Source organism: Algorimicrobium echini, from assembly GCF_900115185.1.
GTDB lineage: Bacteria > Bacteroidota > Bacteroidia > Flavobacteriales > Flavobacteriaceae > Algorimicrobium > Algorimicrobium echini.
This window is the reverse complement of the sequence record NZ_FOVN01000001.1, coordinates 634,149-691,819: the sequence shown is the minus strand read 5'-3', so window position 1 is coordinate 691,819 and position 57,671 is coordinate 634,149. Positions and strand designations below refer to the sequence as shown.

Annotated in this window: 60 protein-coding genes (2 of these 60 cut by a window edge); 53 read left to right on the top strand and 7 right to left on the bottom strand. The window is 32.1% G+C overall.

Features of this window, described 5'->3' with window-relative positions; all coding sequences use genetic code 11:
* Both BM239_RS03200 and BM239_RS03195 read left to right on the top strand, forming a co-directional pair.
* Positions 1-495, top strand: the 3' portion of a protein-coding gene (locus BM239_RS03200) for a class I SAM-dependent methyltransferase (protein WP_245758183.1). 363 nt of this gene lie to the left of the window's left edge; only the last 495 of its 858 coding nucleotides appear in the window; its start codon lies off the left edge, out of view; the stop codon is at positions 493-495.
* Between the two features lie 233 nt (positions 496-728).
* Complete coding sequence (locus BM239_RS03195; RefSeq protein ID WP_092206188.1) at positions 729-1,250, top strand: OmpH/Skp family outer membrane protein; 522 nt, start codon at positions 729-731, stop codon at positions 1,248-1,250.
* A 41-nt stretch (positions 1,251-1,291) separates the two neighbouring features.
* Here the strand turns inward: BM239_RS03195 and BM239_RS03190 are convergent, their stop codons facing one another.
* Positions 1,292-2,446 (bottom strand): DNA polymerase III subunit, encoded by a 1,155-nt coding sequence (locus BM239_RS03190; protein WP_092206187.1) that lies wholly within the window; start codon positions 2,444-2,446, stop codon positions 1,292-1,294.
* A gap of 186 nt (positions 2,447-2,632) precedes the next feature.
* Between BM239_RS03190 and BM239_RS03185 the strand changes: the two genes are divergently transcribed.
* The 3 genes from BM239_RS03185 to BM239_RS03175 all read left to right on the top strand — a co-directional run bounded on the left by BM239_RS03185 (position 2,633) and on the right by BM239_RS03175 (position 6,447).
* Positions 2,633-3,820, top strand: a complete 1,188-nt coding sequence (locus tag BM239_RS03185) for a phosphoglycerate kinase (protein WP_092206186.1) — start codon at positions 2,633-2,635, stop codon at positions 3,818-3,820.
* A gap of 102 nt (positions 3,821-3,922) precedes the next feature.
* On the top strand, positions 3,923-5,446 hold the full coding sequence (locus BM239_RS03180; RefSeq protein WP_092206185.1) for a LysM peptidoglycan-binding domain-containing protein: 1,524 nt from the start codon (positions 3,923-3,925) through the stop codon (positions 5,444-5,446).
* 23 nt (positions 5,447-5,469) lie between these two features.
* On the top strand, positions 5,470-6,447 hold the full coding sequence (locus BM239_RS03175) for a DUF4837 family protein (RefSeq protein ID WP_092206184.1): 978 nt from the start codon (positions 5,470-5,472) through the stop codon (positions 6,445-6,447).
* 77 nt (positions 6,448-6,524) lie between these two features.
* Here BM239_RS03175 and BM239_RS03170 read toward each other — a convergent pair whose 3' ends face one another.
* Positions 6,525-6,701 carry a twin-arginine translocase TatA/TatE family subunit gene (locus tag BM239_RS03170; protein WP_066254180.1) on the bottom strand — a complete coding sequence of 59 codons (177 nt, stop codon included), beginning with the start codon at positions 6,699-6,701 and terminating at the stop codon, positions 6,525-6,527.
* 118 nt (positions 6,702-6,819) lie between these two features.
* On the opposite strand from BM239_RS03170, the gene BM239_RS03165 reads away from it, so the two are divergent.
* The 29 genes from BM239_RS03165 to BM239_RS03025 all read left to right on the top strand — a co-directional run bounded on the left by BM239_RS03165 (position 6,820) and on the right by BM239_RS03025 (position 36,663).
* Positions 6,820-7,689, top strand: a complete 870-nt coding sequence (locus BM239_RS03165) for a M23 family metallopeptidase (RefSeq protein WP_092206183.1) — start codon at positions 6,820-6,822, stop codon at positions 7,687-7,689.
* Positions 7,689-9,191: a GH3 auxin-responsive promoter family protein gene (locus BM239_RS03160; RefSeq protein WP_092206182.1), complete on the top strand. Its 1,503-nt coding sequence runs from the start codon at positions 7,689-7,691 to the stop codon at positions 9,189-9,191. The genes BM239_RS03165 and BM239_RS03160 overlap by 1 nt, the downstream gene beginning before the upstream one ends.
* Positions 9,192-9,219: 28 nt before the next feature.
* On the top strand, positions 9,220-10,914 hold the full coding sequence (locus tag BM239_RS03155; RefSeq protein WP_092206181.1) for a DUF6909 family protein: 1,695 nt from the start codon (positions 9,220-9,222) through the stop codon (positions 10,912-10,914).
* Between the two features lie 6 nt (positions 10,915-10,920).
* Entirely contained in the window at positions 10,921-11,988 is a 1,068-nt protein-coding gene (locus BM239_RS03150) for a hypothetical protein (RefSeq protein WP_092206180.1), read from the top strand.
* A complete protein-coding gene (gene rfbB, locus BM239_RS03145; RefSeq protein ID WP_218151648.1) occupies positions 11,978-12,994 on the top strand; it encodes a dTDP-glucose 4,6-dehydratase in 1,017 nt (338 codons plus the stop codon). Before BM239_RS03150 ends, rfbB begins: the two co-directional genes overlap by 11 nt.
* On the top strand, positions 12,995-13,858 hold the full coding sequence (gene rfbA / locus BM239_RS03140; protein WP_092206178.1) for a glucose-1-phosphate thymidylyltransferase RfbA: 864 nt from the start codon (positions 12,995-12,997) through the stop codon (positions 13,856-13,858).
* A complete protein-coding gene (rfbC, locus tag BM239_RS03135) occupies positions 13,858-14,403 on the top strand; it encodes a dTDP-4-dehydrorhamnose 3,5-epimerase (RefSeq protein WP_092206177.1) in 546 nt (181 codons plus the stop codon). The genes rfbA and rfbC overlap by 1 nt, the downstream gene beginning before the upstream one ends.
* A complete protein-coding gene (gene rfbD, locus BM239_RS03130) occupies positions 14,400-15,260 on the top strand; it encodes a dTDP-4-dehydrorhamnose reductase (RefSeq protein ID WP_092206176.1) in 861 nt (286 codons plus the stop codon). The genes rfbC and rfbD overlap by 4 nt, the downstream gene beginning before the upstream one ends.
* 109 nt (positions 15,261-15,369) lie before the next feature.
* Positions 15,370-16,494, top strand: coding sequence for a non-hydrolyzing UDP-N-acetylglucosamine 2-epimerase (gene wecB, locus BM239_RS03125; protein WP_092206175.1), 1,125 nt, complete (start codon positions 15,370-15,372; stop codon positions 16,492-16,494).
* A gap of 2 nt (positions 16,495-16,496) precedes the next feature.
* Positions 16,497-17,714, top strand: coding sequence for a UDP-N-acetyl-D-mannosamine dehydrogenase (wecC, locus tag BM239_RS03120; protein WP_092206174.1), 1,218 nt, complete (start codon positions 16,497-16,499; stop codon positions 17,712-17,714).
* A gap of 21 nt (positions 17,715-17,735) precedes the next feature.
* Positions 17,736-18,155, top strand: coding sequence for a DUF2061 domain-containing protein (locus tag BM239_RS03115; protein WP_092206173.1), 420 nt, complete (start codon positions 17,736-17,738; stop codon positions 18,153-18,155).
* Positions 18,156-18,167: 12 nt separating this feature from the next.
* The gene (gene cysC, locus BM239_RS03110) at positions 18,168-18,764 is read left to right on the top strand and encodes an adenylyl-sulfate kinase (protein WP_092206172.1); all 597 of its coding nucleotides are present in this window, start codon (positions 18,168-18,170) and stop codon (positions 18,762-18,764) included.
* The gene (gene cysD / locus BM239_RS03105; RefSeq protein ID WP_092206171.1) at positions 18,764-19,669 is read left to right on the top strand and encodes a sulfate adenylyltransferase subunit CysD; all 906 of its coding nucleotides are present in this window, start codon (positions 18,764-18,766) and stop codon (positions 19,667-19,669) included. The genes cysC and cysD overlap by 1 nt, the downstream gene beginning before the upstream one ends.
* Positions 19,670-19,698: 29 nt before the next feature.
* Complete coding sequence (locus BM239_RS03100; protein WP_092206170.1) at positions 19,699-20,952, top strand: sulfate adenylyltransferase subunit 1; 1,254 nt, start codon at positions 19,699-19,701, stop codon at positions 20,950-20,952.
* Between the two features lie 11 nt (positions 20,953-20,963).
* Positions 20,964-21,716 (top strand): 3'(2'),5'-bisphosphate nucleotidase CysQ, encoded by a 753-nt coding sequence (cysQ, locus tag BM239_RS03095; RefSeq protein WP_092206169.1) that lies wholly within the window; start codon positions 20,964-20,966, stop codon positions 21,714-21,716.
* A complete protein-coding gene (locus BM239_RS03090) occupies positions 21,716-23,017 on the top strand; it encodes a flippase (protein ID WP_092206168.1) in 1,302 nt (433 codons plus the stop codon). The genes cysQ and BM239_RS03090 overlap by 1 nt, the downstream gene beginning before the upstream one ends.
* Positions 23,018-23,019: 2 nt before the next feature.
* Positions 23,020-23,928, top strand: coding sequence for a sulfotransferase domain-containing protein (locus BM239_RS03085; protein WP_092206167.1), 909 nt, complete (start codon positions 23,020-23,022; stop codon positions 23,926-23,928).
* Positions 23,925-25,163, top strand: coding sequence for a hypothetical protein (locus BM239_RS03080; protein WP_143094878.1), 1,239 nt, complete (start codon positions 23,925-23,927; stop codon positions 25,161-25,163). The genes BM239_RS03085 and BM239_RS03080 overlap by 4 nt, the downstream gene beginning before the upstream one ends.
* 133 nt (positions 25,164-25,296) lie before the next feature.
* Positions 25,297-26,202: a glycosyltransferase family 4 protein gene (locus BM239_RS03075; RefSeq protein ID WP_177208968.1), complete on the top strand. Its 906-nt coding sequence runs from the start codon at positions 25,297-25,299 to the stop codon at positions 26,200-26,202.
* Positions 26,199-26,624, top strand: coding sequence for a serine O-acetyltransferase (locus BM239_RS03070; RefSeq protein WP_092206164.1), 426 nt, complete (start codon positions 26,199-26,201; stop codon positions 26,622-26,624). Before BM239_RS03075 ends, BM239_RS03070 begins: the two co-directional genes overlap by 4 nt.
* Positions 26,617-27,555, top strand: coding sequence for an SGNH/GDSL hydrolase family protein (locus BM239_RS03065; RefSeq protein ID WP_092206163.1), 939 nt, complete (start codon positions 26,617-26,619; stop codon positions 27,553-27,555). Before BM239_RS03070 ends, BM239_RS03065 begins: the two co-directional genes overlap by 8 nt.
* Positions 27,542-28,741 (top strand): O-antigen ligase family protein, encoded by a 1,200-nt coding sequence (locus BM239_RS03060; RefSeq protein WP_092206162.1) that lies wholly within the window; start codon positions 27,542-27,544, stop codon positions 28,739-28,741. The genes BM239_RS03065 and BM239_RS03060 overlap by 14 nt, the downstream gene beginning before the upstream one ends.
* On the top strand, positions 28,738-30,000 hold the full coding sequence (locus tag BM239_RS03055) for a phenylacetate--CoA ligase family protein (protein WP_092206161.1): 1,263 nt from the start codon (positions 28,738-28,740) through the stop codon (positions 29,998-30,000). Before BM239_RS03060 ends, BM239_RS03055 begins: the two co-directional genes overlap by 4 nt.
* Positions 30,001-30,007: 7 nt before the next feature.
* A complete protein-coding gene (locus BM239_RS03050) occupies positions 30,008-31,024 on the top strand; it encodes a toxin-antitoxin system YwqK family antitoxin (RefSeq protein WP_092206160.1) in 1,017 nt (338 codons plus the stop codon).
* Between the two features lie 10 nt (positions 31,025-31,034).
* Positions 31,035-32,189 carry a glycoside hydrolase family protein gene (locus BM239_RS03045; protein ID WP_245758182.1) on the top strand — a complete coding sequence of 385 codons (1,155 nt, stop codon included), beginning with the start codon at positions 31,035-31,037 and terminating at the stop codon, positions 32,187-32,189.
* 36 nt (positions 32,190-32,225) lie between these two features.
* A complete protein-coding gene (locus BM239_RS03040; protein WP_092206159.1) occupies positions 32,226-32,975 on the top strand; it encodes a WecB/TagA/CpsF family glycosyltransferase in 750 nt (249 codons plus the stop codon).
* 33 nt (positions 32,976-33,008) lie between these two features.
* Positions 33,009-34,319 carry a UDP-glucose dehydrogenase family protein gene (locus tag BM239_RS03035; RefSeq protein ID WP_092206158.1) on the top strand — a complete coding sequence of 437 codons (1,311 nt, stop codon included), beginning with the start codon at positions 33,009-33,011 and terminating at the stop codon, positions 34,317-34,319.
* Positions 34,319-35,305 (top strand): UDP-glucuronic acid decarboxylase family protein, encoded by a 987-nt coding sequence (locus tag BM239_RS03030; RefSeq protein ID WP_092206157.1) that lies wholly within the window; start codon positions 34,319-34,321, stop codon positions 35,303-35,305. The genes BM239_RS03035 and BM239_RS03030 overlap by 1 nt, the downstream gene beginning before the upstream one ends.
* On the top strand, positions 35,305-36,663 hold the full coding sequence (locus BM239_RS03025) for an undecaprenyl-phosphate glucose phosphotransferase (protein ID WP_092206156.1): 1,359 nt from the start codon (positions 35,305-35,307) through the stop codon (positions 36,661-36,663). Before BM239_RS03030 ends, BM239_RS03025 begins: the two co-directional genes overlap by 1 nt.
* Here the strand turns inward: BM239_RS03025 and BM239_RS03020 are convergent.
* Together BM239_RS03020 and BM239_RS03015 are read right to left on the bottom strand one after the other, a co-directional pair.
* Positions 36,660-37,823, bottom strand: coding sequence for a glycosyltransferase family 4 protein (locus BM239_RS03020; protein WP_092206155.1), 1,164 nt, complete (start codon positions 37,821-37,823; stop codon positions 36,660-36,662). The two genes, BM239_RS03025 and BM239_RS03020, sit on opposite strands and share 4 nt — an antisense overlap.
* A complete protein-coding gene (locus BM239_RS03015; RefSeq protein WP_092206765.1) occupies positions 37,823-39,142 on the bottom strand; it encodes a phenylacetate--CoA ligase family protein in 1,320 nt (439 codons plus the stop codon). The genes BM239_RS03020 and BM239_RS03015 overlap by 1 nt, the downstream gene beginning before the upstream one ends.
* A gap of 82 nt (positions 39,143-39,224) precedes the next feature.
* Here BM239_RS03015 and purD point away from each other — a divergent pair, with 82 nt between their 5' ends.
* Positions 39,225-40,496: a phosphoribosylamine--glycine ligase gene (gene purD / locus BM239_RS03010; RefSeq protein ID WP_092206154.1), complete on the top strand. Its 1,272-nt coding sequence runs from the start codon at positions 39,225-39,227 to the stop codon at positions 40,494-40,496.
* Here the strand turns inward: purD and BM239_RS03005 are convergent.
* Complete coding sequence (locus BM239_RS03005) at positions 40,491-40,718, bottom strand: DUF6341 family protein (protein ID WP_092206153.1); 228 nt, start codon at positions 40,716-40,718, stop codon at positions 40,491-40,493. The two genes, purD and BM239_RS03005, sit on opposite strands and share 6 nt — an antisense overlap.
* Positions 40,719-40,879: 161 nt before the next feature.
* On the opposite strand from BM239_RS03005, the gene BM239_RS03000 reads away from it, so the two are divergent.
* Positions 40,880-41,803, top strand: a complete 924-nt coding sequence (locus BM239_RS03000) for a DUF6427 family protein (RefSeq protein ID WP_092206152.1) — start codon at positions 40,880-40,882, stop codon at positions 41,801-41,803.
* Here the strand turns inward: BM239_RS03000 and upp are convergent.
* Positions 41,792-42,451, bottom strand: coding sequence for a uracil phosphoribosyltransferase (upp, locus tag BM239_RS02995; RefSeq protein WP_092206151.1), 660 nt, complete (start codon positions 42,449-42,451; stop codon positions 41,792-41,794). The two genes, BM239_RS03000 and upp, sit on opposite strands and share 12 nt — an antisense overlap.
* Before the next feature lie 72 nt (positions 42,452-42,523).
* Here upp and BM239_RS02990 point away from each other — a divergent pair, with 72 nt between their 5' ends.
* Entirely contained in the window at positions 42,524-43,132 is a 609-nt protein-coding gene (locus BM239_RS02990) for a DUF4254 domain-containing protein (protein WP_092206150.1), read from the top strand.
* Between the two features lie 35 nt (positions 43,133-43,167).
* Positions 43,168-44,187 (top strand): glycosyltransferase family 9 protein, encoded by a 1,020-nt coding sequence (locus tag BM239_RS02985; RefSeq protein ID WP_245758181.1) that lies wholly within the window; start codon positions 43,168-43,170, stop codon positions 44,185-44,187.
* A 152-nt stretch (positions 44,188-44,339) separates the two neighbouring features.
* On the opposite strand, the gene BM239_RS02980 is transcribed toward BM239_RS02985, so the two are convergent.
* Positions 44,340-45,398 (bottom strand): ferredoxin--NADP reductase, encoded by a 1,059-nt coding sequence (locus BM239_RS02980; RefSeq protein WP_092206764.1) that lies wholly within the window; start codon positions 45,396-45,398, stop codon positions 44,340-44,342.
* Positions 45,399-45,507: 109 nt separating this feature from the next.
* Between BM239_RS02980 and BM239_RS02975 the strand changes: the two genes are divergently transcribed.
* The 15 genes from BM239_RS02975 to atpG form a co-directional block, all read left to right on the top strand.
* Positions 45,508-45,843 carry a PadR family transcriptional regulator gene (locus BM239_RS02975; RefSeq protein WP_092206148.1) on the top strand — a complete coding sequence of 112 codons (336 nt, stop codon included), beginning with the start codon at positions 45,508-45,510 and terminating at the stop codon, positions 45,841-45,843.
* A gap of 3 nt (positions 45,844-45,846) precedes the next feature.
* Positions 45,847-46,530 carry a hypothetical protein gene (locus tag BM239_RS02970; RefSeq protein ID WP_092206147.1) on the top strand — a complete coding sequence of 228 codons (684 nt, stop codon included), beginning with the start codon at positions 45,847-45,849 and terminating at the stop codon, positions 46,528-46,530.
* A gap of 48 nt (positions 46,531-46,578) precedes the next feature.
* Complete coding sequence (locus BM239_RS02965) at positions 46,579-46,983, top strand: DUF2059 domain-containing protein (RefSeq protein ID WP_092206146.1); 405 nt, start codon at positions 46,579-46,581, stop codon at positions 46,981-46,983.
* Positions 46,984-47,011: 28 nt separating this feature from the next.
* The gene (locus BM239_RS02960) at positions 47,012-48,484 is read left to right on the top strand and encodes a DUF5687 family protein (RefSeq protein ID WP_092206145.1); all 1,473 of its coding nucleotides are present in this window, start codon (positions 47,012-47,014) and stop codon (positions 48,482-48,484) included.
* A gap of 24 nt (positions 48,485-48,508) precedes the next feature.
* Complete coding sequence (locus BM239_RS02955; protein WP_092206144.1) at positions 48,509-49,216, top strand: ABC transporter ATP-binding protein; 708 nt, start codon at positions 48,509-48,511, stop codon at positions 49,214-49,216.
* Positions 49,217-49,319: 103 nt separating this feature from the next.
* Positions 49,320-51,881 (top strand): type IX secretion system periplasmic lipoprotein PorW/SprE, encoded by a 2,562-nt coding sequence (gene porW / locus BM239_RS02950; protein ID WP_177208967.1) that lies wholly within the window; start codon positions 49,320-49,322, stop codon positions 51,879-51,881.
* Between the two features lie 18 nt (positions 51,882-51,899).
* A complete protein-coding gene (locus BM239_RS02945) occupies positions 51,900-52,328 on the top strand; it encodes a bactofilin family protein (protein WP_092206143.1) in 429 nt (142 codons plus the stop codon).
* Entirely contained in the window at positions 52,279-52,530 is a 252-nt protein-coding gene (locus BM239_RS02940) for an AtpZ/AtpI family protein (protein WP_092206142.1), read from the top strand. The genes BM239_RS02945 and BM239_RS02940 overlap by 50 nt, the downstream gene beginning before the upstream one ends.
* Positions 52,523-52,915 (top strand): DUF6168 family protein, encoded by a 393-nt coding sequence (locus BM239_RS15285; RefSeq protein WP_245758179.1) that lies wholly within the window; start codon positions 52,523-52,525, stop codon positions 52,913-52,915. The genes BM239_RS02940 and BM239_RS15285 overlap by 8 nt, the downstream gene beginning before the upstream one ends.
* Positions 52,916-53,073: 158 nt before the next feature.
* The gene (gene atpB / locus BM239_RS02935; protein ID WP_394333913.1) at positions 53,074-54,195 is read left to right on the top strand and encodes a F0F1 ATP synthase subunit A; all 1,122 of its coding nucleotides are present in this window, start codon (positions 53,074-53,076) and stop codon (positions 54,193-54,195) included.
* Between the two features lie 37 nt (positions 54,196-54,232).
* Positions 54,233-54,424: an ATP synthase F0 subunit C gene (gene atpE, locus BM239_RS02930; protein ID WP_026754314.1), complete on the top strand. Its 192-nt coding sequence runs from the start codon at positions 54,233-54,235 to the stop codon at positions 54,422-54,424.
* Between the two features lie 95 nt (positions 54,425-54,519).
* A complete protein-coding gene (locus BM239_RS02925; RefSeq protein WP_092206141.1) occupies positions 54,520-55,020 on the top strand; it encodes a F0F1 ATP synthase subunit B in 501 nt (166 codons plus the stop codon).
* Between the two features lie 64 nt (positions 55,021-55,084).
* Positions 55,085-55,621, top strand: coding sequence for an ATP synthase F1 subunit delta (gene atpH / locus BM239_RS02920; protein ID WP_092206140.1), 537 nt, complete (start codon positions 55,085-55,087; stop codon positions 55,619-55,621).
* A gap of 58 nt (positions 55,622-55,679) precedes the next feature.
* Positions 55,680-57,260, top strand: coding sequence for a F0F1 ATP synthase subunit alpha (atpA, locus tag BM239_RS02915; RefSeq protein WP_092206139.1), 1,581 nt, complete (start codon positions 55,680-55,682; stop codon positions 57,258-57,260).
* Between the two features lie 98 nt (positions 57,261-57,358).
* Positions 57,359-57,671, top strand: the start of a protein-coding gene (gene atpG, locus BM239_RS02910) for an ATP synthase F1 subunit gamma (RefSeq protein WP_092206138.1). 548 nt of this gene lie beyond the right edge of the window; 313 of the gene's 861 nt are visible here — the first part of the coding sequence; its start codon is at positions 57,359-57,361; its stop codon lies beyond the right edge, outside the window.

The window sequence follows — 57,671 nt, the reverse complement described above, 5'->3', positions numbered from 1 at the left end:
GAAGCGCGCAAAATAGCGAACCAAAAAACAAACCAATCAATCTATAATACCAATGCACTCCAAAATTTTAAAAGTGACAGTTTTGATGTAATAACACTTTGGCATGTATTGGAACACCTTCCAGATTTACAAGAACAAATCACGTTATATGAATCGTTATTAAAAGCTTCTGGGACATTAATTATTGCAGTTCCAAATTTTAAAAGTTATGATGCGGAATACTATCAAAACTTTTGGGCAGCTTATGATGTCCCAAGACACCTTTGGCATTTTTCAGAGAATGGTATGAAGCAGCTAATGGAAAAGCACGGTTTCAAAATTGTAGAAACTAGACCTATGATTTTTGATGCTTATTATGTTAGTTTACTTTCAGAAAAGTATAAAACGGGTAAAATGAATTTATTAAAAGCTATAGGAATAGGATTTAAATCAAATTGGTTAGCAAAGCGTTCGGGTGCGTATTCTTCGCTTATTTATATAATAAAAAAGATGTAAAACGTATTTTAAAGCGAAATAAGCCGCTTTTTAAGTCTTATCCATGATTTTATAGCGCAAAAAATAAAAAACTCTTAACGCGCTGTATTATGAGGTCATTTTTAATAAATTTTAATTATTGTATTTTAATATGCTATAAATACTGATTATACTTTAATTTTTTACCCTTTTTAAAAAACAATGTATTTACTTTACTACATTTGTGCCGATTTAAAAAAAATAAAAATCAGATCATGAAAAACATATTCGTAGTATTCGTATTATTTTTAACATTGATGTCTTGCAACACCGAAACGCAAAAAATAGGTTTTGTAAATAATAAAGACTTGGTAAATGATTATCAAGAAAAAATGGATATCGAAGCTAAATTTAAAACTAAAATTGAAGCTTTTGAAAAAAGAACCGATAGTATAGGTCAGGCATTTCAGCAAGAAGCCCAAGCATTTCAGTTAAAAGCTCAAAACATGAAGCAAGAACAAGCGCAAGCGGAATATCAAGCTTTGGGTCAGAAACAACAGATGTTGCAACAACGTATTCAGTTAGAAGAAAGTCAAATTCAAGAGGAAAGCCAACAAACTATTGATACTTTAATAAAAAAAGTGCGTGATTATGTAAAAGATTACGGAAAGAAAAACGGGTATACCTATATTTTGGGAAGCAATGAGGCAGGAAGTGTAATGTATGGAGATGAAAAAAACGACTTGACAAAAGAAATTTTAGACGCTTTAAATGCCGACTATAAGAAATCGGAATAAGCTTTACATAAAAAAATAAAGTTTATAAGCCAGTTATTTATTTAGCTGGCTTTTTTATGTAATAAACGGGTAAGTTTTATGGATAAATCAGTTAGTATAATTTTAGCGTTACCGTTGCGTTCAATATGATAAATGGCGTCTTGTATTTCATTGGAAATATCCAGAATATTATTACCATGGACAAAAGGAGCAAAATTCTCTAATTTAAAACCGTCTGTTTTAGGCTCTAAAAACACCAAATCTTGCGCACCATAATTTAGCAACATGGCCTGACGGAAAAAATTTAAACAAAATTGTAAAAATTGTTTTTGCGTTTCGCGCCCTGTTTTGGCAATATCTTCGCTCCACGAAATTAAATCATGAATAGCCGCTTTATTACCCTTGGCTTTAAAAGCACTACGAATCCAGAAAATAAACCAGGTTTCAAATTGCGTATCTTCGCTATCGTGGTAAACCAAATCACAAGCTTTATTATAATTTCCATGTGCTTGATGGGCTATTTTTGCCGCAATGCTGGCTTCAATTTGATAGCTATTTATTAAGCCTTCTGTAATAACATCTTCAGGTAGTGGTGGAAAATGTAACACTTGACATCGGGATCGGATAGTGCCAATTAGCTGTTCTTCATCTTCAACAATTAAAATAAAAATGGTTTTATTAGGAGGCTCTTCAATTAGTTTTAGCAATTTATTGGCAGCTTCGGTATTCATTTTTTCAGCCATCCAAATAATGGTAACTTTAAAGCCTCCTTCATAAGATTTTAGCGTTAAGTCTTTTACAATTTCATGAGCTTCATCAACACCTATACGCCCTTGCTTATTTTCAACACCTAATTTTTTATACCAGTCAAATAAATTACCGTACGGCTGTTGGGTTAATAATTCGCGCCATTCCTCTAAAAAATGACTAGAAATTGGATGTTTTTTAATTTTTTGATTTGCGGCTACTGGAAAGGCAAAATGTAAATCGGGATGACCAAAATTTTTAAACTTTAAATTACACGACTCATTACCTGTAGTGTTTTCGCTTTGCGTATTATTACAAAGTATGTATTGCGCATAAGCTATAGCCATGGGTAAGGTGCCTGAACCTTCAGGTCCTACAAACAATTGCGCATGCGGAATTCGGCCGTTATCAGCACTTTGTGTTAAATGATTTTTAATATGTTCCTGACCTAGAATTTCACTAAATAGCATATAGCAAACCTACATATTTTTTTTCATTTTTTAAGGAGCATATTTTAAAAGAAACGGCCTGTTGTTACTTTGATTACTATTAAAGTAAGTTTAAAAATTAAGCCAATATGGACTGAAAAATATATATTTGTGAATCTGTGATAATTAATCAAGTTTGAACCTAAAAATTTTTACCGTAATAGCAATATGAAAACAATAGACGATTTTAATTTTGAAAACAAAAAAGCGCTTGTTCGTGTCGATTTTAATGTGCCTTTAGATGAAAATTTACAAGTAGGTGATACCACTCGTATTCTTGCTGCAAAACCTACTATTATTAAAATTCTTGAAGATGGAGGAAGCTGCGTGCTAATGTCGCATTTAGGAAGACCGAAAGGAGTTGAAGATAAATTTTCTTTAAGTCACATTGCTGAAAAAGTAGAAGATATTTTAGGTGTTGAAGTGAAATTTGTTCCTAGTTGTGTAGGTGAAAAAGCCGAAAATGAGGTTAATAAATTAGAACCAGGGCAAATAATTTTATTAGAAAATTTGCGTTTTCACGAAGAAGAAACAGCTGGAAACGAGGCTTTTGCGAAACAATTAGCTAAATTAGGAGATATTTATGTAAATGATGCTTTTGGTACAGCTCATAGAGCACATGCATCTACAACTATTGTAGCACAATTTTTTCCTGAAAATAAGTGTTTTGGATATTTATTGGCTCAAGAAATTAAAAGTATAGAAAAGGTAATGAATACTGGTGAAAAGCCTGTATGTGCTATTTTAGGAGGTGCCAAGGTGTCAAGTAAGATTAGTATTATAGATAACATCTTGGATAAAATAGATCATTTAATTATTGGTGGTGGCATGACATTTACTTTTATAAAAGCGCAAGGTGGTAACATAGGAAACTCTTTAGTAGAAGATGACAAGTTGGAACTTGCAAATACTATATTAAAGAAAGCTAAAGAAAAAGAGGTTCAAGTACATTTACCGGTAGATGCTATAATTGCTGATGCTTTTGATAATAATGCGCATACCAATACCTGTGAGGTGAATAACATTCCAGAAGGTTGGATGGGATTAGATGTTGGCCCTGTTACAGAAGAAAAATTTGCACAAGTTATTAAAGAGTCCAAAACCATACTGTGGAATGGACCTCTAGGAGTTTTTGAAATGCCAAACTTTGCAAAAGGTACTATAGCACTGGGTTATGCCATAGCCGAGGCAACAAAAGCAGGCGCTTTCTCGTTAGTAGGAGGAGGCGATTCCGTAGCAGCCGTAAAACAATTTGGTTTTGAAGATCAGGTTAGTTATGTTAGTACAGGAGGTGGTGCTATGTTGGAAAGCCTGGAAGGGAAAACCCTTCCTGGAATTGCTGCTATTTTAGAATAGTCTATTGTTAGAAACCCCAAATTTTAAAAACCTAAATACGTGAATTTTATAACCAAACATACATTGTGCTTCAGCTTATTTACAGTAATTTTTACTGTAGGTATGACGCATGCGCAAGATTCTATTCCGAAAAAAGTTATTAAAACTCATATTCCGGAAGAACAATTAATTGCAGGCGAATCGTATGAGGTAGATACCATTATTGATGGTCAGAAGTTTTATAAGAAAGAGATAGAGATAGCACCCGATTCAGTAGATATGAAATCGCTTAAAGATCTAGATTTTACTGCTGAGCTAGATGAAAAATGGCGAGAAGAATTATACAGTAATGCTTTATATGATACGCTTTATAACGCTATTTCTGAATTAGATTATAAAGAAGTTTACTACCCTGATTTACCAACAGATACACTAAAAGCTAGGTTGGAGAAGCTAAATGCTAAAACACCATTTAATATTGCCTACAACCCGTCTTTAGAAAGTGTAATTAAATCTTTTTTAAAAAATAGACGTGGCTACTTTGAGCGTCTCATGGGATTGAGTTATTTTTATTTTCCGATGTTTGAGCAAGAGCTTGATGCACAAGATGTACCTTTGGAGGTTAAATATTTGGCCATTGTAGAATCGGCTTTAAAACCACGAGCTAGATCGCGTGTTGGCGCAACAGGTTTGTGGCAGTTTATGTTTGCAACAGGAAAAGAATACGGTTTAAACGTAAGTAGTTATGTTGATGAACGAAGCGATCCTATTAAATCTACTAAAGCCGCTGCTAAATATTTGGCTGCGTTATACTCTATGTTTGGCGACTGGGATTTAGCATTAGCCGCTTATAATTCTGGACCAGGAAATGTTTTAAAAGCCATAAGACGTTCTGGAGGATATGAAAATTATTGGAATATCCGTCATAATCTTCCACGTGAAACAGCTGGCTACCTGCCTGCTTTTTTGGCGACAATGTATATTTTTGAATATGCTGAAGAACATGGATTAATTGCTGAAAAACCAGCATTTCATCATTTTGAAACAGATACTATTCGGGTTAAGCAAATGATAACTTTAGATCAAGTTTCTGAAGCCACAGGTGTTCATATGGAAGAGTTACAGTTTTTAAACCCATCGTATAAACTAGATATTATACCATTTATTGCAGATGAAAATTATGCTTTGCGTTTACCACTAACAGCAGTTGGTACCTTTGTAACCAACGAAAGTACTATATATGCCGCAGCCAAAGCAGAATTTGATGAACGAGAGAAGCCATTACCACAGTTTTTTGAAAGTGAAAGTAAGGTTCGTTATCGGGTTAAATCTGGCGATTATTTAGGGTTAATAGCCAGGAAATATGGTGTTCGGGTTAGTCAAATAAAACAATGGAATGGTTTGCGAAGTAATAACTTACGTATTGGCCAACGTTTAACAATTTACCCAAGAAATCCTGTAGCAAAATCAAGTAGTGCAACCAGTTCACAATCAACGCCTAGCACCTATATTGTAAAGAGTGGAGATTCGCTTTGGAGTATTTCACAAAAATTTCCAGGTGTTTCTGTTCAAAATATTCGAGATTGGAACGATATTAGCGGTAATAATTTAAAACCTGGAATGAAATTAAAACTTTCCAAGGGTTAAATCACTTAAATTTTTTTATCATCATGCAAAAAATTCTACTTCTTATCCTGTCATTCGTAATAATGACGTCGTGTAACGACAGTAAATCTTCTAATCAACGGTTAATATCACAATCTTCAGGTAAGATTAATAATTTATCAGTTGTTATTGACAACGATTTATGGGAAGGTGAAGTAGGAGAAACCATTAGGAGTATTTTGGCTGCACCTGTTCATGGTTTACCTCAAGATGAACCGCTTTTTATATTAAGTCAGATCCCTCCAGTAGTTTTTACAGGTTTCGCCCAACAAAGTCGAATTGTGTTGAAAATTGAAAAGAGCGATTCTGCAAAGGTTAAAGTTGCAAAAAATTTATTTGCAAAACCACAACGTGTAGTGGTTGTTACAGGGAATACAGAAGAAGATATTTCTAAACAGTTAACCGAAAATGCAGATCAAATTGTAATGGCTTTAAAAAATGAAGAAATAAAAGAGCAACAAAGACGGATTCAATTATCTGTTCATAACAATAATACTATTAAAGAGAATTTAGGAATATCTATAAAATTCCCTTCGGCCTATAGAATTGCTACGGAAGACGGTAAATTTTACTGGATTCGTAAAGATATTACAACAGGAACTACAAATCTCTTATTATATGAATTGCCTTATGGGAGTATTAAAGACAATGATAGTGTTGTAGGGCAAATTATAAAAATGAGAGATTCTATTGGAAAAACACATATTCCTGGTCCTTTGGATGGTTCATTTATGATTACAGAAGATGCTTATACGCCTTTTTTAGCTAAAACAACAATTGATGATAAGCTAGCCATTGAAACACGAGGAATTTGGGATGTTAAAAATGCATTTATGTCTGGACCATTTGTTAACTATGTTATTGATGATAAAGCTAATAACCGTCTTCTAGTAGTTGAAGGTTTTGCCTTTGCACCATCGGTTAGTAAACGTGATTATATGTTTGAGTTGGAAGCTATTATTAAATCTATAGATTTCCAGTAGTATCTAACCCTCTATTAAGAAACAAAAAAACCCAACCTTGTAACAAGGTTGGGTTTTTTTGTATGTACTAAAAAAGATTATTCTTTTTTATCAGTTTCTTCTTCCTTGCTAGCATCCTTAAATTCTTTAATTCCGCTACCTAAACCACGCATTAATTCAGGAATTTTTTTACCGCCAAATAACAGTAAAACAATCACGACAATTAAAACAATTTGCCATGGTCCTGGGGCTAAAAATATACTTAATGAAATCATTGTATGTTATTTTAAAGTGCAAAGTTAATAATTAAAGTTTAATATAAACGTTTTAACACCAACTTTAGCATGAACTAAATACGATTGTGCCATATTTTTAATTAATTTTGTGAGACCTATGGCTAATAAAAAGAAAAAACCTAGAAAGTTTACCAAAAAACTTCTCAACAAGTATCGTTTAGTTGTTTTAAATGAGGATACTTTTGAAGAGCGCATTTCCTTAAAGCTAACACGACTAAATGTGTTTGTTTTGCTATCATTATCGGCCATTTTCCTAATTGTTGCTACCACTATTTTAATTGCTTTTACGCCTTTACGGGAATATATTCCAGGCTATTCGTCTGTGGCATTAAAAAAACGAGCAACAGAATTAAATTATAAAACAGATTCCTTACAGCAAGTTATAGCTATAAATGAGCAATATTTTTCCTCTATAAAAAAAGTGCTTTACGGTGAAGTGGATAAAGTAGATTTCAATAAAGATTCAATTATTGAAGCTACCAGACAAGAGGCCAAAACATTTAATTTGTCGCCAACCAAAGAAGATTCTATTTTACGTGAAAAAGTAAAAAAAGAGGATAAGTATAATTTGTTTGAATCGGCAAAACTTAATTCCAGCTTTATATTGTTTCCACCAGTTTCGGGAAATATTTCACAAGAATATAACGTTAAAGAAAAACACTTTGCTGTAGATATTATAGCAGAAAAAGGAACACCCGTTAAAGCAACAGCAGATGGAACTGTAATTTTTGCAGATTGGACAACAGAAGCAGGCTATGTTATTATTTTAGAACACAGTCAGAGTTTAATTTCAGTTTATAAACATAATGCCATGCTTACCAAAGCACAAGGCGATATTGTAACGGCAGGCGAAGTGATTGCTACTACTGGAAACACAGGTTCTATTACCACGGGACCACATTTACATTTTGAATTATGGAGTGATGGATACCCTATTAACCCAACTAATTTTATAGATTTCAAATAATGTTTTCACTAAAGGCTCTATTAGCGAAACCATTCGCAAGTTTTATCATTAAAAAAGAAAAACAGTGGATTGATAACCCTATTGAAACTCAAGAAAATGTGTTTCAGGAGCTTATTAGCCAAGCAACTTCTACAGCCTTTGGAACTGATCATGATTTTATTAGTGTTAATAATCATACTGATTTTGTAAAACGTGTGCCTGTTCGCGATTACGAAGATTTGAAGCCCTACGTAGAACGCGTTGTTGCTGGAGAACCAGATGTGTTATGGCCTGGAAAACCATTGTATTTTGCAAAAACGTCTGGCACAACATCTGGTGCTAAATATATTCCGTTAACCAAGGAAAGTATGCCAACGCATGTCACTGCTGCGCGAAATGCTATTTTATCTTATATTCATGAAACAGGAAATTCACAATTTGTATCGGGAAAAATGATATTTCTACAAGGAAGTCCAGTTTTACATGAGCAAAATGGTATTCAATTGGGGCGACTATCTGGAATTGTAGCACATTTTGTTCCGCAATATCTTCAGAAAAACCGCATGCCTTCTTGGGAAACCAATTGTATTGAAGATTGGGAAACCAAGGTAGAAGCCATTGTTAAAGAAACGCTTCCTGAAAATATGACGGTTATCTCTGGAATTCCGTCTTGGGTTCAAATGTATTTTGAGAAAATTCAACAGAAAACCGGTCAAAAAGTGGGTGATGTTTTTAAAAACTTCAACCTTTTTATTTTTGGAGGTGTTAATTATGAACCTTATCGAGCCAAATTTGAAAACTTAATAGGCCGTAAAGTAGATAGTATTGAATTATATCCAGCAAGCGAAGGGTTTTTTGCCTACCAATATAAGCAAGATGAAAAAGGTATGTTATTGCTATTAAATGCTGGTATTTTTTACGAATTTATTTCAGCTGATACATTTTTTGATGAGAATCCAACCAGATTAACCCTTAAAGATGTCCAAGTTGGAGTTAATTATGTCATGGTTATTTCAACCAACGCAGGACTTTGGGCGTATAATGTTGGTGATACGATAATGTTTACATCTACAAAACCTTATCGTGTAATTGTTTCAGGCAGGATAAAACATTTTATTTCAGCTTTTGGCGAACATGTAATAGGTAAAGAGGTGGAGCAAGCCTTAAAAGAAGCCATAGAAGCAACAGATTTTCAAATTTCCGAATTTACTGTAGCACCTCAAATTACACCAGAATTTGGATTACCATTTCATGAATGGTTTATAGAGTTTGAAAATGAAGTTTCAGACGTTTCAGAATTGGCAGTAAAAATTGACCAGGCATTACAAAATCAGAATAGTTATTATTTCGATTTAATAAAGGGAAATGTATTGCAACCCTTAAAAATAACCATGGTCAAAAAAAATGGTTTTCAAGATTACATGAAATCTATTGGAAAACTAGGTGGTCAGAATAAATTGCCACGCTTGTCAAACGATAGGAAAATTGCAGATAAAATCTACGATTTGAATTTGATTAAATAATAGTATATTTGGGAATTAAACAATTTTAATGAATAAGAAAAAGCATCATGCTAGAACGAGAGCTCAAGAGAGTTCAAATGCAATAGAAAGAATGTACATTACCATGAGACATTTGTTTAATCGTGGTTTTTATAAGCCTATGGGTGTTTCAGGTGAAACACTTCGTGAGGCTTTGTTACTTTTACGGCCAGAAATTTATGGCTCAATTGGTGATGAAAAGGCTGAATTAGAAGGTCTTTTGTATGTTATAGATAGACTACCTCAAGGTATAGAGGAATGTATGTTTATTAATCTAACAAGTGATGAAGGTTATAGCAATTCACATTTCAAACCTATTATTCCTCCAAAACGTCGTAGAAATTGTTATCGTATAGACGATGAACAAATGAATATCGAAATTACCAGAGGGCGATCAGAAATATATGATATACTCACTCACTTGACATTTATGTTTGTGGAGTCGCATAAAATTAGTAAACGGGTTTTAATTAATGAATCAGGCGGTACCACACGAGACTGGGTTAAGTTAGAAAAAGCTGTTTTAGGTAAAAAGAAGCTGACTCAAAATGAACGAGAAATAGCTATTACCCATACCGCAAATATTTTAGGAAGAACCTTTGAAGAGTTACGTTTTGTTTATGAGCAATTTCAAACACCAGAACAACCAGAGCGGTTATTACACATTGTTTATTGGTTAGGAAAACTGGCTATTGAGGAAGTTATTAATAATAACAAACGTACCATTACGTTTAGCCCTGTTTTAAGAGAGCGTTTAGGGCATCATATTCATGGTGAAATTTGGGCAGATAATATTAAAGATATTTTACACAAAAATAATCTTTTAGAAAGACCAATTCATATCATTAGTGCTAACATGCATAGTGTAATGAATACATTGTACTCACCAACTGCTTTAAAGAGTTTGTTGAGTAAAAAAACCATTTTTCAAGTTTATGAAGAATTAAGCAAAAAGGAAAATGTAATTTTACGAGAAAAAGTCACCAAGCAAGCCACACAAAATGGTATGATTTATATACCAGATGCTTCTGGAACTAATATAGACGTCCAGATTTTTGATACGGAGAAATTAGATTTATCCAAAACAGATTTAGAAATTGTTAAAACCGATAAGAAATCCGAAAAACCTATTATATTTGTTATGGATTATGCATTTGGAGAACAAGCATATGAAACCATAGACGAATTGCTAAAACCTGCATTTATTGATAATAAAGATGTTCATTTAAATGTAGCTTCTATTTCAATAATGGGTAAAGCAGGAATTTTAGAAGGTGGTAAAGGTGATATCATGATACCTTCCGCACATATTTTTGAAGGGACTGCAGATAATTATCCGTTTATTAATGAATTATCAAAATCCGATTTGGATGGTCATGGTTTGGCAGTTTTTGAAGGCTCCATGATTACAGTTTTAGGAACATCACTGCAAAATAAAGATATTTTAAGGTTTTTCTATAACTCTACATGGCATGTTATTGGCCTTGAAATGGAAGGTGCACACTATCAAAAAGCCATTCAATCAGCTGCTAAAGTTAGAAAAACAATTAATCCAGATGTTAAGGTACGATATGCGTATTATGCCAGTGATAACCCATTAGAAACAGGAGGAACATTGGCATCGGGCGGATTAGGAACATCAGGCGTAAAACCAACGTATTTAATAACCAGAAAAATATTACAACAAATATTTAATAACCAATAGATAACTATGAACGAGAATCCTCAAAAATCTAATACGCCAAACTCATCTGAAGAAGTTGATTTAGGACAGTTGTTTAATGTAATAGGGAATGCTTTTAATAAATTAATGAATTTTATAGCAAGTATTTTTAAAGCTATTTTTTCTGTTATCATTTATACTTTAAGAGCTGTCATTGTTAATATAAAAGTCATTATAGTTGTAATGATTTTAGCTGGTGTACTTGGCTATGTATTAGAACATAGTAAGCCTAAAATTTATAGTTCGTCCATGTTGGTCAGACCATATTTCGAATCAAAATTTCAATTGGTAACCAATATGAGTTACTACAATGCCTTGTTAAATAACCAAAATTATAAGACAGTAGCTACAATATTTAATATTTCTGAAGAAGATGCGAAACAAATTAATGGCTTCGAAATTTCTCCTGGCCCAGAAACTGAAAATGATAAAATTGTACAATACGATCGTTTTGTTAAATCTATAGATAGCGTTAGAGCTCAAGAAATCAGTTTTGAAGAATATATTGAAAACAGAAGCATTTATAGTGGTGATCTGTTTGAAATAACTGTTTACTCAAAAAAGAATGATATTTTCACTAATTTAGAATTAGGTTTGAATAAATCATTTACGAATGCCTATTCCACAAAAAGAATGGAAAAAAGAGATTCGTTAATTACTATTCAGAAAAACAATATTATAGCACAATTAACTCAAGTTGATGCACTGCAAAAGATTTATATTAATGTTCTAGAACAAGAATCTCAATCTCAAGCGACTGAATTTAGTATTGGCGGCGAAGGGTTTTCTTTAAGCAAAGATAAATCGAATACCCGAGAATTTGATTTATTAAACAAGGAGATAGAATTAAGAAATCAATTGCGTGCTCTTGAAGAGAAAAAAGTAGATGAAGATGTGTTTTTTGATGTTATATCCAGCTTTCAAAAAGTAGGAAAAAATGTTTCACACTGGTATGAAAGATACTCAATACTGTTTCCAATATTCGCCTTTATTTTACTTTGTATAATTTATTTAACAAGAAAAATCGTTATATATGTCAAAAACTATGAAGCATAAGACGTTATTAATAACAGGAGGTGCTGGGTTTATTGGCTCAAATTTTATTGTTTATTTGCTTGAAAATTTTCAAGATATTTCAATTGTAAATTTAGACAAGCTCACTTATGCAGGTGAGCTTTCTAATTTAACCGAAATAGCACAAAATAGTAGATACCAATTTGTTGAAGGTGATATTTGTAATAGAGTATTAGTTGAAAAGCTATTTGAAAAGCACCAGTTTAATGGCCTTATCCATTTTGCTGCAGAATCTCACGTAGATAACTCTATAAAAAAACCAGATGCTTTTATTGAAACGAATGTTTTTGGAACTTTTAATCTGTTAGACACTGCCAAAAAAAACTGGATGAATGGTCCTAATCAATTTAAACCAGGTTGTGAGAATAACAGGTTTTTACATATCTCTACCGATGAGGTTTATGGAACTTTAGGTGAAACAGGTTTATTTACAGAATCTACACCCTACGCACCAAATAGTCCATATAGTGCCTCAAAAGCATCGTCGGACTTTATAGTACGTAGCTATTTTCATACCTATGGAATGAATGTAGTTACCACAAACTGCTCCAATAATTATGGGCCAAAACAGCATGATGAAAAGTTGATTCCTACCATAATTAGAAAAGCCATTGCTGGAGAAGATATTCCTATTTATGGCGATGGTAAAAACATTCGCGATTGGTTGTATGTTTTGGATCACTGCAAAGGTATTTATCTAGCATATCAAACTGGAAAAGCTGGAGAAACCTATAATATTGGTGGAAAAAATGAACGAAATAATTTAGAAATAGCTCATACTATTTGTAAAACACTAGACGAAATAAAACCAAAAGACACAACCTATAAGGAACAAATTAGCTTTGTTTCTGACAGACCAGGTCATGATTTCCGTTATGCTATTGATGCATCAAAAATTGAATCCAATTTGGGTTGGAAATCAGATGAAAACTTTGAGTCTGGTATTAAAAAAACAATTAATTGGTATTTGGATAAATATAAAAATTAGATGAAGGGAATTATTCTAGCAGGCGGTTCAGGAACCCGATTACACCCACTAACCTTATCGGTTAGTAAACAGCTTATGCCTGTTTATGATAAACCCATGATTTATTATCCACTATCTACCTTAATGTATGCTGGAATACACGAAATTCTTATTATTTCAACACCAAAAGATTTACCTTTATTTAAAGAGTTATTAGGCGATGGTAAAAAGTTTGGTTGCACCTTTGAATATGCCGTGCAAGAACATCCTAACGGATTAGCTGAAGCGTTTTTAATAGCTGAAGATTTTATTCAAAAAGACAAAGTCGCTTTAATTCTTGGTGATAATATTTTCTATGGTTCTGGTTTGGCTAAGTTGCTTCAGAGTAATAATAATCCCGATGGTGGTATTATTTATGCGTATCGTGTTAATGATCCAGAACGTTATGGTGTAGTTGATTTTAATGATGAAGGACATGTTATATCAATAGAAGAAAAACCTGAAAATCCTAAATCTAATTATGCCGTTCCTGGTATTTACTTTTATGATAATTCTGTTATAGAAGTGGCAAAAAATATTAAACCAAGTCATCGCGGAGAGTTAGAGATAACAGACGTAAATAAAGCTTATTTAAAGCAAGGTAAATTAAGTGTTAGTATTTTAGATAGAGGAACGGCTTGGTTGGACACAGGTACCTTTGATTCGCTTATGCAAGCCGCACAGTTTGTTGAAGTTATTGAGCAACGTCAAGGATTAAAAATTGGCTCTATTGAAGCTGCTGCTTTTGAAATGGGTTTTATTAATGAGGTGCAATTTAGAGCCTTGGCAGAGCCCTTATTAAAAAGTGGTTACGGCATCAACCTGTTAGGAATGTTAAATAAATAATGGGAATTACAGAAACAAAATTAAAGGATTGCTTCATTCTGGAACCACGTGTTTTTCAGGATTCAAGAGGCTATTTTTTTGAAAGTTATAATCAGAAACATTTTTTTGATGCAACAGGACAACATGTTAATTTTATTCAAGATAATGAGACATTTTCTACAAAAGGTGTTTTACGTGGACTCCATTTTCAAACTGGTAAGTTTGCACAAGCCAAACTTGTTCGTGTTATTAAAGGGCGCGTATTAGATATTGCTGTTGATGTAAGACAAGATTCCCCAACTTTTGGCGAGTTTCAAGCTTTAGAATTATCAGAAGATAACAAGAAACAATTTTTTCTGCCACGTGGCTTTGCTCATGGTTTTGTGGTGTTGAGTGACACTGCTATTTTTGCATATAAATGTGATAATTATTATAATAGGGAGTCGGAAGCTGGAATTATTTATAACGACCCAACCTTAAATATTGATTGGCAGCTACCAGATGACAAACTGCTTTTATCCGACAAAGACAAAGTGCTACCAACATTTGAAACTTTTTTTAAATGAAAATACATGTATTAGTTACTGGATCAAATGGTCAGCTTGGTAAATCCTTATCCACATTAATTAATAACCATACTTATAATTCACTTCAGTTCACCTTTACAACTAAAGCTACTTTAGACATTTCAAATCAAAAGCAAATAGATACATACTTTCAATCTAATAACTTCAACTATTGCATAAATTGTGCAGCTTATACTGCTGTTGATAAAGCTGAAGAAGAAAAAGAACAGGCTTTTTTAGTCAATGCTATAGGAGCTAAAAATTTAGCAGAAGTTTCTAAAAGGTACGGTGTAACTTTAATTCATATTTCCACGGATTTTGTTTTTAATGGCTCCAAACGAGAACCCTATTTAGAAACAGATACTCCAAACCCTATTAACGTTTATGGAGATTCAAAATTACAAGGGGAAAGATTTATTCAATCTACCTTAAAACACTATTTTATTATTAGAACGTCGTGGTTGTATTCAGAATTTGGAAATAACTTTGTGAAAACCATGTTGCGTTTAGGTGCTGAAAAAAAGGAGTTGCATGTTGTAAATGACCAAATAGGCAGTCCTACTTATGCCAAAGATTTAGCCGAAGTGATATGCAAAATTGTTATAACTAAAAACACCCAATTTGGTTTATACCACTATAGCAATCAAGGTATTTTAAGCTGGTTTGAATTTGCACAAGCCATTTTTAATGTCACCCAAAACAATATTCAACTTAAACCAATACCAACATCAGGATATCCAACACCAGCTAAAAGACCGCTTTATTCAGTGCTGTCTTCTTCTAAAATTCACCAGAATTTGAGAATAGAAGAAAAAAAGGTGCTTTTTAGCTTAAAAAACTGTTTACAAAACATTTAGTATGCCTATTATCAAATACATTCTTCGTTATCTAAAATAGGATAAACAAATTATTATGGTATTTTTGCTGCCTAAAAGAACTTGATTAAATCTAATATTAGGCTATTAAATGAAGAAAAATCTAATCATTTTTGGAACGCGACCTGAAGCTATTAAAATGGCGCCTTTGGTAAAAGAGTTTCTAAAAAACTCAAATGCGTTTGAAACCAAAGTGTGTATTACAGCACAACACCGGGAAATGTTAGATCAGGTATTATCATTTTTTGAAATTACACCTGACTTTGATTTAGATTTAATGAAACCCAATCAAAATTTATACACTTTAACCGCTGATATTATTACCAGTTTAAAACCTGTTTTAGAGGAATTTAAACCCGATTATGTGTATGTACATGGCGATACAACGACCACTATGGCGGCTAGTATTGCTGCTTTTTATTCGGGAGCTAAAGTATGTCATGTAGAAGCTGGTTTACGTACCTTTAATAAACGCTCACCTTTTCCCGAAGAAATAAATAGAAGTATTGCAGGTTCAGTTTCAGATTATCATTTTGCGCCTACTACAACTTCAGAACAAAACTTATTAAACGAAAACATCCAAAAATCTACTATATTAGTTACTGGAAATACGGTAATTGATGCGCTTCAGTACAGTTCAAACAAAGTGACTTCAGAATCGTATCTAGATGATGAGGTAGAAGAACTAAAAACGCTTGTAGATTTCTCTAAAAAGCTTATTTTAGTTACAGGGCACAGACGCGAAAATCACGGACAAGGATTTATAAATATTTGTAGTGCGCTCAAACAAATAGCATTAGAAAATCCAGATGTTCAAATTATTTACCCAGTTCATCTAAATCCGAAAGTTCAAAAACCGGTTTATGACCTTTTAGAAGATATAGAAAATATAAAACTAATAGCACCACTTTCATACCCTTCCTTTGTTTGGCTTATGAGTCAGTCCTTTTTAATAATTACCGATAGTGGTGGTGTGCAAGAAGAAGCGCCAAGTTTAGGAAAGCCTGTTTTGGTAATGAGAGATACTACTGAAAGACCCGAGGCTGTAGAAGCTGGAACCGTACTTTTAGTAGGTACAAATACAGATAAAATAGTAAATGAAGCTAATAGGTTATTACATAGTAAAAACGCCTATATAAAAATGAGTAAGCTACATAATCCGTATGGAGATGGCTTGGCTTGTCAACGAATTGTTGAATTTATTTCAAAGTTATAATTATGAGTAAAACTCCCAGTGTGGTTATGATTGGTTTAGGGTATATTGGCCTACCAACTGCGGCATTAATTGCAAAAAATAAAATCTACGTTCATGGTGTTGATATTAACCCGAAAGTGGTAGAAACCATTAATGCTGGTAAAATTCATATTGTAGAGCCAGAATTGGATACAGCAGTAGCAGAAGCTGTAGCAAATGGCTATTTAAAAGCAGCCACAACACCTGTTGAAGCCAATACCTATTTAATTGTTGTTCCAACGCCTTTTAAGGCTAAAAATGAACCAGATATCTCTTTTGTTGAAGCAGCCACAAAAGCTGTTTTACCCTTGTTAAAAGCAGACGATTTATATATTATTGAGTCTACTTCGCCTGTTGGAACTACTGAAAAAATGATGCATCTTATTTATTCTGAAAGACCAGAATTAGAAGGTAAAATTAATATTGCTTATTGTCCAGAACGCGTGCTTCCAGGAAACGTCATGTATGAATTGGTTCATAATGACCGCGTTATTGGTGGTGTAGATCAAAAATCGACAAATAAAGCCGTTGATTTTTATCGCGATTTTATTGAAGGTGATTTACATAAAACCAATGCACGTACCGCAGAAATGTGCAAATTAGTAGAAAACTCATCGCGAGATGTGCAAATTGCGTTTGCCAATGAGTTATCCCTAATTTGTGATAAGGCAGATATTAATGTCTGGGAACTTATAGCACTAGCTAATAAGCACCCAAGAGTTAATATTTTACAACCAGGTTGCGGTGTTGGTGGTCATTGTATTGCTGTAGATCCGTACTTTATTGTGGCTGAATACCCAATGGAATCTCAAATTATTGGAAAGGCAAGAGAGATTAATAACTACAAATCGTTTTGGTGTGCTGAAAAGGTACAAACCGCTAAATTAGAATTTGAGTTAAAAGAAGGACGTAAACCAAGTATTGCATTAATGGGTTTAGCTTTTAAACCCAATATTGATGATTTAAGAGAATCGCCAGCAAAATATATAGCTCAAAAAGTACTTCAAAACGCCAATAACGAAGAGTACTTTATTGTAGAACCAAATATTGAGGAGCATAAAGTATTCAAGATAACAGATTATAGAGAAGCAGCTGACAAAGCGGATATAATCGTATTTTTAGTGGCACATCAAGAGTTTAAAACTTTAAAATTAGATAGTAGTAAAGTAGTTTTAGATTTTTGTGGAGTAAAAAACATATAAATTAAAAGTTCTTATTCAGCTTTGAAAGACCAATCATACAAAAGACATATTGCTAAAACTATTACGTGGCGAATAATAGGTACAATTGATACTATTTTATTGTCTTGGATTGTAACAGGTAATCCATACGCAGGTCTTAAAATAGGGCTTGCAGAGGTAACAACTAAAAGTATTTTATATTATTTACATGAGCGTGTTTGGTATAAAATAAACTTATCTAAAGAAGGTAAGACACTGGAAAGCAGGAAACGACATTTAGCTAAAACAGTCACTTGGCGATTAGTTGGTACTTTAGATACAATGACTTTGGCTTGGATCATTTCAGGTAATCCAATAGCTGCTTTAAAAATTGGTTTTGCGGAAGTTATTACTAAAATGATTTTGTATTATTTTCATGAGCGTATTTGGTATAAAGTTAATTATGGCCTTCCCGATAGATAAAAAAACTTAACTATGAAAGAGAATATTATTACCCATCATTATCAAATAACTTTAGAAGATAGGATAAAATTAAATAATCATAATTCATTTTTACTATGGTTTACAGGCCTTTCAGGATCAGGGAAATCTACTATAGCTAATGTAGTAGAACAAAAATTATATCAATTAGGTATTAAAACTTATACATTGGATGGTGACAATATTAGAAAAGGTATAAATAAAGATTTAACTTTCTCTCCAGAAGATCGTACCGAGAATATTCGAAGAATTGCTGAATTAGCTAATTTAATGGTGGATGCTGGTTTAGTAACTCTAGCAGCATTTGTCTCACCTTATAAAAAAGACCGTGAGAACATTAGAAGTATCGTTAAAGATGTTAACTTTGTGGAAATTTATATCAACACAAGTGTAGAGGAGTGTGAGCGTCGTGATGTAAAAGGCCTTTACAAAAAAGCACGAGCAGGTGAAATAAAAAACATGACTGGAATATCTGCACCTTATGAAGCGCCTGAAAACCCAGATATTGAGATAAACACAGAAACTGAATCGATTGAAGGCGCTGCAAAACGAATAGTAGATTATATAACACCAAAATTGTCAAGGCAATAATGAGTAAATATTATTTAAATTATTTAGACGAATTAGAGAGCGAAGCTATTTTCATATTACGTGAAGTTTGGGCTCAATTTGATAACCCTGTCATTTTGTTTTCAGGTGGTAAGGATTCTATTCTTGTAACTCATTTAGCAAAGAAAGCTTTTTATCCTGCTAAAATTCCGTTTCCTTTAATGCATGTAGATACAGGTCATAATTTTCCTGAAACCATTCAGTTTAGAGATGATATTATTAAAGATTTAGGAGTAGAACTTATTGTTGGTTCTGTTCAGGAGTCTATTGATGAAGGTCGTGTTGCTGAAGAAAAAGGTAAAAACGCAACCAGAAATGCACTTCAGATTACAACACTACTTGATGCTATTGAATCTAATAAAATAGATTGCGCAATTGGAGGAGGTCGTCGTGATGAAGAAAAAGCAAGAGCAAAAGAGCGTTTCTTTTCACATAGAGACGATTTTGGTCAATGGGATCCCAAAAACCAACGTCCAGAACTTTGGAATATTTTTAATGGTAAACACTTTCAAGGAGAGCATTTCAGGGCTTTTCCAATTAGTAATTGGACTGAAATGGATGTTTGGAATTATATTAAACGTGAAAATATTGCTATTCCGTCTTTATATTTTGCGCATGAACGTGAAGTTGTTAAGCGTGATGGTACATGGATACCAAACTCTGAATTTTTAGTTTTAGAAGATCATGAGGAAGTAGTAATAAAGAAAATACGTTTTAGAACTCTAGGAGATATAACCATTACTGGAGGTGATGAATCAGACGCTGATACTTTAGAAAAAATTGCTCTAGAAGTAGCAGGTATGCGTAATACCGAACGCGGAAACAGAAGTGATGACAAGCGTTCGGAATCAGCAATGGAAGACCGTAAACGTCAAGGGTATTTCTAAAATTTATATCAAAATTTTAAATAAAAAGCATGTTAGATAACAATCAATTATTACGTTTTACAACAGCAGGAAGTGTGGATGATGGAAAAAGCACTTTAATTGGACGTTTATTATACGATTCTAAATCTATTTTTGAAGATCAGTTAGTAGCTATAGAAAATACAAGTAGAAAAAAAGGACATGAAGGTGTTGATTTGGCTTTGTTTACAGATGGTTTAAGAGACGAACGCGAACAAGGCATCACTATAGATGTTGCTTATAGATATTTTACAACTCCTAAACGCAAATTTATAATTGCTGATACACCAGGACATATTCAGTATACTAGAAATATGGTTACAGGTGCTTCTACAGCAAATGTTGCAACGATATTAATTGATGCACGACATGGTGTAATAGAACAAACAAAAAGGCATGCTTTTATTGCATCACTATTGAATATACCACATATTATTGTCTGTATTAATAAAATGGACTTGGTTGATTTTTCAGAAAAGATTTATAATAAAATTGTAACAGAATTTGAAGAAATAGCTTCTAAATTATTGGTTACAGATGTACGCTTTATACCGATGTCAGCTTTACTAGGTGATAATGTGGTTAATAAATCAGAAAACATGCCTTGGTATCAAGGTGCTCCTATGCTACATACGTTGGAAACCATGCATATTAGCAGCGATATAAATAAAATAGACGCACGTTTACCTATTCAAACTGTATTAAGGCCACAGCGAGAAGGTTTTTTGGACTACAGAGGTTATGCTGGACGTGTAGCCAGTGGTATTTTAAGAAAAGGAGATGATATTACTGTATTACCATCTGGTTTTACTTCAAAAATAAAAAGTATTAATCTTCATAATACTGAATTAGATGAGGCTTATGCGCCTATGTCTGTGTCTGTAACTTTAGAAGATGATATAGATATTAGTCGTGGAGATATGATTGTAAGATCTAATAACAAACCAGAACCATCTCAAGATATAGAGGTTATGTTATGTTGGTTAAACAATACTTCTGCAAAACCACGAACTAAATATACTGTAAAGCATACATCTAATGAACAAACAGCCATGATAAAAGAAGTTGTTTACAAGTATGATATAAATACTTTAGATCGTATCTCAAACAATTCAGAGCTCAACATGAATGATATTGCTAAAGTAAGAATACGAACTACTAAACCATTAATGGTTGATTCATATAGAGAAAATCGAACTACCGGAAGTATAATTCTTATAGATGAAGCTACAAATGAAACTGTTGCAGCCGGAATGATAGTTTAACCAAATATTATATGATAACTAAAGAACAAATAGAGTTAACCATAAAGGCTGCAAGAGAGGCAGGAGAGGCTATTTTAAAAGTATATCATTCTGATGATTTTAATGTTGATTTTAAAGGAGATGATAGCCCATTAACAAGAGCTGATAAAGAAGCAAATATGGTTATTGAATCTTATTTAAAACAAACACCATATCCAATTTTATCCGAAGAAGGCGCTACGATACCTTTTGAGGTTAGAAAAGAGTGGAACTTATTTTGGATGGTAGACCCTTTAGATGGGACTAAAGAATTTATAAAACGAAACGGAGAATTCACTGTTAATATTGCTCTAATACAAAATGGAATTTCTGTTTTTGGTGTTGTTTACGCTCCTGTTTTAAATAAACTTTATTTTGGTGGTCCCAATCTAGGAGCACATTTAATCTTTAAAAACAAAACTGTTGTTCTAAAAAAACAGTTAAGTAGCTCTTTCAAAACAAGAGTGGTGGCTTCTAGATCTCATTTAAATGAAGATACTAAAAACTACATTAGCAATTTTAAAGAAGTAGAAATTCTATCAATGGGTAGTTCTCTTAAGTTCATGTTAGTTGCAGAAGGTGAAGCTGATGTGTATCCAAGGTTTGCTCCAACAATGGAATGGGATACGGCTGCCGCACATGCCATTATGAGTGCTATAGATATTGATGTTGTTAACCCACACAATAAAACACCTTTGAAGTACAATAAAGAAAATTTATTAAACCCTTATTTTGTCGTAAAATAATGCTTAAAAAGCTAAAAAATATAATAAATGATACAGATATAAAAGAAATCCTTAATAAAGGATTTTCTTTTTTAATATTTAGATTAGGAGGCGTTTTAGCAGGTTACTTTTTTACATATTTTATTGCTAGACATTATGGAGCTTCTGTTAATGGTTTAGTCTCCTTAAGCTTTTCTCTGTTCTTATTTATCAGTATTTTTGGTTGTTTTGGTATAGATACTAATTTGGTTCGTTTTTTTTCTGATAAAGTGAATTTAGAAAATAATCAAGGTATTTTTTATCGAGTCCTTGTAAAATCAACATTACTATCTTGTGTTTTAGCTTTTACTTTATATTTAAGTAGGAATTTCTTTGCGGAATTTCTTTTTAATAAGCCTCAATTAGAACCTTATATTAAATGGATTGCTCTAACCATACCATTTTGGGTAATTACTCTAATTTGTGGCGGTATGCTTCGAGCTAAAAGACAAAATAGTTGGTTTGCTTTTTTAAACAATCCAGGTCGTTTTTTATTTTCTCTTTTAGCTATTGTTTGTTTATCTTTTTATTTTTCAGATCCTATTATTTCAATTAAATCCCATTTTTATGGTGTGTTTTTTCTAGCAATATTAAGTCTTATTGTTGCTACTAGGAATTTGGATAAGATAACGTTTAAAACTTCTGAAAGCTCATGGATATTTCTAAAAGAGTCTTTTCCAATGATGCTTTCGTCAACAATTCTTGTTTTATTGGGTTGGCTAGATACTTTTATGCTCGGTATCTATGAGTCAGATGACGTTATAGGAGTTTATAACGTTGCTTTAAAAATAGCCGCTTTAACTGTATTTTCATTACAAGCTATAAACTCAATTTTAGCTCCAAAATTAGCAGAAAGTTATGCCATAAATGATGAGGTTAATTTTAAGAAAATAATAAATTTTTCAGCAAAGATAAATTTGGTGTTAACTGTATTTACTGTATTAACAATTATTGTATTTCATAGGTTTTTATTGGGTATTTTTGGAGAAGAATTTTTATCTGGAAGCGTTGTTTTACTGATATTTTGTTTTGGACAACTCTTAAACGCATTATCTGGTTCGGTAGGAGTTATTTTACAAATGACTGGAAATCAAAAAAAATATCAAAACATTGTTTTAATCGCTTTATTTTTAAACCTTGTACTAAACTTTATATTAACGCCTATTTATGGCGCTATAGGAGCAGCTACAGCTACAGTAATTAGCATATCTTCTTGGAACATTATGGGTGCTGTTTATTTAAAGAGAAAGCTAAATATAACTTCGTACTTTACAATTAATTAATAATGGAAAACGCAAAACTTATAACGCCAAATACAATTTTAATTGGAGCTCAAAAAGCAGCTACAACTTCGTTATATAACTGGATTGCACAACATCCAGATGTATGTGGCCCTGCAACTTTAAAGGATTATGCTTTTTTTGCGTATGATGAATTCTTTAATCAAGGTTTAGAATCTTTAAGTCATATTTATAAAAAAGAGTATAATCAAGAAAAAATAGTAATTCATGGCTTCGTAAACTACATGTTTTTTGAAAAATCTATTAAAAGAATATACAACTTCAATAAGGATATTAAACTAATAATGTCTTTAAGAAATCCTACCGATAGAGCAATATCAGCATATGAGTACCAAGTGAAATCTCAAAAAGAGCCCATTAAAACCTTTCTTGATGCCTTAAAAGCAGAAGAAAGTAGAATGGAAGAAAATGATTATTCTACTGTTGCTGATTTAACTTATTTTAATCACGGACTATATTATAAACAACTACAAATAATACTTAAATATTTTCCTTTAGAACAAATTAAAGTTGTGTTTTATGAAGATATTAATACCAATCCAAAACAATTAATTTTAGATGTTTATAGTTTTTTAGAAGTAGATAACTCCTTTACTCCTAAATTTAAGACAATGAATAAAACAGGAGAAATAAAAAATAAAACAATACATAAGTTATTTTACAGTAGAAGCCCAATAAAACAGAAAATAGTTAAATATCTAATCGATCCAATATTTCCATTAGAGAAAAGATTAAAAGTTAAAATTTTTATTAACGAGTATAACACAAAAGATAAAGCTAGAGTTGAAAACACATACCCTATTGAGAGAGCTTATTTACAAGATAAATTTAAAGAGGATATAGAACAGTTAGAAAAATTATTACATGTAGATTTAACACAATGGAAAAAATGATGTTAAAAAGAACATATGTTAATAATTTTATAATTCTTTTACCAATAATATTAATCTTTATTGGTGAGATAGTTGCGTTTACACACCCATCAATATCTCCAATATTAAAAGTTGTATCATGCTTTATTCTTTTATTTCCTATTTGGCTAAAAGTTAAATTTCCAACTAAATTAATTTTTCTGTTTTTAGTATTTTTTGTTTTTTTTATCTATGCCTTTATAATTTCTTTTAATATCAAGGCAGCAATTGAAGAAGGAATTCGTTATTTTTTCCCAATAGCAATTTTACTGTATGGGTATTATAATAAAGATAAGTTAGATTTATTCATAAATTTTATAATAGCTTTTGCTATAATAAATATTGTATATCAATTGTCAAATTATTATGATTTTTATGTTTTAAACGTTGAAAAACAATGGTTTTATCAAGAGTTTTACGCTGAAAAAATTGGTAAATTTTTCTATTGGCCAGCAACTACAAATGGTATCCTAAGGGCAACAGGGCTTGTTGGATTTTTTGGTGCTTTTGGAATTTTAAATTTCATGGCCTATTGGTATACTAAACTTTATTATTTTGGAAAAAGACGAACACTTTTTCTATACATACTGTTCGTAGGGGTATTTTTAAGTACATCTTTTAAAACTATTGGATTTTTTATTGTAACCCTATTAGTAGAATATAGAAAGAAATTAAAATACCTTTTAATAGTACCCTTTGTTTTGATTATTCTTTTTATTACAGCTGGTTCTACCTTGAGGAAATCTATATTGGATTCGGTAAGTGTTAGATTAGAGCTATATGTAACAGAAAGAAATTCAGCAAGATCAGAATCCTATAGAGTAATGTTCGACGAGTTTAAATCTTTCAATTTCTTTGGTGAGGGAATAGGTTCTTTTGGAGGGCCTGCATCTACTAAATATGATTCGCCATTTTATGAAAAGGTTGATTTTAATTGGTATGGTTTAGAGAGTCTCGTTACTACTGATACTTTTTACCCTCACTTATTTGTAGAAATGGGAATACTTGGTGCCCTGTCCTACTTATTACTCTTATTGGGCCCTTTATTACTTCATAGAAAAATACACATCAAAAAGTTAAAAGCTTTGCTACTCATTTATGGTATGCTATTTTTTGATAGTTTGTTTTCGTATTCATTAAATAATTTAGCGATGCTTTCTGTTACTTTATTATTTGTTTATCCAATTATCTATTATTCTAAAGAGAATGTTTTATAAAGTATTGCATGTTGGGCCTTTAGGTGAAAATTTACAAGGAGGTATAAACGAGGTTTTATTAAGTTATAGACGGGCTTTTGGTGATAAATTTAATGGTTTTTCTTCAATTAAGTATAATAACAAATTAATTAACTTGTTATTATTTCCATTAGTTATTTTAAAGTTTTCAATATTTTTATTAGTAAATAAGAAAATAGAAATTATTCATTTTCACAGTGCCTCTAACGGTAGCTTTTATAGAAAATCTATACTTTTTATAATTGCAAAATTTATTTTTTCTAAAAAATGTGTTTTCCAAATACATGGTGGTCATTTTTATGCGTTTTTTAAAAAACGCAAATGGATTGGGGCTTATGTTTCATTTGTTTTTTCTAAATTAGATGGTATAATTTTTTTAGTAAAAGAACAAAGAAGTCAATTTATAGAAGAACTTTCTTTAAATAATACATATCTAATAAATAATATAATTGATTTTAGGGAATACGAAGCTCAAAAAGAGAATACAACGATAAAACTCCTTTTTTTGGGTAAAATAACTCCAGCTAAAGGAATTTTTGATTTGGTTGATTCAGTAAAAGAAAATAAAGACTATTTATTGGGTAAAATACAAATAATTGTTGGAGGATCTGGAGATGATATTAAACTTAAAGACTTGATTAAAACTAATGGTTTGGAAAATATTATTTTATTTAGAGGTTGGCTAAAAGGTTCCAGTAAAGTTAATGCTTATAAAGAGTCAGACATTATAATATTACCTTCTTATACAGAAGCTATGCCTATGTCCATTTTAGAAGGTATGAGTTATAGTATGCCTGTAATTGCTACACCAGTAGGTAGTATTCCTGAATTTGTTCAAAATAATCAAAATGGTATTTTAATTCAAATAAAAAATAAGAAAGCTATATTAGAGGCTATAGATTATTATATTAAAAACAGTGATAAAATTATTGACCATGGAAAAAAATCGTATGAGATTTCCAAAAATTATTTTCCAGATATTTTCATGCAAAAAATTTCTAATATATATATGGATTTATGATTAACGCATATATATTTTATAGTATCGCTCATAAGCTTTATTGTTGGAAGATTCCTATAATTCCAAATATTTTAAAACTGTTATGTTTTTTAATTTATAACTCTAATATCCCTTTTCAATGTAAAATAGGAAAAGGTTCTAAATTTGGATATGGTGGAATAGGTGTAGTTATACACAAGCGTACTGTTATAGGGGAAAACTGCTCTATTGGAACCAATATTACTATAGGTGGTAAACACCCACATTATGAGGTTCCTGTAATAGGTAACAACGTGTACATAGCTACTGGAGCAAAAGTTTTAGGACCCATTAAAATTGGTGACAATGTAATTATTGGAGCAAATGCTGTAGTATTAAAGGACATTCCAAGTAATGCCGTTGTGGCAGGAATACCTGCTAAAATTATTAAATATAATGACTGATTTTCCTCATAGAAAAGTTTTTATTTTCACATTTATACTTTTAATTGCCTATCTAACATTAGACTTTTATTTAAAAAGTAAACGCTACTTTCCGCAGTTAAATTTCAATTGGTCTAATATCACTATAATTAATACGTTTAAAAACATACAAATAGACTCTTTGGGTATTAATTATTTATCAGTTAAAAATAATACTCAAATAGATGTGGACAGACTAGATTTTCAAAATACATTTTCTATAAATAATAAATATTACTTTAGGTGTAAGACAATTAAAGTTAAAGATGACAATCTTATTTTTAGTGGTGGATACTGGATAAACACCTTGCCTAAAACAATAAGTAACAATGTAACTCTTGAAGAGATTGACTTACCTTTAATTCAAAATGGCGATATCAATGTTTGTATGATTGGCGATTCGCAATTAACCTATAAGACAGGTAAATTTACAAGACAAAAATTATATTCAAATTTAAAAAACATTACGTTTGTAGGTAATGAAAAAGATTTATATGCATACCCATATTGCGCAACTACATTAAACAATACGAGTAATTTATTAGAGACATTTGATAGAATACCAAATGCTGATATATATATTATTTATTTAGGTGCACATGAAAAAAATATAGAGCTTTTTAAAAAAAACATTACGAATATTATAAACAGGCTTAACAATAAAAATAAAAGACTTCTACTTGTTATTCCGCCAAAATATAAAAACCCAAATAAAAAAGGTATTTATCAAGCTGTAAAAAATATCTATATTAATTATGAATCTAATCCAAATGTTGAGGTTATTAATTTATCTGAACTGACTGAAGAATCATCACGAATTTTACTGCCAGACGGTATTCATTTGAATAAATATGGGCATCAATTGTTTATTGAAATTTTAACAAATCAACTAAAAAAATATGAAGGAAAGTAAATCTTTTAAACATATGTTTTTTTATTGGTCGTTGTCTATGGTAGTAGTCACATTACCATTTCCTAAATACAGTTTAAACTCTCAAAGTATTATTTTACTTGTAGTTTCATGGTTGTTGTTCAATAATTTTTCTGAAAAAACAAAGAATTTAAAGGCCATGTTACTTCCTTTTATTACTATGTCTTCAATATTCTGGCTTAGCTTACTCGGTTTGTTTTATACAGATAATTTTGGTAAAGCATCCGAAGTACTACTCGCTAATTTACCTTTTCTAATTATTCCGTTAGTTTTTTTTTCAGTAAAACTGGATAATGCCCTTAAACAAAAACTTTTTAAAATTTTTAGTTTTTCCGTAATTATCGCCTCTGTTTTTGGTTTAATTAAGGCCTTATTTTTTAGAATAAATAATTTAGGAAATTACTTTTACTACACCGAATTCTCAAAAATTTTAGATATACATACTACCTACTTTGCATTATTTCTAGTACTTGCAATACTTTATTTCTTTTATGATTTTACACTTTTTAAAACTTTAAAAAAGTGGCAAAATGTGGTTTGTGTTATTTTTCTTTTAGGCATGCTATACATTGTTAGCGCAAGGATTAGCATTATAGCATTAGTAACCATTTTCATAGTTTATATTCTATCAAACTTTAAAAAAATAGATGTAGTTAGTAAAGTTTCTATACTTATAGTTACACTGTTACTAACAGTTTTATTTTTTACCTCTCCGAATTTTCAGAACAGAAATATACAAGCAGATGAGTTTGGTACCGAATTGCCAAGCATAGATACTAGGCTTATACATTGGGAAGCTGTTGTAAATGCCATAAAAAAATCAAATCCATTATTTGGAAACGGAACTGGTGACGCCCATGAAAACCTCTTTGAAGAGTATAGAAATTTGGGGTTTGTCTCTGGTTACCAATATCAATATAATGCCCATAATCAATATTTAGAAATTTTGTTGAGTTTTGGATTATTAGGTTTATTTTCATTATTATTAATTTTATATCAATGTTTAAGACAAAGTTTAAAAAACCATAATATGTTTTTTCTAACACAAGTAATTGTTTTTATGGTATTTATGCTTACCGAATCAATATTAGAAAGGCAAAAAGGTATTATTAGTTTTATGTTTTTTCTATCATTAAGTTTAAGTGCTAACAACACCACTTCAAAATGATTTCAACTATTAAATCAACAATAGATTACTATGCAAAACACAACTTTCTGTTTAATAGAGAGTTATATAGAATCCAGGAATATTATGATTCTGATTCAAACTCCATTGAATTGCAAAGAAATAATGCGTTCCAGTCATTAATTCAACAGGTAAAACATAATACTTTTTATAAAAAATTTTATGACAAACATGGTGTCAATTTAAATCAAATACAAAATTTAAATGATATTGTTAGGTTACCAATATTGAATAAGGATTTAGTAAAGACCAATATCAATGATATAAAACAAGGAAGAAAAATTTTAGTTCTAAAAGGTCATACAAGCGGAACAACAGGAAGCCCATTAGTTATTTATCGAGATTTTAACGCAATTATTAAAGAGAATGCATATGTTTGGTGGTACAGAATGCAAAATGGTTTATTACCTAAAGATAAAAAAATATCAATTCGTGGAGACCTTAACCGTGAAACTATGTTTTATCACGACAAATGTTTTAATACATTATACATTTCAAGTTATGCACTAAACAAGCGTAATTTTAAAACGTTGTATTCCAAAATAACACAATTTAAACCAAAAGCTTTTATTGGGTATCCAAGTTCATTGTTTTCTTTAGCGCTTTTGTTTGAAGATAATAACATCAGTTTAGATGTTCCATTATCATTTACGAGTTCAGAAAAATTATTGCCTTATCAAGAAACTAAAATTGGATGTGTATTCGGAACTACTATCTATGATTGGTATGGAAATGCAGAACGTACAATTGCACTTTATAAAGACAACTCAAAATACTATGAGCCAATATTATATAGTATAAATAATTACAACGATAAAAATGTATTGACAACTTCTCTAATTAATACTTATTTTCCTTTAATTAATTATGAAGTAAATGATGATATTGAAACCCAAAATAAATATAGTATTCAAAAAAAATCAATAATAATTGATTCTATAGGAGGTAGACAAGAAGATATAATTATTTTAAAAGATGGATCCAGAATAGGTAGGTTAGATGTTGTTTTTAAGGGTGTTAAAAATATAAAAATGGCTCAAATTGTTCAAAAAAACAACTATTCAATAGAGGTTAATATTGTAAAAGATAATTCCTATACAGATAAAGACGAGCAGGAGTTATTAAATAATTTAAAGCAAAAATTGGGTTTGGATACCCAATTAAATATTAATTCCATTTCTAAAGATGATTTAATCTACAGTAAATCTGGAAAATTTAGTTTAGTAATATCAAAAATATAATCATAGTATGAAATTCTTTATTAAATCAGCATTAGTTTTAACGCTATTGGTTTCTTGTAAATCAGATCAATTATCAAGTAAATTGATAGATGATTCAATAACAAAATACAGTAAATTAGAAAAGCAACATCAAGTTTATTCAAATATTCTAAATAGTTTAGAAGAATTTTCTCAAACAAAAAAACTTAATTTCAATACAAAATCTAAAGACACTATTATTATAAAAGACAAAACAAATAAGCTTGTGTTTTTAAAAGAAGACTTAATTCGTGTTGAAATACCTAATATAACATACTTGATAAATTCGGTAGAAGATATTACACTAAAGTTTAAAATAAATGATAGTTTACGGAATGGATTTTTAAAAAATAAAATTTATAACGGTTTTTATGTCAATTTTGACGAAATAGGGTTTCAGGAAATAAATTTTAAGAATAACGACACAATTTTTTTGAAAGGATATTACAACGATAATACTAAAAGAAAAACATTAAAGTACAAAAACAATCAACCGAACGGTATTCAAGAAAACTTTTATCCAAATGGTATTTTATCCAAAAGAATAGATTATTCTGAAGGCATTATAGTAGGTGATGTAATTGAATGGTTTGATAATGGAAAAATTAAATCGAAAGTTACTTATGAGAACGGACAGAAACAAGGCGAGCAGATAACGTATTATAAAAATACAAATTCCATGAAGTCACGTGAAAATTTTAAGCATGGTAAACTTGACGGATTACAAGTGGCTTGGTTTGACAATGCAAATCTTAAACATAAAGTTAAATTTCAAAATGGTAAGCTGAACGGTGAGATGATTTTATTTCAAAAAAACCAAAAGCTTATGAAAATGAAAGGGAGTTATTTAGATGACTATCGTAATGGTGATTTTACAGTATGGAATGAAAACGGGACTATTATAATTTCTGCTAAATTTGAATTAGGCAAGTTAATTGAAATAAAAAAAGGAACAGAAGAAGCCATTCAGAGTCAATTGAGTGACATTGAAATGGATTTTTTTTAAAAAAATAATATTGAAAGAACAAGAAAGCTTTAACAGACTTAAATCCTATTGTGAGAATGAAGAATTCAAGGGTTGGGATCCATATGATGGATTAAACAGTTGGGTTATTCAAAAGACACCTATAGGTAGATCACGTTTTTTTAGATTGGCATGGATTCAGGCTTTTAAACTAAACCCATTTAATTTAAGACCTCTTTTTGGAATTAAAAAAGATTATAACCCTAAAGGTTTAGGTTTATTTTTAATTGGTTATTGTAATCTATATAAAAATGAAAAATTAGAGTGTCATTTAGAGGTTATAAATAAATTAGCCCAACAAATCATAGATTTACAAACTGCAGGTTATTCTGGAGCTTGTTGGGGCTATAATTTTGATTGGCAAGCACGTGCTTTTTTTCAACCTAAATATACACCAACTGTAGTGGCAACCACATTTATAGGAGAAGCTCTGTTAGAGGCCTATAAAATAACAGAAAACAAACTATATTTAGAAACTGCTATAAGTACAGCCAGATTCATATTGAAAGATTTAAATAAGTCTTATGATGAAGATGGTGACTTTACATTTTCTTATTCACCTTTAGATGAAACACAAGTATATAATGCTGGCTTATTAGGTGCTAAATTATTATCACTAATTTATAAACATACTCAAAAGAAAGAACTATTAGAAGCAGCTAATAAAGTAGTTTCATATGTTTGTAAGCGTCAAAATATCGATGGATCTTGGAGCTATGGGACTTTACCTTTTCACCAATGGATAGATAATTTTCATACAGGATACAATCTAGAGTGTATACATATTTATCGAGAAGTTTCAGGGGATAAAACTTTTGACTCACATTTTGATAAAGGCATGAATTATTACTTAAATACATTTTTTACCAAAGAAGGTATTTCTAAATATTATAATAACAGTACTTATCCTATTGATATACATGCACCAGCTCAATTAATAGTTACTTTAGTAAAGTGTGGTAATTTTCATAAAGAAAAAGCATTAGCTCACAAGGTGTTAAATTGGACTATTAGTAATATGCAATCAAAAGAGGGATATTTTTATTATCAAAAAAAGCCCTATTTAACATCAAAAACTCCTTATATTCGTTGGGCGCAATCTTGGATGTTTTATGCATTTAGTTATTACTTTTTGCAGGAAAAATAATTAGCTTAGCGTTATTAGAATTTTTAGTTAAATTAAATGGATAAAATTAACATACTAAACACGTACATTGATAATTTATCTATGCAAGAAACCTTGACTATTGTTGAAAAAACAATAAGTAGTGGAAAGCAGCTACATCATGTCGTCGTTAATGCAGGAAAAATTGTGGCTTTACAGTCTGATTTGCAACTCCGACAGAGTGTCAATGAAAGTGATTTAATTAATGCTGATGGTCAAGCCGTCGTGTGGGCTTCAAAAATATTAGGTAAACCTTTAAAAGAACGGGTAGCTGGAATAGACCTTATGGTAAACCTTATAGAGCTAGCTCATAGAAAAAATTATAAAGTGTTTTTCTTTGGAGCTCAAGAAGATGTTGTTAAAAGTGTTGTAAAACAATACAGTAGCCAATATTCTTCAAACATAATTGCAGGCTATCGGAATGGATATTTTAAAAAAGATGAAGAAAAGGAAATAGCAAAAGAAATAGCCCAAAGTGGAGCTCAAATGCTTTTTGTTGCCATAAGTTCACCAACTAAAGAGAATTTTTTATACGATAACAAAGATGTTTTACAAAAAGTAAACTTCATTATGGGCGTTGGTGGAAGTTTTGATGTTGTTTCAGGAAAAGTAAAACGCGCTCCAATATGGATGCAAAATTCAGGGTTAGAATGGGCCTATAGATTTTCTCAAGAACCTCAACGTATGTGGAAACGATACCTAGTTGGAAATAGTAAATTTATAGGTTTAGTAATACGTGAGAAATTTAAAAAAAACAATACAAACTAGTTTTGTAAATTTGAAAATAATAAAAAACACCAAATGAACATATCAGTAATAGGAACAGGCTACGTAGGTTTAGTTACCGGAACATGTCTGGCCGAAACAGGTAACAATGTCTTGTGTATTGACATTGATGAAAATAAAGTTAAAAAAATGCAAGATGGTGTTGTGCCAATTTATGAACCATTATTGGACACGCTTTTCGATAGAAATATAAAAGCCAATCGCTTAAAGTTTTCAACGTCTTTAGAAGAAGGTTTAAACCATGGTGATATTATTTTCCTAGCACTCCCAACACCAGAAGATGAAGACGGTTCGGCTGATTTATCATACGTATTAGGAGCCGCCAAAAACATTGGAAAATTATTAAAAAGCTATAAAGTAATTGTCGATAAAAGTACCGTTCCTGTTGGAACAGCCGATCGTGTTACCGAAGCTATTGCCAATGAAACGACTGTAGATTTTGATGTGGTTTCTAATCCAGAATTTTTACGGGAAGGTTTTGCTGTAGAAGACTTTTTAAAACCAGAACGCATTGTTATTGGCTCTAGTTCGGATAAAGCAACCAAGCTAATGGAAAAACTCTATAAACCCTTTGTTCGCTCTGGAAATCCAATAATTGTTATGGATGAAAAATCGGCTGAACTTACTAAATATGCAGCCAACTCATTTTTAGCCACCAAAATTACCTTTATGAACGAAATTGCTAATTTCTGTGAAAAGATTGGTGCTGATGTTGATAAAGTCCGTATTGGTATGGGTACCGATTCTAGAATAGGCAAACGTTTCTTATTTCCAGGAATAGGTTATGGTGGCTCCTGCTTCCCTAAAGATGTAAAAGCATTACATAAATCTGGAAAGGATAACAATTATAATTTTGATATTTTGAATGCCGTTATTAAAGTTAACGACACCCAGAAACGTATCCTATTACCTCGTATTGATGCTTATTTTAAAGGCGATTTAAAAGATAAAAAAATAGCTATTTGGGGCTTGGCATTTAAACCAGAAACCGATGATATTCGCGAAGCTCCAGCTTTGTATATAATTCAAGATTTACTTGAAAGAGGCGCTTCAATTACAGCCTTCGACCCAGAAGCTATGGATAATGTGGGACGGAAGTTTGGAAATCAAATAACCTTTGCTCCCGATATGTATTCAGCAATTCAAGATGCCGACGCCTTGATTATCTGTACAGAATGGAGTATCTTTAGAACACCAGATTTTAATAAACTAAAAGCGGAAATGAGTGCACCAGTTATTTTTGATGGTAGAAATTTGTATGACGTTCAAGATATTAAAAACGAAGGCTTTTATTATAGCTCAATAGGAAGAAAGACAATAGATTAATGAAAAAGGTATTAATTACAGGAGCAGCTGGATTTCTAGGATCACATTTAAGCGACCGGTTTATAAAGGAAGGGTTTCACGTTATTGGTATGGATAACTATATCACAGGCGATTCTAAAAACATCAAGCACTTGATGGATAATCCTAATTTTGAATTTATCGAGCATGATGTCACCGAATTTATTAAAATTGAAGGTGAGTTAGACTACATATTGCATTTTGCCTCGCCAGCAAGTCCTATTGATTATTTAAAAATACCCATTCAAACCTTAAAAGTAGGCTCTTTAGGAACCCACAATTTATTAGGTCTTGCTAAAGCAAAAAAGGCTAGAATATTAATTGCTTCTACATCGGAGGTTTATGGCGATCCATTAGTGCATCCACAAACCGAAGATTATTATGGAAATGTTAATACCATTGGACCACGTGGCGTTTATGATGAGGCCAAACGCTTTCAAGAATCCATAACCATGGCTTACCACCGGTTTCATGGTCTTGAAACGCGCATAGTCCGTATATTTAATACCTATGGACCACGAATGCGCTTAAATGACGGTCGTGTAATTCCAGCTTTTATGGGACAAGCATTGCGTGGTGAAGACTTAACCGTTTTTGGTAACGGCTCACAAACACGTTCGTTTTGTTATGTGGACGATCAAGTAGAAGGTATTTATAATTTGCTTTTTAGCAATTATTCATATCCAGTAAATATCGGTAACCCTCATGAAATTACTATAAAAGATTTTGCCGAAGAAATTATAAAACTAACAGGAACCAATCAGAAAATTATTTACAAGGAACTTCCTACAGATGATCCACTGCAAAGACAACCAGATATTACACTAGCCAAAAAACTCTTAAATTGGACGCCAAAAGTAGAGAGAGCAGAAGGTATGGAAAAAACCTTCAACTATTTTAAACAATTATCTGCCGAAGAATTAAACAAAAGCGAACACAAAGATTTCTCAAAGCATATTAAGAATTAATGAGCCAAATACAACATGGTAGATACTCTATTTATATTAGGCCTATTTCTTATTTAATAGATTTAGGCATCATAAATGGTTTAGCTATTTTATATTTTTTCAATTTTCAACATCCTATAATTTTTGTCAGTGTTACAACCATTGCTTGGTTATTTATATCTATTAATTCAAAATTTTATGAAGTTTACAGATACACTCGTGAAATAACCATTTTGTCATTAATTTTCAGACAAATGGTACTTTTCGGATTGTTTGTTTTGGCATATTCCGGGTTCTATCACAATTTAGACATTCGGCCAAAAAGTATATTTAAATATGTTGGATTCGCTTTTATTTTAATTACCATATTTAAATTTGCGTTTTATTATTTATTACAGAAATACCGCTCCTCTTTTGGGGGGAATTATAGAACTACTGCAATTATAGGAAAGAACAAACAAACTATAGCATTAGAGAATTTTTTCAATTCCAACCCAGAATATGGATACAAGCACAAAAAAACATTCAGTTTAAAAAATAAAGACACCTTTGATCTTGATGCGTGTTTGTACTTTTTGAAAAAGGAATCCATTGAAGAGGTTTATTGCTCAATATCCGAATTGTCTAATTCGCAAATGATGAAAGTCATAGATTTTGCAGATAATAACCTAATCATCCTTAAGTTTTTACCTGATAATAAAGATATTTATTCAAAAAAATTAAAATATGAGTATTACGATTATATTCCTATTTTATCATTACGAAATATTCCACTAGAAGAATCTGCAAACCAATTTATTAAGCGCCTTTTTGATATTCTGTTTTCAGCTTGTATTATTGTCTTCATTTTATCTTGGCTCACACCCATTATTGCTATTTTAATAAAATTAGAATCCAAAGGTCCTGTGTTTTTTAAACAATCAAGGAATGGTTTTAATTATAAGGAGTTTGACTGCTATAAATTTCGGTCTATGACACCTAATAAAGACGCAAACCTTCATCAAGCAACTCGTGGAGATCAACGTGTAACAAAAACCGGGAAGTTTATAAGAAAAACAAGCATTGACGAACTACCACAATTTTTCAATGTACTCTTTGGTGATATGTCTGTTGTGGGTCCAAGACCACATATGGTAAGTCACACCAATATGTATGCTAAACGTATTGACAAATTTATGGTACGTCATTTTGTTAAACCTGGTATTACAGGTTTAGCTCAAATAAGTGGTTTTCGTGGTGAAGTTGAAACCGATAAAGATATTATTGGTCGTGTAAAATATGATATTTTTTATATCGAAAACTGGTCGTTACTTTTAGACCTAAAGATTATTATAAAAACGTTCTTAAATGCTGTTCGAGGCGAAGAAAAAGCCTACTAGAGTCTTGTTGTTAGTTTTAATAATTGGCAATTAAAGTCAAAATATTTTTTTGCTACTTGCTGAATCGCCAGACGTTTTTTTAAACCTAATTCATCTTTACTTAAATTGTTAATGGTAGCGTTTAAGCGACTGTAATTTCCTGATTTAGAAATCCAACCCAATTGATGATTTCGAATAATATCTTCACCCTCACCACCACCAAAATAAAGCATAGGAAGCCCTAATCTGGCATATTCAAATATTTTTGAGGGCACAGAGCCATAAATCCTATTGAGTAACGGAATTATAGTTATATCGTAGTTTAAAAGCACTTCATGCAATGTGTCTCGGGAAACTTCGCCATGATAAATAATTGGCAAATCTGGATTTTTAGAAATAAACTGAACAATTTTTTCTTGTTCTGCACCTGCGCCATAAATATGGAATACCACATTAGTGTAATCCAAAGATTTACAAAGTCTATATATACCTTGCGCTATTCCTAATAATCCAGCATAAACCATAGTAATTTTTTCACCTGAATCAAACTGTTCTTCTAATTTTGGAAGTTCAAAATCAGGGTAATTTCTATATAAAAATGTTTCTTTTTCAGGAAATAATGATTTTACATGTGTTAAAATCTCATTGCTCTGGCCTAATACTAAATCCGCTTTTTTGTAATTATAACGTTCAATATTTTCAAGCAATTTATAACTAAAGTCTTTTTTAAAAGCACCTAACTCTAAACCTGCAATTGGCCACAAATCACTGACATTTAAAATAAGTTTTCTCTTTTTGCGCTGTAAACATAACATACAGGTAAAAGCCACTAGTAATGGAGGCGATTGTACAATAACCGTATTCGGGATTTTGTTCCAAATAAAAAACCAAACCAGGCTTATACTATACGAGATCATAGCGAATAAGCGCAGTAATTTGTTTTTAGAATTACTGGCATACAACCATAATCTATGAATAGTAATAGTATTCTCTATAGAAGTTTGTTTGAACGTTCCTCGATAAGCCTCAAAAATCCTACCTTTTGGATAATTGGGCAAAGGTGTCAGAACAGATACTTTAAAGTTTTGTTTTTCTAAACCTGTTGCTAAATGAAAAATCCGGTTGGAAGCAGCTCCAGTTTCAGGTGGAAAATAACTAGTTATAATGAGAATATCTTTCATTATGAAGGTTGCTTTATCTGAGAAGAAAACTGATTCAGTTTACCGCTTTTTGAACGTTCTAGTGCATCTTGGCGCTCAAACAAAACGGTTAAATTAGGTTCTAAATAGCGTGTCATTTCATCACAGATTTGTTGCATTTTTTCTTCCGATAAGCCTTTGGAGCTAACATAAATAATTTTAAATGTATCAAGGTGTGTTTGTTGAATAACGAACTCCTTTACCAAACCATCATCTTCAATAATGCGTTTCGTGATGTAATAAAAAGTTAAACCAGCCGCTTTTTTACCACTTGGTAAAACGGCCAAATCGTTCGTTCTACCAATTAGCTTTTTAAGAATGGGTTTTTTTGTGGTGCTTTTTTCTGAAAGTATGCCAATATCACCAATATCATAACGTATAAATGGATGGGCTTGGTTGTAAAGGGAAGTAATAACAATTCGGCCCTCTTCACCTAAAGGCAATACTTGATTCGTATCATCTAGAATCTCTACAAACAATGTTTCACTATTAATTTGCCAGTCGTTTTCTAGATTTTGAAACGCTATTAAATCCAATTCAGATGCACCATATTCATTAATTACAGGAATTCCGAATTGTTTTTCCAAGAGTAATTTATCTGAATCAAAAAGCATTTCAGATGTCACGACACAGGCTTTTAAGGTTGGACACAGGCTTTTTAAAACCATATTTTTACGCTCTAAAAACTTGGCAAATTGCACAATGGAACTAGTATAGCCATTTAGGTAATCAAAAGATGAGGATTTAAATTTTTGAATGTAGCCTTCAAAGGCAGCATCGCTTAAATCAAAAACTGAAAAGCGAAACCTACTACTTAAAAAGTCTTTAAAACGTTCTTTGTAATAGCCTTTCTTATCTAAGGGAATACCATAAAAACGGGCTTGTTTAGAGCAGTTAAAATCCAAGTCATACCAGCCAAATCTATTTTTTATTACAGCCCAAGTTAGTGCATGGCAAACAAAATCTTTAGCAAAAATAAATGGATCACCAGAAGAGCCAGATGTTTTATTGATATACACATTTTTTAGGTTATAAGCGTCTGAAAGTCTTGATTCTAGTGGTTTTTGTAAATCTCGTTTGGTCATTATTGGAATAGAATTCCAGTCTAATACGTTTACACCATGTGTAAACGTATTATAAAAAGTATTGTGCTGAATATGATAATCAATAATCTCACGTTTTTTCTTCTCTACATAAGTTTCAAACGCTTGCTCTGATTGCGCTTGGATGCCTTTCAAAATCTGTTCAGCTTTCTTTATAGGAAAACCATTAATTTGTAATGACAGGTCAAATAAATTCAAAAGAAATTGGCTTAAGATGTTTTTGTAAAATAATTGTTTTTTAAGCGTAAAACCAATTATTTTTGCAGCAAACAACAACAATATGAATATTTTAATATTAGGGTCAGGTGGTAGAGAACATACATTTGCTTGGAAAATAAAACAAAGTCCGTTATGTGAGGCTCTTTATGTAGCACCTGGAAATTCAGGAACAGCTGCTATAGCTGAAAACGTAGCTATTGGTGTTACCGATTTTCAAGCCATAAAAAAGCTGGTTCTAGATAAAAAGATAGATATGGTAGTTGTTGGCCCAGAGGATCCGTTGGTTCAAGGCATTCATGACTTCTTTTTAAAGGACAATGATTTAAAAAGTGTTTTAGTCATTGGTCCAGAAAAAGCAGCAGCTGAATTAGAAGGGAGTAAGGAGTTTGCTAAAGAGTTTATGATACGTCATAACATTCCTACAGCAGCCTACCAGAGTTTTAATGCAAGTAACGTAGAGGCAGGTTGTCAGTTTTTAGAAACTTTAAAACCACCTTATGTTTTAAAAGCAGATGGTTTAGCAGCTGGTAAAGGTGTGTTAATTTTAAATGATTTAAACCAAGCCAAAGCGGAACTAAAAAGCATGTTGGTAGATGCCAAATTTGGTGAAGCCAGTACTAAAGTGGTTATTGAAGAATTTTTAGATGGTATTGAATTAAGTTGTTTTGTTTTAACCGATGGGAAAAATTACAAAATTCTGCCAACGGCAAAAGATTATAAGCGTATTGGCGAAGGAGATACAGGTTTAAACACGGGAGGAATGGGAGCTGTATCGCCAGTGCCATTTGCAACTCCTGAATTTTTAAATAAAATAGAAGAACTCGTTGTAAAACCAACTATTAGTGGGCTTCAAAAAGATAATTTACCTTATAAAGGATTTGTTTTTATTGGATTAATTAAGGTTGGTAATGAACCTAAAGTTATTGAATATAATGTCCGTATGGGAGACCCTGAAACGGAAGTTGTTTTACCGCGTTTAAAGAATGATTTGGTAGAAGTTTTTCAAGCCATTTCCAACCAAACATTAGATACTATTAATATAGAAATTGACGAACGCGCAGCAACAACCGTTATGCTTGTGTCTGGTGGTTATCCAGAGTCTTATGAAAAAGGGAAAGAAATTACAGGCTTAAATAAGTTAGTAGATGTTTTGCCTTTTCATGCAGGTGCCATTGTAAAGGAAGGAAAAATAATTACTTCTGGAGGTCGTGTAATGGCCATTACTAGCTATGGAAATACCTATAGCGAGGCGCTAAAAAAATCGTATCAAAACATAGACAAACTACATTTTGATACGATGTATTATAGAAAAGATATTGGTTTCGATTTATAGATAACTATGAGAGGTAATACTTTTATTTTCCTCATTATTATCGTTATATTTTTTAAGTTGTAACATCCAATAAGTAAATGCTACAAAACCAACAACTATAAAAAGCCAATTAAGTATATTTGCGGCTGTCCAATTTTCCAGCTCTAATTCTCTTAAAGCATCAAATGGTGCAAACAAAACGTTTACAAATAAGTCCTCAATGGCGTAAAAAAAATCGGTCATAATATAAAATTTTAAGGCTCTTACAAGCGCGTGAAATAACGTAATCAATATAAACTGATACAAAATTACATTTTTTTCAAATTAAATATCAATAATTCGTAGAGAATATTAGTAATTTACCTGAACTATTTATTCATTGAAGCCATTTATTTCTAAAACCTATGATTTCAAAATTCTTTAAAAAAGCAACACCTATTCATTTTGTTATAATGAGTTTGGTGCTGTTTCTAGGTTTTTTATATGCTAAATTTAGGTTGCATCCTCAAATAAGTATGGGGTTTGTATTGAAGCAATTGGCTTTATTTGGTGTTTGTATCGTATCGCTTTTTATTTTTAATTTTTTTACGAGTAAAAATAGTTTAACTAAAAAAAACAGTTACAATCTGCTATTTTATGGGCTGTTTATGGTATTGATGTTTCAAACATTTTTGAATACCAAATTAGTAATTGCTAATTTATTCATCCTATTAGCACTAAGACGCATTGTGAGTCTGCGGACTAAAAAGCAACAAAAGAAGAAAATACTAGACGCTTCTATTTGGATTTCTTTAGCGACACTGCTCTTTTTTTGGAGCTCGCTATTTTTTATAGTCCTTTTTGTAGCGCTTTTTTTATACGGCATAAATGATGTTAAAAATTGGATTATCCCGCTTATAGGTGTGCTTTTAGTTGCTGTAATTACCTATGCCATATTGATTGTATTTAATATAAATTTTTGGGATTATGTGGACAGATTTGAAAGCGGTAAAAATTTTAATTTTAGTATGTTGAATAACCGTCAAATAATCATTGCGGCAACTATTTATTTTTCCTATTTTATTTGGTCCTTATTTTATTATTTACAGAATATTAAAAACAAATCAAAAAGTTACAGACCGTCCTATATGCTTATTTTGTTTGCAGCAATAATAGCATTAGTAATTATTATAATAGCACCCGAAAAATCTGGAGCAGAATTTATTTTCTTAATAGCACCTTTAGCTATTATTGTGAGTAATTATATTGAATTAATTTCCGAAAAATGGTTTCGTGAAGTTTTAATTTGGATTTTAATTTTGGCACTTTTGGCAAATTTAATTTTGTAATTTTTGGCCAAATGCTAAATCGCCTGCGTCTCCTAATCCAGGCATAATATAGCCTTTGTCTGTTAGTTGTTCATCAACAGTTGCAATCCATAAATGCGCATTGGAGTTAAAATGTTTAGAGACATAATCCAAACCTTCTTGAGCACCAATAACACTTACTAAATGCACCGCTTTAGGTTTTCCAAATGGCTTTAAAGCTTCAAAGGTTGCAACCATAGATTGACCCGTTGCTAACATAGGGTCAGCCAAAATAAGGGTTTTACCTTCTAAACTAGGGCAGGCCAAATATTCCACAATAATTTCAAAACTTTCAGGTTTATTTTTATGATGTCTGTAAGCAGAAATAAAGGCGTTTTCAGCTTTGTCAAAGTAATTTAATAAACCGTTATGAAGCGGAACGCCTGCACGCAAAATGGAACATAATACAATGTCATCTGAAGTTAAAAATTCTGTAGCAGTACCCAAAGGGGTTTGGATATCTACTGATTTATAATTTAAAGATTTGCTTAATTCATATCCTAAAATTTCACCGGTGCGTTCAATATTACGCCTAAAACGCATGGGATCTATTTGAATGTTTATATCGCGCATTTCAGATATAAAGGCATTTAAAATGGAATTTTCAAGCGAAATATTGTGAATATGCATTCTGTTTTGGTTTTATTTTGAACTGTAAAGTTAATAAATAGGTTTATATTTGTGTTTCAAAATTTTTACATTATGTTTTCAGAAAAAGCCAATAAAATATTTCAGGACGTTATAAAAACCTATCATGTTATTAACACGGTAGACCAACCTTTTAGCAATCCTTATGATAAAGATTCAGAAACTTTAGAACATTTGTTATATAGAAAATGTTGGATAGATACTGTCCAATGGCATTATGAAGATATTATTCGTGACCCTCAAATTGATCCCGTGGCCGCCTTGAAATTGAAACGTCAAATTGATGCATCTAATCAAGATAGAACCGATATGGTTGAATATATTGACAGCTATTTTCTTGAAAAATATAAGCACGTAACTCCTAAAGCCAATGCTACAATTAATACGGAAAGTCCAGCTTGGGGCATTGATAGATTATCTATTTTAGCACTAAAAGTGTACCACATGCATGAAGAAGCTACACGTACCGATGCTACAGATGCACATTTGGCTGCTTGCCAAACTAAATTAAATGTGTTACTGGAGCAACGGGTAGACCTGTCTACAGCTATAGATACATTACTCGCAGACATTGAAAAAGGCGATAAGTACATGAAAGTATACAAGCAAATGAAGATGTATAATGACGACGAACTAAATCCGGTGTTGCGTTCTCAAAAATAAACTTCCTGCTAAAGCAGGAGTCTCTTTCGTCTTTGATGTCCAAACCAAAACACATACTTGTTATCCGACTCTCCGCAATGGGCGATGTTGCTATGACGGTTCCTGTGCTTCGTGCGTTTACACAACAGTATCCCAGTGTTAAAATAACCGTTTTAACACGTGCTTTCTTTAAACCATTGTTTCGCGATTTAAAAAACGTAACCGTTTTTCCAGCAGATGTAAAAGGCAAACATAAAGGCCTCGTGGGTTTGTATAAATTGTCTCGAGAATTAAAAAAAGAAAACTGCGATGCCATTGCCGATTTGCACAAGGTGTTACGAACCAAAGTATTAAAACCTTTAATTGGTACCCGAAAAGTAGCAACCATTGATAAAGACCGAAAGGCCAAAAAGCAACTTACCAAAGGCAAAATCTTCGAACAATTAAAAACCACACATCAACGCTATGCAGATGTGTTTGAAACACTCGGTTTTCCTGTAGATTTAAGCAATCCCAACTACCCAATTCCAGCAGCTTTAAACCCTAATATTTCCAAATTAATGGGAGATTCAAATAAGAAACGCATTGGTATTGCTCCTTTTGCGGCTCATGATGGTAAAAAATATCCATTGGAACTCATGGAGCAGGTTATTAAAGAATTGTCTAAAAACTATCAGGTTTTATTATTTGGAGGCGGAAAAAAAGAAGTTCAGATTTTAAATTACTTCGAATCTGAAGCAGATGGTATTATTAATATGGCTGGGAAATTAGCGTTTAATGAGGAGTTGGATGTTATTTCTAATTTAAACGTCATGCTTTCTATGGATTCTGGAAATGCGCATTTAGCAGCTATGTTTGGTGTAAAAGTGGTGACTATTTGGGGAGTTACGCATCCATTTGCTGGGTTTGCACCTTTTAATCAACCGGCTGATTATGCCTTGGTAGCGGACAGAAATCAGTACCCGAAAATCCCAACATCTATTTATGGTAACAAATATCCAGAAGATTATAAAGATGCTGCTGGGACTGTTCCGGTTGAAAGGGTTGTTGAGAAGATTAGGACTGTTTTAGGTTAGTTTGTAATTGTTTTTAAATAAAAACTAAATTATTTCACAGAGTTACACAAAAACTCTCGGAGTTTCACAGAGAAATTCGATATTCAATTTATTTATAAACCTATTTATTTTCTCTCTTTTGAGAGAGCTGTCCAAAGGTAAAGAGGTCTTTTTTAAATATCATCATAATCCACCTTCAAAGTCGGCGTGGTAGGATGTGCTTGACAGGTTAAAATTAAGCCTTCAGCAACTTCACTATCCGTTAAAATATTATTCTGGCGCATGGTTGCTTCACCTTCAGTTATTCGAGCTAAACAACTACTACAAATGCCACCTTGGCAGGAATATGGTGCATCTAAATCTTCATCTAAAGCGGCTTCTAAAACGGTTTGTTTTTGGCTCATTTCAAAAGTCGTTTCTTCATCATCAACCACAACTGTAATTTGCGTTTTTCCGTCAGGAATAACATTTGATGTAGTATCTTCAGTAGGTTTTGCAGCTTTAAATAATTCAAAATGAATACGTTCTTTTGGAATATCGTGTTCGGTTAAAACATCTTTAACGGCATAAATCATAGCCTCGGGTCCACATAAATAAAAGGCATCTACCTCAATGTGTTTATGCTTGTTTTTCATCACATAATTGACTGTGCTTTTTTCAATACGACCAAAAATAGCATCGGTTTCATCGGCTTGGCTAAACACAAACTGTATGGTAAAACGGTCTTTATGGGCATGTTGTAATTCTAACAGTTCATTTAAAAACATGGTGTCTTTTGTGGTTTTATTCCCATAAACCAAAATAACTTGACTGTGTACTTCTTCTTCCAAAGCACATTTTATAATACTTAAAACAGGCGTAATACCGCTACCTGCAGCAAATAAGGCAATGTTTTTTGTTTTCTTATCGTTTGGTTCAAAAACAAAACGACCTTTTGGTGGTGCCACTTCTAATTGGTCGCCAACTTTTAAATCATTATTTGCATAGGCCGAAAACGTTCCGTCTTTAACTTCTTTCACGGCTACTTTAAGCTCACCACTTTTAGGTGAGGAACATAAGGAGTAATCACGACGGACTTCCTGACCGTTTAAATTGGTTTTCAATGTAATGTATTGACCAGCTTGAAATTCGTAAACCGACTTTAAGTCGGCTGGAACCTGAAAACTAATGGTAACCGATTTGTCTGTTTCTCTATGAAGTTCTTGAACGGAAAGTGTATGGAAGTGTGACATATATTGATTTTTTACAAAAATAGGGAAGCCTTTGTTTTTAAGCATATAATTGTAGAAATTTATTTAAATATTTACATACATAAGAAATTTATGTATATATTTGAATAGTATGGCGAATTCCAATTTATACAAAGGCAGTTTAACCACCATCATTTTAAAGCTTTTAAGCGAGCATGATAAAATGTATGGTTATGAAATTACGCAAAAAGTAAAAGCACTCACCAAAGGCGAATTGCAGATTACCGAAGGTGCCTTGTATCCATCCCTCCATAAGTTGGAGGCCGAAGGTTTGCTAGATGTTGAGGTGGCAAAAGTAGATAACAGGTTGCGTAAATATTATAAACTTACAGAAAAAGGAACCACCGAAACCGTTAATAAATTAAGTGAATTGGAACAGTATATTGCCACGCTTCAAACATTAATTAATCCGAAATTGAGTTATTAATTTATGGCATTAACTGATTCTCATATTGAAAATTTATACGCGTTTACTAGACAGCATTATGTTGAATATTACGATTTGCAAACAGAATTAGTAGACCACATGGCAAATGATATTGAAGTAATTATGGACAAAAATCCAACAATGTCGTTTGAAGACGCACTAGATAAATCCTTTAAAAAATTTGGAATTTTTGGGTTTATGGATGTGGTGGAACAACGCCAAAAAGCCATGTCTAAAATATATATGAAACTGCTCTGGAATTACGCCAAAGACTGGTTCAGACTTCCTCAAATAATTTTAACTATAACCATTTTTACAACACTTTATACTGTTTTTTCAACTGAAATTGGGAGTTATATATTTATCGCCTCCTATATAATCCTTTGTATGTTTTTATTTGTAAAAACTATCCGTATTAATCGAGACATAAAAAGAAAACGAGAGGCAAAGGAAAAACTATGGCTTTTAGAAGATATGATTTTCAGAAATGCAGGTCTAGGAACATTAGTTCTAGGGCCTCAAGTGTTTCAATTGGTTAATTTAACCGACAATTTTAGTGGTTTGATACCAATAATTTGTGCAAGCGTTTTTACGGTAATAATAATTTACACCTATATATCAGCTATTATTCTGCCAAAAAACGCTACTTTTCATCTTCAAGAAACCTATCCGGAATATTACATGTAACAAATTATGTTTTTTTACTACCTATTAATCAACTAAACAACCAATTTTATGAAAACACTCTTTTTAGCACTTGCCTTATTTTTAACAGTATCTATTTCAGCTCAAGAAACAACTGAATTTAAAAAACAAACGGTAGAGTTTATAGGGCTCACAGGAGCCACAAGTGCTTTTGATGACGCTATTTCTCAAATTGGCGCTATGGTGCCTGAAGCAAACAAGGCTGCTTTTAAAAAGGAAGCAAATGGAACACTTGATAAATTGTATGAGCAATTAGCCGATATTTATATGGAAGAATTTACACAAGATGAAATTCAAGAATTAGTGGCCTTCTATAAAACCGATTTAGGAAAAAAATTAGCATCTAAACAAAGTTTGCTTACACAAAAAGGAATGATATTAGGTCAGAGTTGGGGAATGGAAGTCGGACAGATTGCTCAAAAGTATACCAATTAAAAAATCACGTTTCAACAAACTAATAAAAATGATTAAACAATTTTTAAGCCTCGAATGGAAACAGTTTAAAAGAGCATCCTATTTTCAAAAAGGTCTTGTTATAAAAATATTCCTCATTTTGGGAGCCTTATATTTTGGCGGTATTGCTCTTTTTATGGGTGTTGGTATGTTCTTTATTGCTAAAAAAGCGATACCAGACGTAGATCCTATAATTACCGTAAATAACTTTTTAATTTATTGGTTTTTATTTGAACTTCTTATTCGCTATTTCATGCAGCAACTACCTGTAATGAACGTGAAACCCTTAATGACAATTCCTATAAAAAGAGATACAGTAATTCACTATTTATTGGGTAAAACGACACTTTCGTTTTTTAACTTCTTATCCTTGTTTTTATTCCTGCCTTTTAGCATTGTTTTATTAGTAAAAGGCTATCCAGTTATAAACGTGTTCTGCTGGTTTTTATCTATTATATTCGTAACATTATCTATAAATTTTTTAAACTTTTTAGTAAATAAAAGTAATACCGTATTCTACATTGCGGCACCTTTATTATTAGGATTAATTGCTCTGGAGTTTTATGGTATTTATGCCGCTTCTGAACCTATTGGTTTTGCATTTAATACCCTGTACAATCTGCCTTATTTAGCTATTATTCCTGTGTTACTATTGGTAGTTTTATATCAATTAAATTTTAAATACATTAAAAAGGGCTTTTATTTAGATGATGCTGTCTCTAAAAAAATTAAGGAAGTAGAAGCCACAGATTTATCCTGGTTTGATAGGTTTGGAAGTATTGCTCCATTTTTAAAGAACGATATTAAATTAATATGGCGAAATGCTAGACCAAAACAAACCATGATGATGTCTTTTATGTTTTTGTTTTATGGCCTCATTTTTTATACGCAAGATATGTATAGAGAAATGCCAGCCATATTAGCCTTTGCTTCCATGTTTGTAACTGGTGGATTTTTAATGACCTTCGGACAGTTAGTGCCATCTTGGGATAGCGAATATTACAAAATGCTGATGAGTCAGAATATTCCCTATCGTCAATATTTAGAATCCAAGTGGTATTTAATGGTAGTAGCCGTAGCTATTTCCTTTATTTTAAGTACACCATATATCTTTTTTGGATGGGATATTTTTGGAATGATTGCCGCTGGTGCCTTATTTAATATTGGTTTAAACTCCTTTATTACACTTTTTGGTGGCGCTTTAAATAGGATGCCAGTGGAGCTTAATACAAAAGCCAAAGCCTTTAGTAATACCAACGGATTTAATCCAACACAAATGCTTATTGCTTTACCAAAATTTTTACTACCCATGGGACTGTTTTACATACCCTATAAAATAGTAAATTTTGAAACTGGAATTTTAGTATTAGCCTTGAGCGGTGTAATAGGAATTGTTTTCAAAAATTTCTTTTTACGAAAAATTGAAAATGTATATCAAGATGGAAAATATAAAACCATTGCTGCTTTTAGCGAAAAAAAATAATCAATCAGTTAATTACAATTACTCATGATAGTTACATCAAATCTCTCAAAAAAATATAATGATATTCAAGTTCTAAATATAGAATCTTTGGAAATTCCAAAAGGTCAAAGCTTTGGTTTAGTTGGAAATAATGGTGCTGGAAAAACAACCTATTTCAGTTTGTTACTAGATTTAATTCAGCCAACAACAGGATATATTAAAAACAATGAGGTGTTAGTTAATGAAAGCGAAGATTGGAAACCGTTTACATCAGCTTTCATTGATGAAACGTTTTTAATAGGCTATTTAACAGCCGAAGAATATTTCTACTTTATTGGCGAATTACGCGGTCAGAACAAATCGGATGTTGATAAATTAGTTGCGCAGTTTGAAGATTTCTTCCATGGTGAAATACTCAATCAGAAAAAATATTTACGCGATTTAAGTAAAGGAAATCAGAAAAAAGCAGGTATTGTTGCCGCTTTAATTGGGAATCCAGAAGTTATTATTTTAGATGAACCATTTGCTAATTTAGATCCCACAACTCAAATTCGCTTAAAAGGAATTATCAAAGATTTAGCAGAAACTAAAGGCGTAACCGTTTTAATTTCTAGTCACGATTTATTACACGTAACAGATGTTTGCGAACGCATTGTTGTGTTAGAAAAAGGCAAGGTTGTAAAAGATTTAAGAACCAGTGCAGCCACCTTAAAAGAACTAGAAGCGCACTTTGCTGGAACAGAAACTGTTTAAAAGTCTGCTCTTTTTTTATAATAATTCAAAAAGATGCTTATTTTTACGGCAATACATAATATATATAGCTGTTTTTAGTTATGTATAATTAAACATAACCAAGTTGAAGACATCTTTTAGAATCATTATATTTCTCTTTAGTATTTCGCTAGCATTTACTAGTTGTTCACGCAAGAAAGATTCTTTTGTGAGTCGCAATATGCATGCTCTGTCCACAAAATACAACATTCTTTACAATGGTTATTTAGCTCTAGAAAGCGGTCAAAAAGGGGTGAATGATTCTTATGAAGATAATTTTTGGGAAATTCTACCTATAGAACGTATGCAGATTTCAGAAGAAATTATGCTTCCTGGTCAAAGTAAAAATCAAGATTTTGAGCGTGCTGAAGAAAAAGCCATTAAAGCGGTTCAAAAACATGGCATGAATATTGGCGGTAAAGAAAAAAATCCGCAAATAGATGAAGCTTACTTGTTATTAGGTAAAGCGCGCTATTTTGATCAACGTTTTATTCCAGCTTTAGAAGCATTTAATTACATTCTTTATAAATATCCTACTAGCGATAAAATTAACCAAGCTAGAATATGGCGTGAAAAAACCAATATTCGTTTGGATAATGATGATTTAGCAATTACCAATTTAAAACGATTAATGTACCAAGTAGATTTGGAAGGTCAGGATTTAGCTGATGCAACATCCATGCTAGCTCAAGCCTACATAAATACGAAATCTCTTGATAGTGCGGTTTGGCAATTGGATGTGGCTGCACAAAACACAAAAAGTAATGATGAACGTGGCCGTTACCGATTTATACAAGCCCAATTATATAACAGACTCCATAAAACCGATAGTGCAAACATAGCTTTTGATAAGGTTATAGCACTAAATAGAAAAACACCAAGACCTTACCGAATAGCTGCTTATGTTGGGAAAGCACGTAATTTCGATTTTACAGAAGGCGATAAACAAGCGTTATTAGAATTATTACATGAACTTAAAGATGATCGTGAAAACAGACCATTTTTAAGTAAAATATATTACCAAATAGGCCAATATCATTTAAAAAATGGTTCGGATTCTTTAGCCGTAGAATTTTATAATAAATCCTTACGTACCAATCCAACCGACAAAATTTTAGTTTCCAAAGACTATGAAAATTTAGGAGATATCTTTTTCGATTATACCGAGTATAAAATTGCAGGTGCTTATTATGACAGCACCATGCTTAACATGAAAATGAATAGTAAGCCTTACCGAATTATCAAGCGTAAACGCGATAATTTAGAAGACGTTATTTATTATGAAGATGTTGCCGAAGTAAACGATAGTATACTTGGTTTGGTTGCCATGTCTACAGACGAAAGAATAGCATATTTTGAAACCTATACCCAAGATTTAAAATTAAAAGCAGAAGCAGAACAGGCCCTTCAAGAAGAGCGTGAACGCACACAAGGCTTAATTCAAGTAAATACAAATAATAATTTCGCAAATTCCAATGCGTTAGTTAAAAAAGCGGGAGGTCCTGCAAATGGTGGTGCTTCAGAGTTTTATTTTTATAATCCTACAACCGTTTCTTATGGTAAAAATGAGTTTATAAAAATCTGGGGAGATCGCGAATTGAAAGATAATTGGCGTTGGGCAAGTATTAACAAATCTAAAACCAATGAAGCGTTCAATGATTTGGTTGAAAATGAACAAGAAAATGAATTGTACAATCCCGAGTTTTACGTGTCGCAAATACCAACCGATGAAAAGGTTATTGACAGTATTACCAGAGAACGTAATCGTGCCTATTACCAATTAGGACTTATTTATAAGGAAAAATTTAAAGAGTATGGATTATCTAAAAATAAATTTCAAACGCTATTATCTTTTAATCCAGAAACTAAATTAGAAGTTCCTAGTAAATACAATTTATATAAAATGTATCTATTAGAAGGTCAGCATGCGGAAGCTGAAATTGCTAAAAACGATATTATATCTAATTATCCAGATTCGCGATATGCTACCATTCTTAAAAATCCTGAATCGGCTTCTGCAAAAGATGATAGTAGTCCAGAAAGCGTATACGAAAAACTATATGCAGCTTTAGAAAACAGTAAATATCAACACGTAATAGACGAAACGGATAGGTATATTTCTATATTTGAAGGAGAAGCATTAGTACCTAAATTCGAACTGTTAAAAGCACGAGCAACAGGACGTTTGTATGGCTATGAGGCTTATAGTAAAGCCATGAATTTTGTAGCCTATAATTATGCTAATACGGAAGAAGGTGCTCAAGCTCAAGATATTGTAGATAATTTGTTGCCAAAAATTAGCAATAGTGAGTTTGTTGAAAACCCTGATGAAACCAATTACAAGGTTGTATACTATTTTAAAGCCACAGATGAGAAAGCGATATCCGACTTTGTAACCAAACTCAAAAAAGAAACAGACCAAGTAAACGTATTCAATTTATCGGTTTCTGTTGATGTTTACAATCCAGAAACGACATTTGTTATCATTCATGGATTAACAAGCAAAGAAGGTGCATTAGGTTATGCCGCATCATTAGAAGAAAAGAAGAAAAATAAAATCCTACAACAACATTTTGCTATTTCCTCAACCAATTATGCAACCCTACAAATCCATAAAAATATGGATGCATATTTAGCAGTAAATTAAACCCCAAAAAATAAAGCCATGTTTTCAGAAAACAAAAAAAGTAAATTAGATTTAGAAACTACTTCTAATCAAAATTTGATAGCCAAAGGCACAAAAATGATTGGCGATTTAGAAAGTGAAGGCGATTTCCGTATTGATGGTACCGTAGAAGGCAGTATTAAAACACCAGGAAAAATTGTTGTCGGAAAATCGGGCTTTGTTAAAGGTACCATATCTGGTACTGATGCCTATTTTGAAGGAAAATTTTCTGGTACGTTAACGCTTTCTGGTACATTAACTTTAAAAAATTCAGCACAGATTGAAGGCGATGTAACATTAGGCAAGCTAGCTGTGGAGCCAGGAGCCATATTTAACGTTAACTGCGCCATGACAGGAGCAGCAAAAGATATCCAGAAAAATGAGCGCGAAAGAACCACAAAAAAAGCCAAACAAGAGGAGGTCGCCTAGTAAATTTATACAGTTTACCGCGACAGGGTTTCAAATGGGTGGTACCATCTGGTTAGGTAATGTATTAGGAAAATGGCTGGATGCAAAATACCAAACATCTAATTTAGAAAACATCATTACGCTCTTGGCCGTTTTTATTGCTATGTATTTAGTAATTAGTCAGGTTATAAAAATATCTAAAGACACAAAGGATAGTGATTAAAAAAATTGTTTTCTATATAATTAGCTTTTTAGTTTTATTTACGGTCTCTTCTAGTGTGCATGTATTCATATTGAATTCCATGGCACTTAATTTAAGTATTCCATTAGTGTCTGTTTACCTGTTTCATTTTGTTATATCGTTATTTATATGTGTTGGTTTTGCGCTATTAGAAGCAACACATAAATGGTCGCATCAGTTGGGTTTTGTGTATCTATTCACGTTTATTGGAAAACTCATTCTCTTTGCGTTGTTCTTTAATTACACCCTTTTTAAAAAGGAAAACTTAAGCTTGGTGGAAGGCTTAAATTTGTTAATACCGCTATTCCTGTTTCTTTTTTTAGAAGTGTATTTCATATCTAAAATAATAAGTAAAAAACAGTACTAAATAATAATAAAAAAAAGTAATTGTTTTTTCAATATTTTCCGTAGTTTTGCACCGAATTTAAAAACACAGTTTTTTTGATTTTTTTAACAATGAAGGTAGCTAAACAAACTTTTAAATTTTACACGTTAGTCGTTATGCTTTTTGCAAGTTTTTTTGCAATGGCTGGAAACACTACTGAAATAGGGGAAGATAAAGAAGGTCAGGTAGATACAAAAGAAAAAGTAGATGCCTATATTTCACATCACCTTAAGGACTCGCATGATTTTTCATTGTTTTCTTATACCAATGATGCAGGCGAGCGTAAACATGTTGGTTTTCCATTGCCAGTAATTATTTGGACTAGTAATGGTTTAGTGACTTTTATGTCTTCAGAATTTCATCATAATGATAACGGAGAGGTTATTGTTGAAAAAGATGGTTTGAAATTCGCAAAAATTCACTCAAAAATATATGAGTTAGAAGCTGGTGCAGAAGCAGTGTCTTTTGATGAAGAACACCACGCAACCAATGCGCATAAGGTGTTAGATTTTTCTATCACAAAAAGTGTTGTTGGTATCTTATTAATAGGCTTGTTAATGTTTATATGGTTTGCTGGTTTGGCAAGACAATATAAAACAAAACAAGTTCCTACAGGTTTTGGTCGTGTATTGGAACCATTAGTTTTATATGTTAGAGATGAAATTGCAAGACCAAATATTGGTGAAAAACACTACAGAAAATTCACAGGCTATTTATTAACGGTATTTTTCTTTATTTGGATTTTAAACTTATTAGGTTTAACTCCATTTGGATTTTATGTAACTGGGCAATTAGCGGTAACAGCTTGTTTGGCTATTTTTACATTAATTATTTATACCGCAAATGGAAATAAAGATTACTGGATGCACATGTTGTGGATGCCAGGTGTACCAGTGTTAATTAGACCCGTTTTGGCAATCATTGAAATAGCAGGAGCATTCTTGATTAAGCCTTTTTCATTATTGGTGCGTTTATTTGCCAATATTACAGCGGGACACACAGTTGTAATGGCTTTAATTGCTATTATGTTCGTTATGAAAGATTCTTTAGGTGTTGTAGGTGCTACAGGTTTATCGTTTCTTTTATCAGTTTTAATTATGTTGATTGAATTTTTAGTAGCTTTTTTACAAGCCTATATCTTTACCATGCTTTCGGCATTGTTTATTGGTATGGCTGTAGCGGAGCACGACCATGATCATGCGCATGATGAGCATGGACATGAAGTTCCCGACGCAGAAGATGTGAGAGGCGATTTCATTTAATACGAGTTTTTTTAATTTAACTATAAATATTTTTACTATGTACAATTTAATTGGAGCAGGTTTAATCGTAATCGGAGCAGGTATTGGTCTTGGTCAAATTGGTGGAAAAGCAATGGAAGGTATTGCACGTCAGCCAGAAGCAACAGGGAAAATCCAAACAGCAATGATTATTGTTGCAGCACTTTTAGAAGGATTAGCATTTGGTGCATTAATCTTAGGAAAAGGTTAATCAGCAACGACGCTAAAAAAGCAAAATAGAGTCTCTGCAACGGTTGGTTGCAGAGCCTATTTTAAAAAAGTTAAAAAAATCAATTTTTATAAGAAATGGGAGATTTATTAAACGATTTTTCACCAGGATTATTTGTAGTACAAACCATACTACTTTTACTATTAATAGTATTAATGGTGAAATTTGCTTGGAAACCAATTATGAACTCTTTAAATGAAAGAGAAGAAGGTATTCAAGGTGCGTTAGATGCAGCAGAAAAGGCAAAGCGTGAAATGCAAAACCTTCAAGCTAGTAATGAGAAATTGTTACAAGAAGCACGTCTAGAGCGTGAGTCTATGCTTAAGGAAGCGCGTGAAATGAAATTGAAAATGATTGAAGACGCAAAAGCTGAAGCGCAAGCCGAAGCAGGTAAATTAGTTGCTAATGCGCAAGTTGCCATTGAAAATGAAAAGAAAGCGGCTATAGCAGAACTAAAAACTCAAGTTGCTTCATTATCAATTGAAATCGCTGAAAAAGTAGTTCGCGAAGAATTATCTAATAAAGACAAACAAATGAAATTGGTTGAGTCTATGTTAGGAGAAGCAACGTTAAATTAAATATTAATTAAAAATGCTTTTTCAATTGAATGGTAATTTTCAATAGAATAAGTTTAATATAGCTATGGCAGAAACACGAGCAGCAATACGTTACGCAAAAGCGGCATTAAGTTTAGCAACCGATAAGCAGGTTGCCGAAGCTATTAATTCGGATATGGTTTTAATCTATACAACCATTCAAGATAATCCAGAGCTAGACGAGGCTATTAAAAATGCAGTTGTTAAATCTGAAGATAAAAAAGCTATTTTATCAAAAGTATTTCCTAATGTAAATGCTATGGTACAGGAGCTATTTAAAGTTTTAGATGCTAATAAGCGTTTAGATTTAATAGGAGCTGTAGCTAATAAATATACCGAATTGTTTGATATTCAAAACGGTAAAGAATCTGCTACGGTAACAACGGCAGTTCCTATTACTGAAGAAGTAGAAGCAAAAGTATTAGCTAAAATAAAAGAGTTAACAAATAAAGCTGTAACGGTAAAAAATATCGTAGATGAAAGCATTTTAGGTGGTTTCATATTACGCGTTGGCGATATTCAATACAACGGTAGTATTGCTAACAAACTGAACACATTAAAAAGAGAATTTACAATAAACTAAATATAGTTAGATTCGGTGGTAACATCTTAATAATCTAACGTCTAATATCTAAATAAAGATGGCAGAAGTAAAACCAGCTGAAATATCAGCAATCTTAAAACAACAACTTTCAAATTTTGATGCAGGTGCATCATTAGATGAAGTAGGAACCGTATTAACGGTTGGTGATGGTATTGTACGTGCTTACGGACTTTCAAATGCGCAATATGGTGAATTAGTAGAATTCGATGGCGGATTAGAAGGTATCGTACTGAATCTTGAAGAAGACAATGTAGGTATCGTATTATTAGGAACTTCAGTAGGAGTAAGAGAAGGTTCTACCGTAAAACGAACAGGACGTATCGCATCTATTAAAGTAGGTGAAGGTATTGTTGGACGTGTTGTAGATACGTTAGGAAACCCTATAGATGGTAAAGGTCCTATTACTGGAGATACCTACGAAATGCCTTTAGAGCGTAAAGCGCCAGGTGTTATTTATAGAGAGCCAGTAACAGAACCATTACAAACAGGAATTAAAGCAATTGATGCTATGATTCCAGTTGGTAGAGGGCAGCGTGAGTTGGTTATTGGAGACAGACAGACCGGTAAAACTGCGGTTTGTATCGATGCTATCTTAAATCAAAAAGAATTTTATGATGCAGGTGAGCCTGTATATTGTATATATGTTGCTGTTGGACAGAAAGCTTCAACGGTGGCACTTATTGCTAAAACTTTAGAGGAAAAAGGTGCTTTAGCCTATACAACTATTGTTGCTGCAAATGCATCTGATCCTGCTGCTATGCAAGTTTATGCACCGTTTACAGGCGCATCAATTGGTGAGTATTTTAGAGATACGGGTCGTCCAGCTTTAATTGTATTTGATGATTTATCAAAGCAAGCTGTTGCTTATCGTGAAGTATCCTTATTATTAAGACGTCCACCAGGACGTGAGGCTTATCCAGGTGACGTTTTCTACCTACACTCTAGATTATTAGAGCGTTCTGCAAAAATCATTAATAATGATGCTATTGCTAAAGAAATGAATGACCTACCAGATGTTTTAAAGCCTTTAGTTAAAGGTGGTGGTTCTTTAACAGCATTGCCAATTATTGAAACTCAAGCAGGTGACGTATCAGCATATATTCCAACCAACGTAATTTCTATTACAGATGGTCAAATTTTCTTGGATGGAGATTTATTTAATTCGGGTGTACGTCCTGCCATTAACGTAGGTATTTCAGTATCTCGTGTTGGTGGTAATGCACAGATTAAATCCATGAAGAAAGTATCTGGTACCTTAAAATTAGATCAAGCACAATACCGCGAATTAGAAGCATTTGCTAAATTCGGATCTGATTTAGATGCCGTTACTTTAAATGTAATTAATAAAGGTAAACGCAACGTTGAAATTTTAAAACAAGCGCAAAATGATCCTTTTAAAGTGGAAGAACAAGTGGCAATTATCTATGCAGGATCTAAAAACTTGTTAAGAGATGTTCCAGTTGAGCAGGTAAAAGAATTTGAACGTGATTATTTAGAGTTTTTAAGAGCGAAGCATAGTGATATTTTAGCAACTTTAAAAGCTGGAAAATTAACTGACGAGGTTACAGATACCTTAACAACGGTTGCTAAAGATTTATCAGCAAAATACCGTAAATAACCCTCTCTGAAATCTCCCTTAAAGGAGAAATAGAATCGGGAAAATATATAGTTTAACTAATCAATACCTCTCCTGTGGAGAGGTTAGGAGCGGAAAAAATGGCAAACTTAAAAGAAATACGTAACAGAATATCATCGGTATCTTCTACCATGCAGATAACCAGTGCCATGAAAATGGTATCGGCTGCAAAGTTAAAGAAAGCGCAAGATGCTATTACAGCTATGCGTCCTTATGCAGATAAGTTAACCGAGCTTTTACAAGATTTAAGCGCAACGTTGGATGCTGATTCTGGAAGTAAATTTTCAGAACAACGCGATGTGAAAAAAGTACTTATTGTTGCTATAACTTCTAATAGAGGTTTATGTGGCGCTTTTAACTCCAATATAATCAAGGCAGTTAATAAGATAACTA

Bases quoted from the DNA above. Each gene is read 5' to 3' on its own strand.
- BM239_RS03195 (WP_092206188.1), top strand. From the start codon at position 729: ATGAAAAACATATTCGTAGTATTCGTATTATTTTTAACATTGATGTCT.
- BM239_RS03190 (WP_092206187.1), bottom strand. From the start codon at position 2,446: ATGCTATTTAGTGAAATTCTAGGTCAGGAACATATTAAAAATCATTTA.
- BM239_RS03185 (WP_092206186.1), top strand. From the start codon at position 2,633: ATGAAAACAATAGACGATTTTAATTTTGAAAACAAAAAAGCGCTTGTT.
- BM239_RS03180 (WP_092206185.1), top strand. From the start codon at position 3,923: ATGACGCATGCGCAAGATTCTATTCCGAAAAAAGTTATTAAAACTCAT.
- BM239_RS03175 (WP_092206184.1), top strand. From the start codon at position 5,470: ATGCAAAAAATTCTACTTCTTATCCTGTCATTCGTAATAATGACGTCG.
- BM239_RS03170 (WP_066254180.1), bottom strand. From the start codon at position 6,701: ATGATTTCATTAAGTATATTTTTAGCCCCAGGACCATGGCAAATTGTT.
- BM239_RS03165 (WP_092206183.1), top strand. From the start codon at position 6,820: ATGGCTAATAAAAAGAAAAAACCTAGAAAGTTTACCAAAAAACTTCTC.
- BM239_RS03160 (WP_092206182.1), top strand. From the start codon at position 7,689: ATGTTTTCACTAAAGGCTCTATTAGCGAAACCATTCGCAAGTTTTATC.
- BM239_RS03155 (WP_092206181.1), top strand. From the start codon at position 9,220: ATGAATAAGAAAAAGCATCATGCTAGAACGAGAGCTCAAGAGAGTTCA.
- BM239_RS03150 (WP_092206180.1), top strand. From the start codon at position 10,921: ATGAACGAGAATCCTCAAAAATCTAATACGCCAAACTCATCTGAAGAA.
- rfbB (WP_218151648.1), top strand. From the start codon at position 11,978: ATGAAGCATAAGACGTTATTAATAACAGGAGGTGCTGGGTTTATTGGC.
- rfbA (WP_092206178.1), top strand. From the start codon at position 12,995: ATGAAGGGAATTATTCTAGCAGGCGGTTCAGGAACCCGATTACACCCA.
- rfbC (WP_092206177.1), top strand. From the start codon at position 13,858: ATGGGAATTACAGAAACAAAATTAAAGGATTGCTTCATTCTGGAACCA.
- rfbD (WP_092206176.1), top strand. From the start codon at position 14,400: ATGAAAATACATGTATTAGTTACTGGATCAAATGGTCAGCTTGGTAAA.
- wecB (WP_092206175.1), top strand. From the start codon at position 15,370: ATGAAGAAAAATCTAATCATTTTTGGAACGCGACCTGAAGCTATTAAA.
- wecC (WP_092206174.1), top strand. From the start codon at position 16,497: ATGAGTAAAACTCCCAGTGTGGTTATGATTGGTTTAGGGTATATTGGC.
- cysC (WP_092206172.1), top strand. From the start codon at position 18,168: ATGAAAGAGAATATTATTACCCATCATTATCAAATAACTTTAGAAGAT.
- cysD (WP_092206171.1), top strand. From the start codon at position 18,764: ATGAGTAAATATTATTTAAATTATTTAGACGAATTAGAGAGCGAAGCT.
- BM239_RS03100 (WP_092206170.1), top strand. From the start codon at position 19,699: ATGTTAGATAACAATCAATTATTACGTTTTACAACAGCAGGAAGTGTG.
- cysQ (WP_092206169.1), top strand. From the start codon at position 20,964: ATGATAACTAAAGAACAAATAGAGTTAACCATAAAGGCTGCAAGAGAG.
- BM239_RS03090 (WP_092206168.1), top strand. From the start codon at position 21,716: ATGCTTAAAAAGCTAAAAAATATAATAAATGATACAGATATAAAAGAA.
- BM239_RS03085 (WP_092206167.1), top strand. From the start codon at position 23,020: ATGGAAAACGCAAAACTTATAACGCCAAATACAATTTTAATTGGAGCT.
- BM239_RS03080 (WP_143094878.1), top strand. From the start codon at position 23,925: ATGATGTTAAAAAGAACATATGTTAATAATTTTATAATTCTTTTACCA.
- BM239_RS03070 (WP_092206164.1), top strand. From the start codon at position 26,199: ATGATTAACGCATATATATTTTATAGTATCGCTCATAAGCTTTATTGT.
- BM239_RS03065 (WP_092206163.1), top strand. From the start codon at position 26,617: ATGACTGATTTTCCTCATAGAAAAGTTTTTATTTTCACATTTATACTT.
- BM239_RS03060 (WP_092206162.1), top strand. From the start codon at position 27,542: ATGAAGGAAAGTAAATCTTTTAAACATATGTTTTTTTATTGGTCGTTG.
- BM239_RS03055 (WP_092206161.1), top strand. From the start codon at position 28,738: ATGATTTCAACTATTAAATCAACAATAGATTACTATGCAAAACACAAC.
- BM239_RS03050 (WP_092206160.1), top strand. From the start codon at position 30,008: ATGAAATTCTTTATTAAATCAGCATTAGTTTTAACGCTATTGGTTTCT.
- BM239_RS03040 (WP_092206159.1), top strand. From the start codon at position 32,226: ATGGATAAAATTAACATACTAAACACGTACATTGATAATTTATCTATG.
- BM239_RS03035 (WP_092206158.1), top strand. From the start codon at position 33,009: ATGAACATATCAGTAATAGGAACAGGCTACGTAGGTTTAGTTACCGGA.
- BM239_RS03030 (WP_092206157.1), top strand. From the start codon at position 34,319: ATGAAAAAGGTATTAATTACAGGAGCAGCTGGATTTCTAGGATCACAT.
- BM239_RS03025 (WP_092206156.1), top strand. From the start codon at position 35,305: ATGAGCCAAATACAACATGGTAGATACTCTATTTATATTAGGCCTATT.
- BM239_RS03020 (WP_092206155.1), bottom strand. From the start codon at position 37,823: ATGAAAGATATTCTCATTATAACTAGTTATTTTCCACCTGAAACTGGA.
- purD (WP_092206154.1), top strand. From the start codon at position 39,225: ATGAATATTTTAATATTAGGGTCAGGTGGTAGAGAACATACATTTGCT.
- BM239_RS03005 (WP_092206153.1), bottom strand. From the start codon at position 40,718: ATGACCGATTTTTTTTACGCCATTGAGGACTTATTTGTAAACGTTTTG.
- BM239_RS03000 (WP_092206152.1), top strand. From the start codon at position 40,880: ATGATTTCAAAATTCTTTAAAAAAGCAACACCTATTCATTTTGTTATA.
- upp (WP_092206151.1), bottom strand. From the start codon at position 42,451: ATGCATATTCACAATATTTCGCTTGAAAATTCCATTTTAAATGCCTTT.
- BM239_RS02990 (WP_092206150.1), top strand. From the start codon at position 42,524: ATGTTTTCAGAAAAAGCCAATAAAATATTTCAGGACGTTATAAAAACC.
- BM239_RS02985 (WP_245758181.1), top strand. From the start codon at position 43,168: ATGTCCAAACCAAAACACATACTTGTTATCCGACTCTCCGCAATGGGC.
- BM239_RS02980 (WP_092206764.1), bottom strand. From the start codon at position 45,398: ATGTCACACTTCCATACACTTTCCGTTCAAGAACTTCATAGAGAAACA.
- BM239_RS02975 (WP_092206148.1), top strand. From the start codon at position 45,508: ATGGCGAATTCCAATTTATACAAAGGCAGTTTAACCACCATCATTTTA.
- BM239_RS02970 (WP_092206147.1), top strand. From the start codon at position 45,847: ATGGCATTAACTGATTCTCATATTGAAAATTTATACGCGTTTACTAGA.
- BM239_RS02965 (WP_092206146.1), top strand. From the start codon at position 46,579: ATGAAAACACTCTTTTTAGCACTTGCCTTATTTTTAACAGTATCTATT.
- BM239_RS02960 (WP_092206145.1), top strand. From the start codon at position 47,012: ATGATTAAACAATTTTTAAGCCTCGAATGGAAACAGTTTAAAAGAGCA.
- BM239_RS02955 (WP_092206144.1), top strand. From the start codon at position 48,509: ATGATAGTTACATCAAATCTCTCAAAAAAATATAATGATATTCAAGTT.
- BM239_RS02945 (WP_092206143.1), top strand. From the start codon at position 51,900: ATGTTTTCAGAAAACAAAAAAAGTAAATTAGATTTAGAAACTACTTCT.
- BM239_RS02940 (WP_092206142.1), top strand. From the start codon at position 52,279: ATGAGCGCGAAAGAACCACAAAAAAAGCCAAACAAGAGGAGGTCGCCT.
- atpB (WP_394333913.1), top strand. From the start codon at position 53,074: ATGGCTGGAAACACTACTGAAATAGGGGAAGATAAAGAAGGTCAGGTA.
- atpE (WP_026754314.1), top strand. From the start codon at position 54,233: ATGTACAATTTAATTGGAGCAGGTTTAATCGTAATCGGAGCAGGTATT.
- BM239_RS02925 (WP_092206141.1), top strand. From the start codon at position 54,520: ATGGGAGATTTATTAAACGATTTTTCACCAGGATTATTTGTAGTACAA.
- atpH (WP_092206140.1), top strand. From the start codon at position 55,085: ATGGCAGAAACACGAGCAGCAATACGTTACGCAAAAGCGGCATTAAGT.
- atpA (WP_092206139.1), top strand. From the start codon at position 55,680: ATGGCAGAAGTAAAACCAGCTGAAATATCAGCAATCTTAAAACAACAA.